Genomic DNA, 57671 nt, shown 5'->3' on the forward strand with positions numbered 1-57671 from the left:
TAGGGAGCTTAGCTCAGCTGGTTCAGAGCATCTGCCTTACAAGCAGAGGGTCACTGGTTCGAATCCAGTAGCTCCCACACTACACCTACCTCTAAAAGATCTTTACGGGAGCTTAGCTCAGCTGGTTCAGAGCATCTGCCTTACAAGCAGAGGGTCACTGGTTCGAATCCAGTAGCTCCCACACTACACACAAATAAAAAGGTCCTGCAGCAATGCGGGACCTTTTTGCGTTTAGCCACTCCTTTTTGCGTTTAGCCACTAAGGACTGCAATAGTTATTTCTTAAATATCCGTTTCACCGCTTTACCCAGTTTATTCAGGTTGGCAATTTGTTCCTGTATAGGCGCCAGCGTCAGATCTTCCGATTGAAGGCCCGCTTCCAGCGAATCAAACTCCCTTTGCTCCGGGTACAGCAGGATTACATTATTGTCCTTAAAATGCCGCTCTAATTTAGCAGGAATACCATCCATATATGCATGATAGGAGAGCGTGCTTTTACGCGCGGTCACCACCACTACCAGGTCGTCACGGGTAATTTCCCTGGAAAGGACCAGGAAATCCTCGATGGTATCAAATTGGCGGAAACCCAGGTCCACGCTCATCTTCGTTTGCTCTGCAAAAGCGGCGGTGATCGTTTGTGTTTTCTCATTACAGAAAACCAGTAACCTGGCGCCTGCCTGCTTGGCCAGCATAAACATTTTCTGCATATAATGCAAAAAGCCCAGCTCGTATTCGGCGTTGGGTGGCATTACCAGCACCATTTTTTTGGTGGTATTCAGCGGCGAATGGAAGTTGCACACATACACGGTTTCCCAAACCCGCTGTAACACGTTATCGAGGGTAGTACCAAAAATGTTGCCCAGCCAGCGGTCGGTGGTACTTGTTTTATCTGTCCAGCCCAATATCACGTCGCTGATCAGCAGCTCCTTGGTGGCACGCGTAATGCCATCGGAAACGTTGAGGTCTATGCGGGTCACCACCTGTACCGCACTTTCCGTGGCAGCGGCATGTATCACTGCTTTTTCCAGCATCTTGTTGGTGAGATGGATCTTCTCTTTCGCTTCTTCATTATCCTGAACTACCGCCAACGGGTAAATAGGAGTAGGGGCGTTACTGTCTTTGATCATTACGGCAAAGTCAAGCAGGGCCTCAATACGGTCGGGGTTAGAAACCGGCACCAGTATGCGTTCCGGCTGATCATCCACTTCCGGTTTGCCTTCTGCTTCCTGTATGGCCAGCCGGCGGCCGGCATTTTCGGTTACAAAAGAGCCCACCAGGCAGGTAATGAGAATGAGTATCACGGTGCCATTCAGCACATGCTCATCTACAATATGCATATTGTACCCAATCAGTATTACCGCAATAGTAGCCGCGGCGTGCGCGCTGCTGAGCCCAAAGATCACTTTGCGCTGGTTGGCGCTGTACTTGAAAACCAGTTGTGTAAACAGGGCGGCCAGCCATTTGCTGCTAAGCGCCATCAGGGTAAGCGCGCCGGCAATGATCAGGGCTTCAGGGCCTTTCAGTAATACCCGCAAATCTACCAGCATACCTACGCTGATGAGGAAAAACGGGATGAAAATAGCGTTGCCCACAAACTCAATCCGGTTCATCAGCGGCGAGGTATGCGGGATCAGCTGGTTAAGCGCAAGCCCCGCCAGGAACGCCCCAATAATACCTTCTACGCCAGCCAGCTCGGCCAGGAACGCGGATGCAAATACCAGCGCCAGCACAAAAATGAAATGTGAAGTTTTATCGTCCTTGATCTTCTTAAAAAACCACCGGCCAAGCATGGGCATCAGCCAGAGGATGATGGCGGCAAAAATGGCCAGTGAAATGCCAAGCCGCACCCAGAAATAAGTATTCAGGTTACCGGCCTGCGCACCGGTGATCACCGCCAGTATCAGCAACACCGCCGTGTCGGTGATAATAGTACCACCCACGGCTACGGTAACGGCCTCATTTTTAGTAATACCCAGCCGGCTTGCCAGCGGATATGCCACCAGCGTATGAGTAGCAAACATGCTGGATACCAGCAGGGTAGCCATGAAGTTGAATTGCAGCACATAGGTGCATACCACAAAACCCATTGTAAGGGGAATAAAAAAGGTAAAAGCGCCGAAAACCATGCTGCGGTAGCGGTTCTTACGGAATTCTGTCATGTCCAGCTCCAACCCCGCGAGAAACATAATATACAATAGCCCGGCTTTGGCAAAGAGATCAATACTATCTTTCTGTATAATTTTAAAACCATGATCGCCGATCAGCATACCGGCAATAATCAGCCCTATGATACTCGGTATCCGCAGTTTACGTAACAGGATGGGCGCCAGCAATATTATAAACAACACCAGCGAAAAGATAGGCACCGGATCTTTCAGCGGTAAATTTGTATTCATCAATAAAACCAGTCCGTTCATCATAACCATTTTTTAAATTCGGAAGTATCCTGAAATCAACAGATCTCTGCTAAATATGGATAAATTAACGAATAATCCATGTAATTTTGCATAAAGCTTTTATTAAAGATGAGCGATCGTACAAGTACAAAAGGATTACCGGAGGAAGAGGTAGATGTGCTGGTGGCGGAAGATGAACAGTTTCCGTTCAGCCTGGTAGTCTGGAATGACGAGGTGAATACATTCGACTGGGTCATTGCTTCACTGATGGAGGTATGTGGTCACACGCATGAACAGGCAGAGCAGTGCGCGCTGATCATTCATTTTAATGGAAAGTATGCCGTAAAACAGGGAGAATACCTGAAACTGCGTCCCCTGTGTGAAGCCCTGCAGGAGCGGGGACTAAGCGTTACTATTGAAGAAATGGCAGGCAGCTGATTCCTGATATGTCCGTTTTCCGTCTTAACAAACAACTGATTTTCCCCCCTGTTCAGCTTTCGGAGCCGGACGGACTACTCGCCGTGGGCGGTGATCTGTCGGTAGAAAGATTGCTGCTCGCTTACCGATCGGGGATCTTCCCCTGGTACGATGAACCTCCTATCCAATGGTGGAGTCCCGATCCCCGCTTCGTATTATTTCCGGATGAATTAAAGGTATCTGCCAGCATGAAACAGGTACTGCGTAAAAAACAGTTCCGGATTACCTTCAATGAAGATTTTGCAGGCGTAATTGCCCGGTGCAGCAGCATTCCCAGGGAGGGGCAAACCGGCACCTGGATCACGCCTGAAATGCAGGAAGCCTACATCAGGCTGCACCACGCCGGCTACGCAATGTCGGTGGAATGCTGGCAAAACGACGAACTGGTGGGCGGTCTTTATGGTGTTAAAACAGGTCCCTTCTTTTTTGGCGAGTCGATGTTTGCCACTGTGAGTAATGCCTCCAAAGCAGCTTTTATCACCTTTGTGCAAACTTATGCACACGAACTGGAAATGATCGACTGCCAGGTGCATACCGACCACCTGGCCTCGCTGGGCGCAGGTTTTATTACCCGCGAGGAATTTCTGGAGATCATTGGTTTTTCGTAACTTACCTATCTTCTTTTTAACTCCTAAATGTAATCCACGATGAAAAAGCTATCGCTGCTATTTGCTATTGCAGTCTTTTCTGCTGTCACCGCTTTCCGGCCTGTAACCAGCATCAGAGAAGACAGATCCCTTTTGCTCACTCAACTGCAACAAACAAAGGAACAGCTCCTCAAAGATGTACAGGGACTTACCGATGCACAGCTGGAATATAAGCCCGCCGCCGATCGCTGGTCAGTGATTGAGTGCGTAGAGCATATTACCCTGATTGAAAAAGCAATCAGGGAAGGGGAACAACACCTTATACAGCAACCTGCCAATCCTGAAAGAAAGAAGGATATTAAAGCCACCGACGAGCAGATCATTAAAAATGTGGAAGACCGCAGCCACAAAGTAAAGGCGCCCGAATATGGTGTTCCGAAACACACTTATTCCTCTAACGCAGAAACGATAAAAGCTTTTACAGACCAGCGGGATAAACTGATCGAATATGTAACCAACACCAAAGATGCGTTGCGGGATCATATCATGGATCACCCGGCGCTGGGACCTGTAGATGCTTACCAGTTACTATTGCTGGATGCGGCGCATACCAACCGGCATACACAGCAGCTCCAAGAAGTAAAAGCTGATCCCGGTTTTCCAAAGTAATATAGCCATCCCTGCTGTTGGCATGGTATAATCATTGCCGGTGCACGTGTATCTGTTTATACTGAAATGCAAAAGTATGAATCTGAGACCGCGCACCGACATTACTGAACCCGAAAGGAAAATTGGTATGAGGCTGATCATAGGCGATGGGCTGGCGGCGGAAGCCATGATCACACTCACCGGCGGCGCCTTCCTGATTGCAATGGCGCTGCTCATGGGCGCCAATAATCTGCAGATAGGATTGTTGTCTGCCTTACCCACTTTTACCAACGTGTTTCAATTAATATCCATTTGGCTGGTGCGACGCACCAACAACCGGAGAATGGTAACAGTGCTGTGTTCCCTGCTGGCCAGGATACCGCTGTTGCTGATAGGCGCTATCCCTTTACTGTTCCCGCAAACAGGCAATATCAATTTCCTCATCTTCTTTCTTTTCTTTTTCTACTTCTTTGGCTCTATCGCCGGCCCCAGCTGGAACGCCTGGATAAAAGACCTTATCCCGGAACAGATCATGGGCAGCTACTTTGCCAAACGAAGCAGCTATACGCAGGGGTTAAACGTAATACTGAGCCTGGCCGCCGCTTTTGGCGTGGATTATATCCGCAGGCATTACCCCGCGTATGAACTTACTACCTATTACTGTATGTTTATTGCTGCCGGTGTTGCAGGCATTGCGGGGGCTTTTATATTGGCAGGAGCGCCGGAACCACAGTCGTATATGGACAAGGAAAATTTTTTCAAATTATTGCTGCGCCCGTTGCGCGACAATAATTTTCTCCGGCTGCTCATCTTCAATTCAGCCTGGGTGTTTGCCCTTAATATTGCCACACCTTTTTTTACGGTATTCATGATGCAGGGAATGCATTTGTCCCTGTCTGTTATCACCATATTGCTGATGGTGAGCCAACTTACGGGAGTATTTACTTTCCGGATGTGGGGCGTGTTTGCAGACAGGTACAGCAATAAAACCATCCTGGCCATCAGCGGTCCGTTATACATTTTTTGCGTGATCGGGTGGTGTTTTGTAGGAATTTATTCGGAGATGTATGCCAATATAATCCTGCTGGTGCTCATCCATATTTTCACCGGTATTGCCAATGCAGGTATCAATCTTTCATTAACCAATATCGGGCTTAAACTGGCCCCGGTAAAGGATGCGGTGGTATATTTATCTGCCAGGAATATTATCACCGCCGTTTTTTCCGCCCTGGCGCCGCTGGTGGGTGGTATCCTGGCCGACTTTTTTGAGTCAAGACATATACAGATTGATGCAACATTCACCGGTCCACACAAATCAAAGGTGCTGCACCTGCTGGCCCTGCATCAATGGAATTTCCTGTTCCTCATTAGCGCCATCCTGTCGTTGATATCACTGGAACTGCTGCTGCTGGTGCAGGAAAAGGGAGAAGTGGGTAAAAGTATAGTCGTACGCATTATGCGCAGCAGTATCAAAAATAATCTGAAAGATTATTACCTGATCGGCAACCTGATTTCGTGGCATGACCATTTCCGCGGATTTTTACTCCGGAGAAAATCCGGTTAGCGCAGATCCCAGTCGATCAGCTGATTGTGCCATTCCTGGCGGAAAGGAGTCGTTACTTTGATGTAATTATCGGTGTAACCTTCCATCATACCATCTTTTCCCAGCGATTCAAACAGCACCTTCCTGGTTTGATGCAGGTGTTGCTCATTAAAGTATTGCTGTTTTTTGTGGCTGAGGTTACGCAGCATTTTGTTGCGTTCGTTCCGGATATGAACGGGCACTACCGGTTTAATATCCAGCGCACCGGTATTGGCGCGTTCTGAGTAGGTAAATACGTGCAGATAAGATACATCCAGTTCATGCAGGAAGTCGTACGTTTCGCGGAAATGCGCATCGCTTTCAGACGGGAAGCCTACGATCACATCTACACCGATGGCGCAATGTGGCATAAATTGTTTGATCAGCGCTACTTTCTCTGCATACAACTCACGGCGGTAACGGCGGCGCATCAGGCCAAGGATCTCATTACTGCCGCTTTGCAGCGGAATATGAAAATGAGGCATAAACCTGCGGCTGTTGGCCACAAATTCAATGATCTCGTTAGTAAGCAGGTTAGGTTCTATAGAAGAAATGCGATACCGGGAAATACCTTCCACTTTATCCAGTTCCTGTGCCAGTTCAAAAAAGGTTTCTTCCCTTTTCTTGCCGCCTTCAAAGCCTTTTCCAAAATCGCCCAGGTTTACACCCGTAAGCACAATTTCCTTTACGCCGGTAGCGGCCAGGTCGTGTGCATGTTTTACTACATTAGCAACACTGTCGCTGCGACTTTTGCCCCGCGCCATTGGAATGGTGCAAAAGGCACAGGTATAATCGCAGCCATCCTGTACTTTCAGGAAAGTGCGGGTACGGTCGTTAAGAGAATAGGAAGCGTGGAAACTATTCACCTCGTCAATATCGCAGGAGCAGATTTTAGCGCTGTCGCCTTTGGTGAGTGTTTTCAGGTGTTCGGCGATGTTGAACTTTTCAGCGGCGCCGAGTACCAGGTCCACCCCTTCAATAGAAGCAATTTCCTCAGGTTTCAGCTGGGCATAGCAGCCGGTGATCACTACCATGCTGCCCGGTGCGCGGCGCTGTATGCGGCGCACCAGCATACGGCACTCTTTATCAGCATTATCTGTTACAGAGCAGGTGTTGATTACATACACATCCGCTGTTCCGTCAAAATCCGTTTTTACAAACCCATCCTGTTCCAGCAACCTGCTTATTGAGGAGGTTTCTGAAAAATTCAGCTTACAGCCGAGAGTATGAAATGCTACTGTTTTTACCTGTTCCATAAAGGGAGGCAAAGGTAGGAACTTTTTATGTCATAGTTAGGTAAGGAATTTTTGACTATTTTGCGCGGCGTTCTATTGTTTTATGAAATCAATGCAAAAATACCTGCCCGTCTTCCTGTTGTCCATCTTACTGCTTGCCGGCTGGCAGCAGAAGTGGTGGAAAAGCGCGCCCGCAGCTCCTTCCCCAGGCAGCCGCCCTGTGGTGGTCCGCAATAACTCCAGCAGTCCCGCTATCGCCAATGAGGTAATTAACAGGCATGCCCATCTTGAATATACCAAACATGCCACTTGTCGGATGGATTGCCGTCAGGTGACAACCGCAGAAGTAGAGGAGATCCTGGCGGAAGGCAAGATCAACGCGGAAAAGTCTAACCCGGAAGATCGCCCCTGCCCAACCTATGCCCTGGAAGGTTATTCCAGTGAAGGTCAGCACCTGCGGATCGTTTTTGCGCCCTGCGATTCACAGCACGCCAAAGTAATTACCTGTATCGATCTGGATAAGGACTGGGTCTGCCACTGCGATTAAATCGGCCACCGGTTCGGTGTAATTAGTAATTTTCTTCGTAGTTTTCCGCCATATTAAACCTTTCGAGGCGTTTATGAATTTTTTACTGAAACCGTTGCGTGTTATTTATGTGATATACGCCGCCGCTACTTTCCTGGGCATCATGTTCCTGATACTGCCCCCCATTTTCCTGGCCTCTTTACTGGGCCGGCAAAAAGGAGGTAACATCATATTTTATTTCCTGCGCTTCTGGGCACATACCTGGTTCCCGCTGGTAGGCATGTGGGTTACCCGCAAATATTTATGCGAACGCGACAACGAACCCTGCATCTATGTGGTAAACCACCGCTCTTATCTTGATGCAGCCATCGCCGTAAAAGTAATGCGCCTCCCTTTCCGCCCGCTGGGAAAAGTAGAAATGTCTAAAATTCCTTTCTTCGGTTTTATCTATAAAAATTCAGTAGTACCGGTGGACCGCTCCAGCGCAGCCGCCAGGGCCCGCAGCGTACGGGAAATGATGACCGCCCTCAAAGCAGGCATCTCTATCCTCGTGTTCCCGGAAGGCACCACCAATGACACCGATCAGCCATTACGCCCCTTCCATAACGGCGCATTCCGTATGGCCATCGAATTGCAAAAACCAATCAAACCGGTGCTCTACCTCGATGCAGGCCACCGATTACCACATAAAGGACCTATGCACATCTCCCCCGGCAAATGCCGCGTGGTATTCCTGCCGCCAATACCCGTAACAGGAATGACACTCGATGATATCAACACCCTCAAACAACAGGTGTTTGATGCAATGGACACCGAATTACGCAAGTATCACAAATATCCAACCCTGCAGCCAATAGGATGAAGTACGCAGACGTAATATTGCCATTGGCGTTACCAAAAAATTATACTTACGCGGTTCCCGAAAATATGTCCGCCCTCAAGGTAGGAAGCCGGGTAGCCGTTCAGTTAGGGAAACAAAAGAAGTACGCCGGTATCGTGAAAGCCATTCACGAACAGGCTCCCCTGTATAAAACCAAGCCGCTGCTGGATATGCTGGATGCAGAACCTATCGTGTATCCCACACAGTTAGCCTTCTGGACATGGGTGGCCGCTTACTATATGTGCACGGAAGGAGAAGTGCTGAATGCCGCCCTGCCAGCCCATCTCAAGCTGTCCAGCGAAACACTCCTGCTCTTCAACGACGCCTTCGGTGACGACTTCACCTCCCTCAACGATGATGAATACCTCATCGCGGAAGCCCTCCTCATCCGCAAGGAACTGCGCATCGAAGAAGTACAGCTGATTCTTGATAAATCAGAAGTTTACTCTGTTATCAAATCCCTGATAGAGAAAAAAGTACTGCTGGTATATGAAGAGCTGAAAGAAGTATACCGCGAGAAACAGGAGAATTACGTGCAGTTACATGCGGACTACCAGGAAGAAGAACAACTGGCCGCACTGTTCAACGATATGGGCCGCGCACCCAAGCAAATGGAGCTGCTGCTCGCTTATCTCCACCTGCTCAAAACACAGGGCGTGGTGCTGCAGAAAGAACTGCTGAAGAAATCCGGCGCCACCACCGCCCAGTTAAAAGGACTGGTAGATAAAAATATCCTTTGGATAGAAAAACGCACGGTAGACCGGATCCCTACGGGCAAAGTAGACACACAGATCGATTTTGACCTGAGCCCCGCACAGGAAGCTGCCTTCGCAGAAGTACAAACACACTTCAAAGATAAACAGGTAACCCTGCTTCACGGCGTTACCTCCAGTGGTAAAACACAGGTATACGTGAAGATGATGGAAGAATGCCTGGCCGCCGGTAAACAGGTGCTGTACCTGTTGCCCGAAATAGGACTCACCGCGCAAATCATCCGCCGCCTGCAGAAACACTTCGGCACCAGCATCGGTATCTATCACTCCAGGTTCAGTAACAACGAACGTGTGGAAATATGGAACAAGGTAAAAACGGGTGAGCTGCAAATTGTACTGGGCGCCCGTTCCAGCCTGTTGCTGCCTTTCCGCGACCTGGGCCTTATTATCCTCGATGAAGAGCACGATGCCTCCTATAAACAACAGGACCCGGCTCCCCGTTACCATGCAAGGGATGCCGCTATTTATTATGCAGGCCTCTTTAAAGCCAAAGTGCTCCTCGGCTCCGCCACGCCTTCCCTGGAATCGTATTTTAACGCCCAACAGGGAAAATATGGGCTTGTTGAACTGAAAGAACGCTTCGGTGGTGTAGAAATGCCGGCGATAGAAATAGTGGATATCAAAAAGGAAATGGCGGAAAAAACAATGGACGGCCATTTTACCTCCGCCCTGAAAGCCGCTATCACACAAACTATAGCCGATGGAAAACAGGTGATCCTGTTCCAGAACCGCCGTGGCTACGCACCGTTCCTGCTATGTACCACCTGCGGATGGATCCCGCATTGCAAACAATGCGATGTTTCCCTCACCTATCATAAAACCCAGGATAAACTGCATTGCCACTATTGCGGCACCAGGTATCCATACGTGCATACCTGCGCGGCCTGCGGCTCGCAAACCATTGAGCCCAAAAGCTTTGGTACCGAGAAAATAGAAGACGACCTCCAGGTGGCCTTCCCGGAAGCCCGCATCGCCCGTATGGACGTGGATACGGTGAGGAACAAAGACAGCCACAATAAACTCATCCAGCTGCTGGAAGACCGCAGTATAGATATACTCGTAGGTACGCAGATGGTGGTAAAAGGACTGGACTTTGAAAACGTGAACCTGGTAGGTATCCTCAGCGCCGACAACCTCCTGGGCTTCCCCGATTTCAGGGTGAATGAAAGGGCCTTCCAGATGATGGAACAGGTAAGTGGCCGTGCCGGCCGTAAAAACGGACTGGGAAAAGTATTGATCCAGGCCAGCAACACCCGGCACCCGGTATTGCATTATGTAATGGCGCACGACTATAAAGCGATGTTTGAAGCAGAAATCGCTGAACGGCAGGTATTTGGTTACCCGCCCTTTTTCCGTTTACTGAAGCTTACTATCCGGCATAAAAACCAGCAAACAGCCGAACAGGCGGCACAGATCCTGGCCAGCTGGCTGCAGCCGCATATCGGCGCACAACTGGTAGGACCGGCAGCTCCGCTGGTAGCAAGGGTACGCAATAATTATTTACAGGAAATGCTGATCAAACTGCCCCGTGAAGCCAGGCTGATCACTCATATCAAAAGGGTGTTACAGGAGTTTATTATTCAGCTGAAAACGGAAAAAAGATTCCGTTCGGTAGTGATCATACCGGATGTAGACGGCGTATAAAATTATTCTTTCACCAGTATCAGGTCCTGCTGCTGGAGTGTATGGATCCTTTCCAGCAATTGACCGAATACCGCTTTAGTGCTTCCGGAGAAATCGGTTTGCTTGTACCACTCCAGTACAAAAATGCGCAGCTGGTTGCCGTCCTGTTCACACCGCATTTTAAAACCCAGTGCGGGATCAGCTCCTTTATCACTTATTTCTGCCGAAAAATCTTCCTTATTGGCTACTTTATAACCCGCCGGCAGCGGAACAATCACGCGTTTTTCCTGGTAATAGGGAAATGTGATCTGGACAGGCAGATCGCCCGGCGGAAGCGGGATATCAACCGGCATATTACCACCCAGTAAAGGACCCACGTGGATAACAATGCTGTTGTTTTTATTTTCTACGGAAGATGTGGTAAGCAACGTACTGTTCAGCAATACAGGTTTATCCAGGGAGCGGTTATTAAACACTTCGTTTTCTGCTTTCACTTCTGTGGGTTTCCTGATACCGGGTTCAAAAGGAAGGATGGCATTGTATACCTGCAGCCTGCCGTCCGGCGTACTGCCGGTGCCGCCAAATGCTGTTTTCAGATTGGAGGCGGGGTAACCACCAAAAGATTGCTTCACCTCCCAGGTCGGATCTGTTACCGACCGGAGCGTGGCCTCGGTGATAATGTTGCTGAGTGTGTACGGCGGCGCCGGCGTTTGAATAAAATCGGTCAGCACTTTGCTCTCTCCGGCTACCAGCGTATCACGGCAGCGCAGTGCAGGAATGCCGGTCCATAACGACGGGTAACACGGAAAGCGTGTATTCATTTCCGTTGGGGCCAGCGCCTGTTGCAATCCCGGGAAATACAGCAATACGTTGGTAGGCAGCTGCCGGTATACCAGCTGACTGTCCATCAGCAAACTGTCGCGTGAAGTGGTGAATAATACCTGCGTGGGAATATTCAGCATATAATACACCGCATTTATGAAACGGGTAAAGCCCGCTTTTTCTGCCTGCTTGTTACGGATAATGGAAATGATATCTACCGTTTCACCGGTTTCAGAAGGCTCCACCAGCCGGTAATTGGATTTTATAAATTGTTCTACCAGGTAGATCATCTGCGGAACAGGAATCCGTTGTTTCAGGAAAGGCCATTTCTGTAGTTCTTTTTCCAGTTGTTTATATTCTGCTTTTGATACCGCCACAAAAGGGATATAATTATCTTCCCCAAACTTCTGCCACGTCATGCGTACCGTATCTTTTCCTTCTATCGCGTGCTTCAATCCGAAATCAATCCGCTTCAGTTGTGGCAGGTAAAAATACAGGTCGCTGGTAGGCAGGGCTGGCATATTTTGCATGTTCAGCTGGTAGTAGTGGTTGGTATCCGTAATACTGTCCTGCAGTGCAGGTAAACCGGCGCTGGGCTTCACCACAAAATCCAAAGTTTTGGGCGCTATCAGTACAAAGCTAAGCTGGTCGCACGGGATACCGGATTGCAGGTAATCGGTGCCTGCATAATCGTACTGTACTTTCAGGCTCAGCTCATATTCAATTTCACAGCCGGCTTCCAGTGCGAGATTGTTGGCTACTATTGCTTTCCGTTCGCGGTCCATTTCAATCATCCGTACCTGCTCGTTGAGACTGGTCACGCTGCCACCCGGATGTATTACGCGGATGCGCAGGCCACGCAAAGCTTCGCTGGGTTCCATCGACATTACCAGGCGGGTAAGGCTGTCGGCCGCACGCTGGGTGTTGACTTTTATATTTTTGTACAGTGTTTTGTAGTGGGAAGTGGCCTGTGCTTTATCACGCGGACTAACATTAAAATCCCTGACCATTCTGTAATCCACGATCGTGTAAGGAGCATCGGTAGATGGAGTGGTATGCAGCTGTGGATTGTCTTTCCATATTTCAGGAAAGTAGCTGTTTACCTGCGCCTGCATAGATAGCGGCAGTATTGCAATAACTGCAACAGCCAGAAGAAGGACCCATTTTTTCATACGGGTTAAAGATAAGACTCAAATTCCGGATTTTCACGACTCGCCCATGCTCTGGATAGCATCTGATTCAAAGATGCTCACACCTTCATCATTCTCTTTTGCTGCTATGATCATGGCATTGGCAACGGTTGCCGCTTTGATGCCCCGGTATTTTTTCCATCTTCCCTGTAATAAAAAATAAAAAAGCTGGATAAGATATCTGCTGATCCATTCGCCTAACCTGAATTCTTTCCGCTGTCCGATCAGTACCGAAGGACGGAAGATATTAACACTGTAGAAACCCACCTGTTGAATGGCTTCTTCGGTTGCTCCTTTGGTGCGCAGGTAAAAGTTGCGGGAGTGTGGATTGGCGCCAATGGACGACATCAGGAGGAATTGTGTGACGCCTTGCTGTTTGGCGATCCTGGCGCATTTTACGGGAATGCCGTAATCCACCGCCCTGAAATTTTCCTGGCTGCCTGCCTTTTTGATGGTGGTACCGATACAGCAAAAAAGAACATCTCCCTGCAACGCTGCCGCCAGGCTCTCATCCGATTCAAAGTCTGCAATAATGCTTTCCAGTTTCGGCCGGTCGTGAGCCCAGGGCTGCCGGACCAGCACCTTTACTTTGCTGAAGGCCGGGTCATGCAGCAGGGCCGCCACCAGGTGCGTGCCTGTGAGTCCTGTTGCGCCTATTACAATCGCCGTTTTATTCATGAAACTGGATTTATGATTTCTAAATGATTTGCGGCTATCTTTGCTCACCATAAATTTAAGTTATTATGCAGGTATCAGAAAATGTTCTGCTCAAATCATATAATACTTTTGGTATCAACGCCACTGCACGTTATTTCGCGTCCTTTTCCTCAGCAGAAGAGCTGAAGTCATTCACGGAACAACCGCAGAGCGATGGCCTGCCCCGGATGATCCTGGGTGGTGGCAGCAACATCCTGTTCACACAGGACTTCAATGGCTGGCTGCTGAAAAACGAGATCAAAGGCATCACCGTTACCGGGGAAGATAACGACTACGTATATGTGAAAGCAGGCGCAGGAGAGAACTGGCACGGGTTTGTGCAGCATTGCATCGCGCAAAACCTCGCCGGCCTGGAAAACCTTTCCCTGATACCAGGTAACGTAGGCGCCAGCCCCATGCAAAATATCGGCGCTTATGGCGTGGAAATAAAAGATGTATTTCATGAGCTGGAAGCGCTCCACCTGAAGGACCACAGCATCGTTACCTTCAACAATGCCGATTGCCATTTTGGTTACCGCGAAAGCATCTTTAAAAAAGAATATAAAAACCAGTTTGCTATTTTATCCGTTACCTACCGGTTAAGCAAACAGCCGCATTTCAATACCAGCTACGGCGCTATCAATGAGGAACTCCAGCGGATGAATGTGCAGGAGCTGTCTATCCAGGCCATCAGCCAGGCAGTGATAAACATCCGTTCTTCCAAACTGCCCAATCCCGCCGAAATAGGTAATGCAGGCAGCTTCTTTAAAAACCCAACCATCACCAAAGCGGAATACGAAAAGCTGCACGCCGAATTTCCCGCCATGGTAGCCTACCCCGTAGCAGACAACCATTTCAAACTGGCCGCCGGCTGGCTCATCGAGCAATGCGGCTGGAAAGGATACCGCAGCGGCGATGCAGGCGTACACGCCCGCCAGGCATTGGTACTCGTAAATTACGGCCACGCCCAAGGCGCTGATATTTACCACCTGTCCCAACAGGTACTGGACAGCGTAAAGGCCAAGTTCGGAGTGGAACTGGAGCGCGAGGTGAACATTGTTTGATGCGGAGGAGCGCCTTCGGCGCTGGTAAATTGTCTTGGAGCAGGATTACGCTGATTATACTGATTGGCTTGATTTTTACTTTTTTGATTTTTATAAAGAATGAAGGGAGATATAAGCGAATAGATCCGCATGTATCTCCCTTATCTATTTTTTAAATCTTAAATAAAATCAAATAAAAATCAAAATAAAATCAAAAAAGTAAAATCAAACATAATCAAAATCAAGCCAATCAGTATAATCAGCGTAATCCTGCTCCAAGACAATTTACCAGCGCCGAAGGCGCCCTCCGCTCTACGCATTCGCACGCACATGCGCCATAATCTTCTCCGCATGATCCCGCGAGTTTTCGATGAACCACACGTGGGTATTCATCCCCCCGCAAACCACGCCGGCCAGGTAGATGCGCGGCATATTGGTTTCCATGGTGATAGGGTTGTATGTGGGGAGTTTGAGATTGTCATCAGACAGCGCAATGCCTGCCTTTTGCAGCAGGCTGAAATTAGGCTGGTAGCCAGTCATAGCGATCACAAAATCATTGGCAATGGTAAGAGGACCATCAGGGGTGGCGATATCCACTTCCTTATCCCGGATGGCGGTAAGTGAAGAATTAAACCATGCTTTAATAGATCCTTCTTTGATGCGGTTTTCAATATCCGGCCGTACCCAGTATTTTACGCGGGAGCCAATGTCTTCCTGACGGATCACCATGGTTACGCGGGCGCCTTTACGGTAAGTTTCCAGGGCAGCATCTACGGCGGAGTTATGAGCGCCTATCACTACTACATCCTGTGTGGCGTAGAAGTGAGGGTCTTTGTAATAGTGTGTTACTTTAGGAAGATCTTCGCCGGGTATGTTCAGGAGGTTGGGAATGTCATAAAAGCCGGTAGCAATAACTACGTGCCGCGCATGATACATACTCTTTCTGGTCGTAACCGTATATTCGTTGGCGTTAGGTGTTACCTGCTCCACTTCTTCAAACAGTTTTATGTTCAGTTCATGTGAAGTGGCTACCCTCCTGTAATATTCCAGGGCTTCCGGCCGGGTAGGCTTCGGATTGATAGACACAAAGGGAACGTTGCCAATTTCCAGCCGCTCGGAGGTAGAGAAAAAAGTCATGTACAGCGGGTAGTTGTAGAGGGAGTTCACCACACAGCCTTTTTCGAGGATGATGTAACTAAGCCCCGCTTTTTTAGCTTCCAGTCCGCAGGCAAGACCAATAGGTCCTCCGCCGATAATCAATACGTCAAACGCAGCAGTCATACAATCATATTTTATTTACAGCGCTGCCATATAATCCAGCAGGCGGTACATGTTTTCAGTATTTTGCGTCAGCAGGTTCATATGCTGGCGGATTTTTTCTTCATTTTGCACAAACGGTCCACCGGCTGCAATGGCGCCGGCGCCGTGCAGGATCATTTCCTGCAAACTTTCTGCCGTTAATTCCATATGAAACTGGAGGCCAATTACGCGGTCGCCGTAAATGAATGCCTGGTGACTGCAAGCTGCGGACGCCGCGAAGCGGGTTGCGCCTGCCGGCACATCAAAGGTATCGCCGTGAAAATGAAAGGTGTTAAAGTGATGCGGCAGCACTGTTTCCAGTGGAGCCGCCTGGCCCTGAAAGCTCAGGTCCAGCGGGAACCAGCCGATTTCCGGCTGCGTGTGCGGGTATACGTTAGCACCAAGCGCCGCAGCAATCAGTTGTGATCCCAGGCAGATGCCCAATACTTTTTTATTTTGTTGGATAGCATCCCGGATAAGGGCTATTTCTGTAGTCATCCACGGATGATGATCCTGTTCGTATACGCCCATCGGTCCGCCCATGATGATGAGCCAGTCGGCCTCCGCAACGGCACTGGTATCGGTGTTTTCATACCAGCGGGTATAAGTTACCTGGTGTTGATGACGGTTGGCCCAGTCGGCGATGCAGCTTAATCCTTCAAAAGGCACATGTTGAAAGTAGTGAATATGCATATGCAGAACGCTAAAATGATGCACCGAAGATACGGCTGCTATTTCACTTCTGCTCTTACTACCCTTAAATATTCGTAGCCTTTCATCTGCTTACTCTTTTCTCCGAAATATTTTGCGCGGTAATCCCCGCCGCCGCCGTCATAGTGCAGCTTCAGGTGATGTAACTCCAGGAAGGCATACAATTCTTCCGGGCGGATACCGAAGTCCCAGTTCTCACCGGCGCGGCTCAGCAGCTTGTTGATACGCACAAATCCATAGAATGCCGAGGGGTTTTCCAGTACTGCTTTTTCTACATAGGTAAAGATGATCTGTGTACCCGGACTAAAATTTTTCACATGATGGAAAATCGTTTCCGCTTGTTTGGCTTCCTGCTTGGTGGTGATTCCTTCCCAGAGGAACAATGTTTTGTAATGCGCCCCGTAGAAGAGTTCCGGGAATACTTCCGAGATCTGCTGCGTGTTTAAATCCAGCTGCACATAATCCACGTGAATGGTTGGTAGTCCTACCAGGTCAGACAGTATTTTCTTCTTTGTATACTGGAGCGATGGATGATCCATTTCTACATAATGGAGTGGTACACCTACGTTAAGGCGGTGCGCCCTGGTATCAAAAGTAGCATTGAGGATGATCACCTGGTTAATGCCCTGCGATCTTACCGCATGCAGGATCATGTCGTCGATCAGCCTTGTTCTGGCAACAGCCGCAGTGAAGCTACCAGGCCAGCGGAACTGGATGCAGGCTGTCACTATTCTCCGGATGAAAGCGATGGTGCAACCTGCCAGTAAGATCTGATAGAATTTTGACAGGAATGCACTGGCAAACGGATCATACAACAAACGCTCTTTCTCAGGTTTCGTACTTTCTATTGCCCGGAATGCAGCCATATAGGTGCCGGATTTTGTGGCTGGGGACCGGCTCATAAATTACGTGTAGTCATCTTGGTTATTATGATAAATGCTGCCAGTATCACAAATGCTCGATGATCAAATATATGTAAAAATGATAATTGGGTTATCACGGGGTTTTCCCCGGTATCAGGCCAGGCAGCAGATGGCCAGTAAGGTACCGGTACTGATCAATACCCATAGTACTACCCCGTGAATCAATGGTTTACGCCCGATTCCCCGCAATGCCTCGCGGCTGAGATTGGTGCCTATCAGAAAAAGGGTGAGCGACAACCCCGTTTTAGCGCTTTTTACCAGGAAGGGGCCTGCCTGCTGGAACAGCGGAACCCAGGTATTCAGCAGCATGGCAGCAATGAACACCGCAATAAACCACGGGATCTTTATGTTACCTGCACCTGTTTTAAACAACCCGGTGGTCATAAATGCCACGGGAACAATCCAGAGGGCGCGCGACAGCTTCACTGTGGTGGCTACCTGGAGGGCCTCTTCGCCGTATTTGCTGGCAGCGCCTATCACGGAGCTGGTATCATGAATGGCGATGGCGCTCCACAGCCCAAACTGTTGCTGGGATAAATGTAATCCGTGGCCTACTGCGGGAAAAATAAAAAGAGCGAGTGCATTTAGCAGGAAGATGATTCCCAGCGCAACAGATATCTGTTTCTCACCGGCTTTCATTACCGGGGCAATGGCGGCAATAGCGCTGCCACCGCAGATGGCGGTGCCGCAGGAAATAAGATGGGCGGTTTTTTTATCGATGCCCAGCAGCTTACCCAACACCGCCCCGGTTAACAGGGTGCCTGCAATGGCAGTAACCGTAAAAAGAAAACCTTCACTGCCGGCTTTCAGCGCGCTGTGTACATTCATGCCAAAGCCCATTCCGATTATCGACAGCTGCAACAACCAGTGCGTAATGCGCGGAGTTACCGCAGTGAAAGGGTTACCGCTGGTTTGCGCCAGGGCAAATCCCAGCAACAGTGCCACCGGTGGGGTTACTACGGGCAACAGCGTAATGGCCGCTGCGGTAAGGAATATGATTTTCTGCGTGTTCTCCGGCAGCCAGGTGGCTATTGTCTTCTCTTGTTGCATACACGAACGTTTGTAATTGGATACAAAGGTCCGTATCGCTGCCGCGGAAGTCAAATGTCTATATGTGATAGGTGATAACCAAAAGTTATGGGATCAATCAACAGAAAGAATGAACTTATTAAACTTCACGGCGAAATCTTCTTTCAGGCTTTTATCGATGCCACTGAGGTAGTTCACCGTAAAGCCACGTTGCAACCTGCGCGGAGTGCCGCCATCGAGTTGAATGGGCCGGGAGTGCAGTACGCCTATCAGCTGTTTCCCCTGGAAAACAAGGGCCAGGCGATACAACGGGCTGGGATCATCGATACCGCTTTCATAGTTGAAATACAGCAGGTAGGGCTTGAGAGTGGTTTCTTCTTCCAGTTTGAAATTGTGGATAAAGGATTCCATATCGGCGGTACTGCGACCGGTATGTTGCTTCAGGTAGCTGCTTAAAGCAGATTCAATGATAGTGCCGCTACGGATACTTTTCTTTTGCGTATATCCGTCAATGGTAGCCCACATCTTTTCCCCGTTGGTGGCTACGGGCAGTTTGATATCGCGTTGCAGTACGCCTGCATCCACGCCGTTTACTTTTATTTTGCGGCCCTTGTGAAAAATGGGTTTGCTGTATTCTTCCTTCGTAATATCAAAATCTACGCTTACCGGGTACCAGTCTTTTTTCACCGGCGCACAACGTAACGGGATATAATCCACGAGGGTAACCAGTGGTTCTCCGCCTGGATTATTCAGTATGGTAGCAGCGCCATTGATTCTTTCGCCAACAATGGGAGCCTTGCTGCGTGCTGGTTTGGCAGCAGTGGTAGTAGCAGTTTTCTTATTGTTTTTGGCGGCGTTTTCTTCGTTATCGTATTTACTTGGTTTGTTATTCAGGTTGCACGATACCAGTAATACTGCCAGTGAGAGGCAGGATAAATATTTATTGAGATGCATATGAAAGTTACTGTTTTACGCGGATGGAAGGACTCCGGCTTCCACCCGCATGGCATCTGCACAAAGATTAGGCCTAGAATTCCGTGAATATAACGGTGTCGCCTATCTGCAGCCGGTGAACCTGTTTCATGGTGGAAAACGGATCCAGCGGCGACCAGTCCTGCGCAGTATAAAGTTGTATGGTTTTACCCGTCAGTTCTTTTTCCAGTGTTTTTAAAGATAGGTGGGTATTGGTTTTAGGGGAGATGTAATAGATCCTGGGATCCTGCTTCAGGTGAATAATAATGCCAGGAGGACCCGCTTTAATTTCTTTGACCACCCCGGTGGTTGGCGTGCAATTCTTTTTATCAGCCTTACGGGCAGAGGGAATACCGGAAATAAGCAATACCAGTATTAAAGAGGCCACCAGCAATAATGCGGTGGTACCTTTTTTGTTGGCTTGTTTTTTCATGATCCGTTGGCGTAAATCAGGTTATTTTATTTTTTATCCCCAGCTTCTTCCTCCCATTCGTCATCTTCTTCCCAGTCTTCATCCTCTTCCCAGTCATCGTCTGCATCATCATCGTCAATCAGTAAACTTTGTTCTGAGCCGGGTTCTATATGGTTTTCCCGCCAGTGAGCCACAATCTCGTCTGCTTTCTTTTGCACGGGGCTAAAGTCGGTAATAGGGGATCCTTCAAATTCAACTTCTACCTCAGGTAAAGCCTGGAGGGCATTGAAGCAATCCTGCAGTAAAGTGATAGTTGCGGGAGCATTGCGTAATGCGCTGTAAGATAGCCGTATAGCGTCGAACGGGCCGCTGTTATGAAATACTTCTTCCCCGTTGATCATGGGGAAAAGCCATATCAGTACGTCGTCGCCTGATTCTTCGCTGTTAAGGATACCAAAAAAATCATCGAGTTGTTCAAAACCCAATGGGGCCAGTTGTGCGAATGCTTTGTTCCTGGCCGGAAATTTAGGATTCTCTTCTCCTGTAATTAAGAATAATTCACCGAACCTGGGCTTCTCTTTTGCAGCGAACCTAAAGTCAATGAGGATATCGTTTTCCATTGATGGCTATTCTGTTTTCTACTGTAATTTAATAGTTTAATCGGAAGGCGTTGAAAAAATATTCTACTGGATAACGGCGGCCGCTATCCGGCGGTAAGCGTGCAGGTATTTGTTCAGGCGGGCAATATCTTTTTCCTTTACATCGGTCATACGCCTGATATCCATGTTATCCGTCAGGTCGTTGAGTTTAACCATACAGGCCAACCGGTTCTGGAGGGTACGGTCTACGAAGTGGTTGTAGTCTTCGTCTTCATCCAGTTTGGTCACACAGTAAAGGGCGGCCAGCAGGTGAGGGGCCAGGCCTTCTTTTTCAAGGTCTTCAAAAGTCCAGTCGGTGTCTTCTACCACATCATGCAGCACACCCACTATCTTTTCATCTTCGGTACGGCCCATTTGCATTACCCGGAATACATGCCCTATATAAGGCTGTCCGTATTTATCCACCTGGTCTTTATGCGCGGTGGTGGCTATTTCTATGGCTCTGCTCAGATTCATATAAAAAAATAAAGGGACTGCGATGGTTATCACAGTCCCCTAAAATTATGATTTATTTACATAAAATGATAACGTACAAATGCTTCCATGGCGGCATACTTCTGTAAACCCAGGCGGTCGTACAGGTCGGCCGTGTTGGCGTTACGGTCCTCCGCACGCTGCCAGAATTCGCGGAGATCGGTTCCCTGGAAAGGCACCACATCTTTCTGACTCTGGTGAATGAAGATACCCAAACGCTTCTGCATTACCTGGTCAGGACTCATTGGAACAGCCATTTCAATTTCATGTACCTCCCACTCCTGCCATGCGCCTTTATACAGCCATACCCAGCAATCTTTCGCCCAGTCTTCTGTTTTTACAATTTCCAGTGCGGCAAAGATCACATCCAGGCACACCTTATGCGTTCCATGCGGATCGGCAAGGTCGCCGGCGCAGAAAATCTGTTGAGGCTTCAGTTTACGAAGCAGTTCTACGGTCAGCGCCACGTCTTCCGGTCCCATGGGTTTCTTTTCCACCAAACCGGTTTCATAGAAAGGCAGGTTCATGAAGTGGGCGTTTTCTTCCGCAATACCTACGTAACGGCAGGTAGCTTTTGCTTCGCAACGGCGGATCAAACCTTTGATAGCGCGGATCTCAGGGGTATCTTTCTGGCTTGGCTTCTTGGTGCGGATGAATGCTTTCGCCTCATCCAGGATCAGGGAGCTTTTGCTTTTATCAATATCGAACATACCTTCAAAGCCTACGGCAAAGTCGATGAAACGCAGCAGGAACTCATCTGTTACGGCAATGTTGCCGGAAGTCTGGTAAGCTACATGTACATCGTGGCCCTGCTCATGCAGGCGGATGAAAGTACCGCCCATAGAAATGATGTCATCATCGGGATGCGGAGAGAAGATCAGTGCGCGCTTTTTAGCGGGTTCTGAACGCTCCGGGTGATTCGGCAACTGCGGACCAGGCTTGCCGCCAGGCCAGCCGGTAATGGTATCACGGATGGCGTTAAACTCTTCGATATTCAGCTCATAGGCAGAACCATATTGCACGATCAGGTCGTTCAAACCGTTTTCGTTATAGTCCTTGTCGGTGAGCATCAGGATAGGCTTGTTCAGCTTCAGCGCCAGGCTGGTCACTGCTTTGCGGATCAGACCAGGTGTCCATTCGCAATCGCCGGTAAGCCATGGTTCGTTGAAACGGGTCAGTTCCGCGGCCGCCTGTTCGTCAATCACAAACTTGCAGTTTGCATGCTGTTGCAGCAGGGAAGCAGGCACCTGGTCGGTACTGTGTCCTTCTACAGAACGGCGAACAATTTTGGATTTATGGGAACCCCACGCCATCAGTATGATACGCTTTGCCTTAAAGATGCTGCTGAGACCCATGGTGATAGCCAGACGGGGTACCTGGCTCATATTCGGAAACTCGTACGCATTGGCCAAACGGGTGCTGTTGTCCAGTGTAACGAGACGGGTGTGTGAATTAATATTGGCGCCTGGTTCGTTAAAACCAATGTGGCCGTTGTTGCCAATACCCAGCACCTGGATATCGATACCGCCTAATTCTTCAATACGTTTGTCGTAAGCCTCACAATATTTCTTGATCTGGTCCTTTGGAATAGTACCATCCGGAATGTTGTACTGGCCTTCAGGGATATCAACATGATTGAACAGGTGCTCTTTCATAAAGCGGTTATAGCTCTGTAAAGCATCCGGCTCTATAGGATAATATTCATCCAGGTTAAAGGTGATGACGTTTTTAAAGCTGAGTCCTTCTTCTTTGTGCAGACGTACCAATTCTGCGTACAGATATTTAGGAGTAGAGCCGGTGGCCAGTCCTAAAATACATTTTTGGCCGGCAGCCTGCCTTTCGCGGATCAGCGCGGCAATTTCCTGTGCTACTGCTTTGGAACCTTCTTTGGCAGAAGGATGAATTTCCACAGCAATTTGTTCAAAGCTGTCGATCAGTTCGATTTCCTGATGATTAATCGTCATTTGTAAACGTTTTTGATTAGATGCGGTTTAAAAACGAGCCGGAAAATTAAAGAATTTACTGCTAACGCGCATTATTATTTAGCAATATTTAAATTATATTTCTTTTAGCCTGTAATAAACCATTTAATATTTGATCTCGTTAATATGTTTGCATACAGCGGTTGAAGGCCGTATCATATATTTTGGTGTAGGAGTCATAAAATGAAAACCGTTCCGCATTTGCCGGGACGGTTTTCGATTTTAGTCTATAATAAGTTCATCTGCAAACAACCATGCGCCGTTGCCTGCTCCTGCTGCACCGGTAGGGATCTTACCAAAGTTCTGCATCTGCACCTTTACAAAGCGGCCGCGAACAGCCTGCAAATGGCCTCTGATCTTATTGATGCCCTGCTGCGCAAAGGTGTTTTGCTTGTACACTTCCTTAAATGTTTTACCATCGTCAGATACAGAAAACACTACCTGCTTCGGTGGGTAGATCCAGTCGCCCTTCACATTGATCGTATTAATGCCTACCAGGCGAATATCCTGCACACTGTCCAGCTCCACTACTGCTTCCATATCCGTTCCTTTAAAGCCAAACCACTCGTTGTCGTTATAAGCAGCATTGCCTTCCACTCCATTTACCAGCGTAAAGGTGGTAGCAGGACGGTGAGCAGCATCTGCTGCGGAAGCCATGCTTACCTTTTTAGCCAGTCCTTTGTGAAACACGAACGTCTGACTGTATTCGTTGCCAAAAGGTTTGCCCTCCAGGAATACCTGCGCCCGGAGCGTGCCGCTGCGGGTAATTTGTACAGGCGCTGTATAAGGAGTCGCCTGAGGGGTAGGGGCAGTACTATCGGTGGTGAAAAATATTTTACCGCCATCCAGTTTTGTATTCAATACCACTGCTACTCCGCCTTTACCATTATCGGTTACTTTACCGGTAACTTCAAAAACATGTTTGGCATAATTTACCTTCTTCAGGTCCAGCCTTTTTACATGTACTTTTAAACGGTCCACGAAGTTGTCGTAGTTGCGTTTATCCTTGGGCGACCACAACACTTCTGATAATGCAGCTGCACGCGGGTATACCATGTATTCCAGGTAGTTGGTATTGTTGATGTATTCTGTCCATACGTTGGCCTGTGCACCTTTAATGTATTTGGCTTCCTCGCTGCTCAGCTCTGCGGGTATGGGTTCGTAGGAATATACCTGGCTTACCGGCAGGAATCCGCCTATTGCCAGCGGTTCATTCGTGCCTTTGGATTGGTAGTGGTCAAAGTAGCAGAATTCGCCCGGCGTCATAATCACATCGTGCTTTTGTTTGGCTGCTGCAATGCCGCCTTCGATGCCTCTCCAGCTCATCACGGTAGCGTTGGGGGCCAAACCGCCTTCCAGGATTTCATCCCAGCCGATGATCTGCCGTCCTTTGCTGTTCAGGTATTTCTCCATCCGCTGAATGAAATAGCTCTGTAAAGCATGCTCATCTTTCAAACCTTCCTGCTTCATGCGCGCCTGGCATTTAGGGCATTTTTCCCAGCGTACTTTGGGAGATTCATCTCCGCCGATGTGAATATATTTACTAGGGAACAACGCCATCACTTCATCCAGTACATCCTGTAGGAAAAGATAAACGCTGTCGTTACCGGCGCAGTATACATCATCGTACACGCCCCAGCGGGTGCCTACTTCATACGGGCCGCCGGTGCAACCCAGGTTGGGATATGCGGTAAGCGCTGCCAGCGAATGACCCGGCATTTCAATTTCAGGAATCACCGTGATGAAATGATCGGTAGCATATTGCACTACTTCTTTCACCTGCTCCTGTGTATAATAGCCCCCATAAGGCTTGCCATCGTATTTATTATCGGCATACCGGCCGGCCATGGTTTCTTTTCTTTTGGAAGCTACTTCCTGCAGGCGCGGATATTTCTTGATTTCAATACGCCAGCCCTGGTCTTCTGTCAGGTGCCAGTGAAACGTATTCAGTTTGTGCATCGCCATCAGGTCGATGTACTTCTTAATAAAATCAACAGAAAAAAAATGGCGGCCCACATCCAGGTGCAGCCCGCGGTAAGCGAAACGCGGTGCATCGGTAATATTCACGCCTGGTACAAACATAGCGCGCGCTTTTTCCAGCGGCAGTAACTGGATCAGCGTCTGTACGCCATAAAAAGTGCCGGCGCCGCTGTTGCCTTTAATGGTAATGTTGTTGTGAGTCGCAGTAAGCGTATAGCCTTCTGCATTAGCACTGTCATTGCCGGTCTGTAACAGGATCGCATTTTTATCTCCCTGGTCTTTTACCGCCAGTTCATACCCCGTCAGTTCTTTGAGCCAGGCATTAAATAAAGCGGCTGTTTTTTTGTCGCTTTCATTATTGGCAACAATCACCGTTTGCTTGTCCAGTAAAAAAGAATCAGCTGTTTCGCTGACACTGGCAGGCATAGGAATGATGCTCACACTGCCTTTGGGCGCGGAGGGCTGCTGAGTGGTACAACTCCACAGTCCTGCTGCTGCCATCAGTAAGCACAGGTGAATTACTCTTTTCATTGTCATATAATGGATTGTTTTTTCTCTTATTTCATTTCAAGTTCGCACAACACCGGGCGATGATCGGATGCTACTGTTTCTTCAATGACACGTGCGCCGGTGATCGTCCACCGTTGTTTGGGAGCAATCATGATATAGTCCAGTTTTATTGTCGGCGAATCGGAAGGAAAGGTTGGTCCCATCAGGCTGCTGGCATCCGTAAATACCTGTTTCAGCACTTTTAGTTCCTTTGAGGCCGGCAGGGCGTTGAAATCGCCGGCAATAATCACCGGAGTAGCTGTGGCCCTGAAATAGTCTGCCAGTGCATTTGCCTGGGCAATACGGTCGGTAGCCTTTCTGCCTGCATCCAGGTGAGTGGTCACAAACTGCAGTGAACTATCTCCCGGCAGTTGAACGGTAACAATACCGGCAGCCCTGGGTTCATTGCCTTTTGCAGAAGGTAACATCACGGTAGTATTACTGCTGATAGGGAAACGGGATAGAATGCCGGTGCCGTAACCGCCGCCATCAAAATCCATTGATTTGGCAAAATAAGTGTACATGCCGGTGATGGAAGCCAGTTCTTTCAGCTGATCACTCTGGCTGGTGCGGCCGGTAACGCTGTCTACTTCCTGCAACGCCACCAGATCGGGATTAGTAGCCAGTATTACATTGGCAATTCCCTGAAGATCCAGTACCTGTTTCATGTTTTCCCCGTGATGAATGTTGTAGGTGAGCACCTTTACTTTTTGTGTTTGCGCAAAAAGGGTACAACCTGCAAAACATACCACCGTAAAAAGCAGCATTTTTTTCATATCCATATCATTTGAACGCTTCCGTCACTGGCCTTCCGGTCCACACCTGCGGTGTTTTCAACCCAAAGATCCAGGCAAGAGTAGCAGCGGTATCGTAGGTCACCACGCTGCTTTTGATCTCTTTATTTTTTGCCACACCAGGGCCACGGATGATCCAGGGAATCTGCATTTCTTCCATCGTTTTGCCGCCATGTCCTTTCTTGATGCCGCCATGATCGGCTGTCAGCAGGATGATGGTATTATCCCACATCCCCGCATCTTTCACTGCCTGCAGAATTTTTCCGAGCAACACATCATTCTTTGCTACCTGGTCGAAGTAAGACTGTATATTATGACCAATATTATGCCCGGTTCCATCGGGTTCATCAAAATGGATGAACAGGAAGTCAGGTTTCTTTTCTTTGATATATGCTACAGCCGCCGTAGTAGCGAGGCTGTCGTTGTCGTGTGTGCCAAGCTCCTTGTTGACCGCTGCTTTCGGAAACAAATAACCGATACCCTCCCAGCTGTAAATAACGCCTATCTCTGCCTTTGGTTTTTGCTCACGTAAAATCGTGTATATAGATGGAAACATACCATACTGATCCAGCTCGCGGGAAGGCAGTTCCGGTTTCCGGCTGTCCCATTCTGTATAACCGTGTACTTCAGGACCGGCGCCCATCACCATAGAAGCCCAGTTAACCGCACTTGAGGAAGGCAATACACTGCGGGCCTGTAAGGTCCACGCACCGTCCTGCATCATTTGTTTCATATTGGGGTTGTCCACTTTCGGAAAGCAGTAAGCGCCGAAGCCATCCATGCCTATCAGGATAACATGCTTTACCCCTTTGATCTGTGCCTGCGCGAAGAATCCGCCAAGCAACAAACCTGTTGCAATGATCAGTTTTTTCATTTTCGTTGTTCACTTTTAGGCTAACACACGTCAGCCTGCAATTAATAATGGGTTTTCAATAAATCTTTAGCTAAACAGAGCGACTAAGATAGTAATGTTTTCTCGCCTATTTCACGTATTAATGTTACTTCTTTTTTCTGTGTGGCAGAGATGCCATACTCAGGAACGCCGGGAATGCCGCCCATGCTCACATTGGGATTGCGATAGATCATCCCGCTTTCTTCATAGGCTTTTGCGGAAGTATGATATTCCGTAACACCGGTAGCTGTAATCAGCTGGGCAATATTGCTGGCACGAACACCGGAACCGGCCATAATAGCGATGCGGTCGCTCGCCCTTTCCACCAGCTCTTTCAATAGGGACGCGCCTTCCAGCGCAGTATTGCGCGCACCGGAAGTAAGGATCCGTTCACAGCCGATAGAAATAATATCTTCGAGGGCTTCAAACGGGTTGTCTGTCATGTCAAAGGCGCGGTGAAACGTAACGCCCATCGGCCATGCCAGGTCAACAAGTATTTTGCACCGTTGTTTATCTACCCGGCCATCAGGCAGGAGGATACCAATAACCACACCGTTGCAGCCCAGTTGCTTGCTCAGCTCAATATCGCGTTTCATTACTTCAAACTCCAGGTCGGAGTAAAGGAAATCGCCACCACGCGGGCGGATAATAGGGTAGAGGTCTATTTTTACTTTTTCCCTGGCCAGCGCAATGGTACCATAGCTGGGCGTAGTACCGCCTTCCAGCAGGTTGTCACACAGTTCTATCCGGTTTGCGCCGCCTTCTTCCGCTGCAATGCAGGATGCTACTGATCCCGCACATATTTCGAGGGTGAAAGACATAAAAAATAGCTTTTGAAAATGAGGTACCAGTACAGGGATCAGCCACAACGGTTAATCCCTGCCTGCTAAAAATGATGTTTCCCGTCAATTAACACATTGCTGGTATCACTGGTGCACACCGCATAGCTAAAGCCTTTCTGGAGGCAATAAGCGCCATGCTCTCCTTTTTTATTGAGGGCCAGGAAACCAACCTGGATTTCTTTTGCTTTGGAAGGACTTCTTTTCACAATACGGTCTACCGCTTCTTTACAGGCCTTTTCCGGCGGATATCCCTGACGCATCAGTTCCACCACCAGGTGGCTGCCGACTATTTTGATTACTTCTTCTCCAACACCGGTGCTGGTAGCAGCGCCAATTTCATTGTCTACATATAATCCTGCGCCAATGATGGGAGAATCGCCCAGGCGGCCATGTAGTTTAAAGGCCATGCCGCTGGTAGTGCAGGCGCCGGACAGGTTGCCGTCGGCGTCCATTGCCACCATGCCTATTGTATCGTGGTTGTATACATTCCCCGGCAGCATCAGCGGATTAAACGCGGTGGCGCCATTGGTGGGTGTGTACGATTTGTTTTCTATGTTGATAATAGGTTTATATTCCGATGTTTTCAGCCATTCTTTCCATGCTTTTTCTGATTCAGGCGTCAGCAGGTTCTCCTTCTGGAAGCCATTGGCCAGTGCAAACTGTAATGCGCCATCGCCAACCAGCATCACATGCGGCGTTTTTTCCATCACCAGGCGGGCCACAGAAATAGCGTGGGTTACATGTTCCAGCGCGCCTACAGAGCCGCAGTTACCATGTTCATCCATGATACAGGCGTCGAGCGTAACACGGCCGTCTCGGTCGGGGTAACCGGAGAAACCAACGGTGTGGTTGTTGGGATCTGCTTCCGGGATCTTTACGCCTGCTTCCACAGCATCCAGTGCGCGGCCACCTTTCTTCAGGACCTCCCACGCAGCAGCATTGGCTGCACGGCCAAAGTCCCACGTAGATACCACAATCGGCTTTCCTTTTACCGGTCCGCGTTTTCCCTGTGAACGTGCAGGCGTTCCCGTTACTCCGTCCAAAGAGAAAACAGCGGCGCTGAGGGCCGCTGTTTTCAGGAATGATCTTCTATTACTCATATAAAGCATTTTATACTTTTCTGCTTCCGCTGAAAGCTAGTCTTTCATTTCCCATGCCAGCGCACTGGCGCCCAGAATGGCTGCATCGCTTTCTTTCAGTTCAGAGAACAGCAATTTAACCTTATTCTGGAAAATAGGAAGCAGGTTCTTCTCCATATGCTCCCGTACCGGTTTCATGATGAGGTCTCCGGCTTTGGTTAAGCCGCCGAACAGCACAATGGCTTCGGGGCTGGAGAACATCACGAAATTGGCGAGGGCTTCACCGAGTATTTTACCGGTGAACTCATATACTTCCCTGGCAAGCGGATCGCCTTCCATGGCTGCTTCGTAGATGAGCTTGGAATTGATTTCTTCGTTGGTATGCTCCCGCATGATGCTGGGTGTATCCGGGCGGTTAGCCAGGAATTCTATGGCGGTATTGGTAACGCCGGTGGCAGAAGCATACGCTTCCAGCGAACCATGTGCTCCGGTACCGGCATGCAGCCTGCCGCCAGGGATCACGATACAGTGACCCAGCTCTCCGGCAAAACCATCATGACCATAAATCAGCTGCCCGTTGGCTACAATGCCGCTTCCTACACCTGTACCCAGGGTGATCACGATAAAGTCTTTCATACCCCTGGCAGCACCATAAATCAGTTCTCCCAAAGCTGCCGCATTGGCGTCGTTGGTGAGTACGGTGGGCAAACCGAATTTCTGCTCCAGCAAACTGGCCAGCGGTACTACGCCTTTCCAGCGCAGGTTGGGCGCATATTCTATATTGCCGGTGTAGTAGTTGCCATTAGGAGCGCCTACCCCGATACCTTTCATGTTTTCGATGCCTCCCGCTTGTTCAATAAGCGCGGACAGGTGTTCGTGCAATTCATCCAGGAAGCCGGTTACATCTTCGTGCTGATTGGTTAACATCCGACCATCACATATAATATTACCCCTGCGGTCTACAATACCAAATTTGGTGTTAGTACCCCCGATATCAATGCCCACCGCTAACTGCTGACTCATAATCAATTCCTTGAGATTTTAAAATGGTTTTAACTCTAAATGCGAAGAACGCGAGATAAGCAAAGCACAGCGCCGGAATAACATAAGAGGCGTGGATACCAATGCTTGCAATGTCTGCCAGACCGCCCTGTACAGGAGGAATGAGCGAGCCACCGAGGATCATCATTACCAGGAACGCAGAACCCTGACCGGTATATTTACCCAGGCCTGCGATAGATAATGCGAAAATGCTTGGCCACATCACAGAGCAGAATAATCCGCCGCTGATAAATGCAAATGTAGCCAGCTGACCGGTGGTAAATAACCCGATCAGAACAGAACCAACACCCAGCAAACCAAAGATGGTGAGGGTTTTGGCAGGTTTGTCCTGGCCGGCAAAGAAGCCAATGATCTGTACCACTATACAGATGACATATGGATATAAAACACTGATATCATTGCCCTTGATGCTGTTGGCGCCGAGAATAACACCATAAGCCACAAAAGGAACAATTACACAGAGAATATTACGGGTGGTTTTAGATACGTTAAATACGCTGATCGCGCCGGTCCAGCGGCCAATCATCATACTTCCCCAGAACAGCGATACATAAGGATCCAGTTCTGATTCTGCCAAACCTTTTACAGTGAGGAAACCAGGATGCTTCAGCAACGCGCCGAGATTACTGGCAATGGATACTTCCACACCCACATATATAAAGATGGCCAGCATACCCAGGATCAGCTGCGGATACTTCATCGCACCCCAGCCTTCACTATTGTTGGCAGATGCCATCTTGGTATAGAAGAGGATACCGATAATACCCACAATACCGGCAATGAACATGGGCAATTCAAATTTCAGCACCAGTCCCAGGAGGATCAGTATGAACATAAATGTGATAGCCAGTAATGACTTCGTAGCCTTGGGCGAAGATTCAAAACCTTCTGTGTCCTGGCTTTCCGGCATCTTCACAAAAGCAAAAATAGCAGCCGCAATCAGGAACAATGCAATAAGCAGGAAATATAAAGTATTGATCTTGCTGATATCCGTACTTACTTCGCCGCCTTTAATATTACCAAACAGCAACATGCTCACGATAATGGGTCCGATGGTAGTACCAAAGGAGTTGATACCTCCCGCGAGATTCAGGCGGTGTGTACCTTTGGCAGGATCTCCCAATAAAATAGCAAATGGATTGGCAGCGGTTTGTTGCAGTGAAAATCCTAAGGCCACAATAAATAAAGCCATGAGGATAAGGGCAAAATATCCGAACGTAACAGTTTGTTTATAATCTGTATCCAGTACCGTAATTATCTTTTCCAGGTTGGCTTTTGTGAAACTGGCAGCATATTGTTTATGCTCGTCATCTTTTGTAAAACCACCGGAAACTGCGGAAATTAACTGCGGATTCGTGGTGTACTTTTCAGCGGATTCATTGCTGCTGATCAGGAGCGAATAAGTGTCGGGGTCTTTCTCACGGCGGATCTTCACCTGCCTGTCGGAAGTCTGTAACTGCTGCTCTACCTGGAAACCGCTGATGTCAGCAATGGTTTCTTTAATAGGAACAATCTTTTCCTTATTCACACATGGAATCATAATCACGGAGCCAAGCACCGAAATCAGCAACCCGTAAATAATACCCTTCTTGTACCCGATCTTGTTGAGGATATCCACTTTTCTTGCGGTGGAAGCCAGGTATAGGATCAGCGAACCTATAAAATAGGCACTGTAAAAAGAGAAGTCGATCAGCTGTGACTCCAGCTGGGTAAGGTTAAAGTGAGATTTGCAAAACGGGATAAAGATACTGTTGGAAGCAGCCAGAAATCCCCAGAAAAAGAAAACCAGAATAAGCACAAAGAACGAAGGATGGGTGCTTTGTGCGTTTTGTTTTGATTGCTCAGTCATAAACGTGTTAAGTTACGGTGAAATTTTGCCGGTTAAATGTATAATTATTTTTTTAAAATTTTTTAAAAAGTCAAAATATTCTTGCAATTTAGTGATTGGGTAAAACGTTTTAGCAAAAATAATTGCGAAATATACAAGAAATATAAGAGAAGTTTAATTATGTTCGTGTTTATCAAAAAAAATAATTCTGACAGCTTATGTCCAACCAAACAGTAACAATGAAAGTCCCTTCCAAACAGGCCGGGTATGCGCAATCAATGGCCATCATCGGCATATTGTTTTTCGTATTCGGGTTTGTTACCTGGCTCAATGGAACACTGATCCAGTTTTTCCAGATCGTATGTGAACTGAACGTTTCCCAGGCGCTGCTGGTAACCATGGCCTTTTATATGGCCTACTTCTTCCTCTCTATTCCTTCTTCCTTTATCCTGAACAAAACAGGTTTCAAGAATGGGATGGCCTTAGGACTCCTCATCATAGCCATCGGCTCCCTGGTGTTTATTCCTGCCGCCAACGCACGCAGCTTTGCCATGTTCCTCACCGGCCTGTTCATCCAGGGTGCGGGATTATCATTGCTGCAAACCGCTTCCAACCCTTATGCCAGCATCATCGGACCAAAGGAAAGTGCGGCCAAACGTATCAGTATCCTCGGTATCTGTAATAAAAGTGCAGGCGCCCTGGCCCCATTGATCCTCAGCTCTATTGTACTGAAAGGAGCCGACAAGCTGGAAAAAGATATCGCTGCTGCGGTAGATGCAGTTCAGAAAAATGCTTTACTCGATAGCCTGGCTTCCCGCGTAATCGGACCCTATGTAGCTATCGCCATCATATTAACTATACTGGCGTTTCTCCTGAAACGTTCTTCTTTACCGGAAATAGATACCAATTCGGAAGATGCTGCCACCGCAGCAGCTACCACCGGTAAAACAAGCATATTCCAGTTCCCTCAGCTGTTACTGGGCGTACTCTGCATCTTTGTATATGTAGGCGTGGAAGTAATGGCCGGCGACGTAATCGGTCAGTACGGAAAAGCCCTCGGCATGAGTGTGGATGATACCAAGTACTTCACCACCTTTACCCTTGTAGCCATGCTGGCAGGTTATGTAATAGGTATCGCTACCATCCCGAAATACCTCACCGGTAAAAAAGGATTACAGATCTCCGCTATACTGGGCGTACTGTTTACTGCAGCCGCCTATTTCACTACCGGCGTCTCCGCGGTAACATTCATCGCTTTACTCGGACTGGCAAACGCGCTCATGTGGCCCGCCATTTTCCCAATGGCAATCGACGGACTCGGACGCTTCACCAAAATTGGCTCCGCCTTACTGGTAATGGGTATCGCCGGTGGTGGCGTAATCCCGCAGATCTACAGCGGTATGTTCGACCAGCACAGCATGTTCAGCTTCCTTTACAGCAGCAGCATCGATTTCAGACACGCATTCCTGTACTGCATGGTGCCCTGCTACCTGTACATCCTGTTTTATGCCCTGGTAGGCGATAAAGTAGGCAAGAATTAACTACTCCTGATATTTTTTGAAAGGTTGTTCCGATTTTCGGAACAACCTTTTTTTATTCTCAATCATTTTTATATTTTTAGGTGTAAATTTTACGTTTAATAATCTTTTAATGATACAAGAAACCAGGGAGCAGTTTATCCACTTATTTGAAAAAGAGCCACTGATGGTCGTTTCCCCCGGACGAATCAACCTGATCGGTGAACATACAGATTATAATGATGGTTTTGTTTTACCCGCAGCTATCGATAAAAAAATTGTATACGCCATCGCGCTCAACAATACACAGCAATGTAATGTACACGCCGTTTTTACCAACGAAACCGTGTCGTTCAGCCTGGACGAGGTAAAGCCAACCCCCGGATGGATCAACTATCTCATGGGGGTAGTGTATCAGCTGCAGGAACGCGGACTACCAGTACAGGGTTTCGACTGTGTACTGGCCGGCGATATTCCCGTAGGCGCAGGCATGTCCTCCTCCGCGGCAGTGGAAGGTGGCCTCGTAGCCGCACTGGACCACATCTTCACATACGGACTGGATCGCATGCAAATGGCCCTCATCGGCCAGAAAGCAGAACATACTTTCCCGGGCGTAAAATGCGGTATCATGGACCAGTTTGCAAACCTGCATGGTAAAAAAGACCAGGTAATGCGCCTCGACTGCCGCAGCCTGGAATTTGAGTATTTCCCTTTCAGCTTCCCCGATTACAAAATAGTGCTGTGCAATTCCATGGTACACCATTCACTCGCCTCCTCGGAATATAATGTACGCAGGCAGCAGTGTGAGGAAGGAGTAAAGGCTATCCAGGCAAATCACCCTGCCGTGAAATCCCTGCGCGATGCAGATATGAATATGCTCAACGAAGTACGTACACAGCTTTCTTCCAAAGTATACGACCGCTGTAACTATGTGATCGCTGAAATACAACGCGTACAGGATGCCACCGCACTGCTCAGGAAAGGCGACCTGCAACAGTTCGGCGAACTGATGTATGCCACCCACGAAGGACTGAGCAAACTCTATGAAGTAAGCTGCCCCGAACTGGACTTCCTCGTATCGCTTGCCAGGGAAAGAAATGAAGTGGCCGGCGCCCGCGTAATGGGCGGAGGCTTTGGTGGTTGCACCATCAACCTCGTAAAATCCGATAAGGTAGATGAATACGTTTCCTTCATCAAATCCCGGTACCAGGATCAATATGGCAAGGAACCGGAAGTATATGTAACAATTATAGAAGAGGGGGTTTCCATTATTGACTAGGCGCCTCCGGCGCTGCGGATTTTGTCTTGGCTCAGGATTACGCTGATTTTACTGATTAGCTGGATTTTTACTTTTTGATTTATAAAGGATTAAGGGAGATAAAAGCGAATATATCCGCTTCTATCTCCCTTAATTATTATTAAAAAATCTAAAAAATCAAAAAAAATCCAAAAGTAAAAATCCAGCTAATCAGTAAAATCAGCGTAATCCTGAGCCAAGACAAAATCCGCTGCGCCGAAGGCGCTCCTCCGCTTAGTACTGGTCGTCCAGTGCGAAGATCGGCGTTCTGTTCATCCAGCGGCCACGGGTGAAGTCCGGAATGAACTGCACGCTGCCGCTTTCTGCCACGGATTGCTCACTCAGCGGGGTGATAGCGTACCAGGTAGCCATGTCGTATACATCCAGCGGGTAAGGTGCGCCACGTTTGATACACTCCAGGAAAGAGTTGAGTACAAACCAGTCCATGCCACCATGACCTGCGCCTGCGGCATCGTTGGCATACTTTTTCCACAGTGGGTGGTCGTATTTTCCAAAGTAGCTGTTGGCGTCTTTAAAGTCGCCGGTCTTTTCCCACTCGTCGTATTTACTTTTCTTTTCCACGTAAATAGATTCCTGGTCATCCATCCACAGGCCATTGGTACCCTGAACACGGAAGTTCAGTGAGTAAGGACGCGGGGAGTTGGTGTCGTGCGACAGCATGATCGTTTCACCATTGTTGGTTTTGATCAGGGTAGACACGATATCGCCCAGTTTGAATTCTACTTTTGCATTTGGATGGTTTTCACCGCCATTGTCTACAATGTATTTATGCAGACCACGGGATTTGGTAGCCACGGATGTCAGCGACAATAAGCGGTTACCACGGTTAATATTGATATAGTTGTTGATAGGACCCAGGCCATGGGAAGGGTACAGGTCACCGTTGCGATGCACAGAGTGGTTAGTTCTCCACTTGGCTTCTGACAGCGCCTTTTCTCCGAATTCCACACCACCGCCGTAATACTGCTTGCCGTTGTTAAACTTAACGCCACGCAGATCATGCTGGTAGCCACCCTGTAAGTGGATAAGCTCACCAAATAAACCCTGGCGTACCATGTTCAGTACCGCCATCACATCCCTGCGGTAACATACGTTTTCCATACCAAATACGGGGATACCGGTTTCTTCACTGGTGTTTACCAGCTCCCAGCATTCCTGGATATCTGATGCGCCGCAAACTTCCACCGCCGGTGTTTTTCCTGCTTTCATACAGGCCACCGCCATGATAGAATGCCATTCCCAGGGAGTAGCAATAATCACTGCGTCGATGTCGTCGCGTTTCAGCATGTTGCGGAAATCTTCCGGACCATTCGTGTATTCAGCTACTTTTCTTTTGCCGCCGTATACCTTTTCGATCATGGCACGCACCTTCGGGAGGGTGTAGGCGGTGTCAGGATCTGCGAAAGCAACTACTTCCGCATCTTCACGATGGAGACAGAAATTCAGGTGACCGAGTCCGCGGGCGCCAACACCAATCAGACCAATTCTAACTTTTGGTTTCTTTTCGTTGGCAAATAATTTGGCAGAAGAGCCGAGCATAGAAAGTCCTACGCCAGCTGCTACCGTGTTTTTCAGAAAACTTCTGCGATGCAGTGGATTTTTATTCATTGTTCAAAGTTTATCAGCGTATACATTATACGTCTTAGGAGGGACTAAATTTATAAAAATTGATTTATCTAAACCAACCCAATAGGGAATAATCTTACATTTTTGTGATAAACGGCGCAGAATTGTGGCTTATTTCGCGCTACAGACGGGCAAAAGCGGATCAAGTCCACCTCAAAGGCGTATCAAAGGAGTATCAGCCTCGTGTCAAAGGCCGGTTTAAGCTAAAATTGAATTAATAATAGGGAATTTGAGATTGAATGATTCTGATTATCTGCTATATCTTCGCTCACATCGTAATCTGTAACTTTTATTTCCGGCAATGAAGAAAAACACGTTACTCCTCGCGGGGCTGCTAGGCTTTAATATGGCAATGGCCCAGGAAATCAAGCCCTATGGCGCCCTGCCTTCCAAAGCGCAGGTATCCTGGAATGACATGGAATATTACATGTTCATTCATTTTGGTCCAAACACTTTCACCAACAAAGAATGGGGACATGGAGATGAAGATCCGAAAGTATTCAATCCTACCCACCTGGATGCCCGTCAGTGGGCACGTACCGCCAAAGCGGCCGGTATGAAAGGAATTGTGATCACCGCCAAACACCATGATGGCTTTTGCCTGTGGCCCAGCAAGTACAGCACCCACACTGTCCGCGAAAGCGCCTGGAAAGATGGCAAAGGAGATGTGCTGGCAGAATTGTCTGCCGCCTGTAAAGAGTACGGTCTGAAGTTTGGCGTGTACCTCTCTCCCTGGGACCGCAACCATCCTGAATATGGCAAGCCCGGTTACAACCAGGTGTTTGCCAATACACTTAATGAAGTGCTTTCCAGCTACGGCCCTGTATTTGAACAGTGGTTCGATGGCGCCAACGGAGGGAATATTAAACAGCCGTACGACTGGAACCTGTTCCATAGCGTAGTATATAAAAATCAGCCCAATGCAGTCATCTTCAGTGATGTAGGCCCGGGCTGCCGCTGGGTAGGCAATGAGAATGGTATTGCCGGCACCACCAACTGGAGCACGTTGAACGTAAAGGGTTTTGCACCGGGCGCCAACGGCCCGGCCACCAAATCACTCAATGAAGGTAATGAGGACGGCGAACAATGGATCCCAGCAGAATGCGACGTATCCATCCGGCCGGGATGGTTTTATAGCCCGGAAACAAACGATAAGGTGAAGTCCGTGTCCTCCCTGCTCGATATCTATTACGGCTCCGTGGGCCGCAACGGTAACCTGATCCTCAATGTGCCGGTCGACCGCGATGGTCTTATCCACCCCAACGACTCCACCCGCCTGATGGAGCTGCGCCGTGTGCTGGATGCGTCTTTCAAAACCAACCTGGCAAAGCAGGCCGTAGTAACAGCTACCCATACACGCAGCAACAATAAAGCGGTGAAAGTATCGCACCTGAATGATGGCACCAACACCACCTACTGGGCCACCACCGACGATGCCACTGCTACCACTATTACGCTAACCTATAAACAACCAATTACGTTCAACAGGCTGGTGCTGGAGGAATACATTGCATTGGGTCAGCGAGTGAAAGCCTTCAACGTGGAGGTGCTGGAGCAGGGCGCCTGGAAGCAGGTTACCAATGAAACCACCATCGGCCACAAACGTATACTGCGTTTGAAAGATTACACCACCACCCAGGTGCGTATCAATATCCTGGATGCCAAGGCGGCGCCGGTGATCAGCGAAGTGCAGCTGTATAAGGCGCCGGGATTGCTCACCCTGCCACAGATAGGCCGTACCGCCGACGGAAAAGTATGGATACACAGCGAATCCGGCGATACCGATATTCACTACACCCTGGATGGCAGCGAACCTACCGTGAAGTCGCCGAAGTATATATCCGCAGAAAGTACAACAATCAATCTGCCCTTGGGCGGTGTGGTACACGCCAAAGCGTTCCTGGACAACGGCAAAACTGCCAGCGAAACAGTGACCGCTACCTTTGATATCGCTCCTGCCAAATGGAAAGTAATTTCCCCGGAAGCGGCCACCAAAGACAATGACCCTGCTAAAGCCATAGATGGCAACACCGCTACTATCTATGTGACAGGCAATAAAGGATACCCGCATGAGTTGCAGGTGGATCTGGGCGAAACCCTTTCCCTGAAAGGATTTACCTACACTCCGCCCACTGGCGAAGGTATTATTTATGGTTACGGATTTTACACCAGCACCGACGGCAAAAACTGGGGCAGCCCTGTCGCCAGCGGTCAGTTTGCCAATATCAAAAACAACCCGGTACAGCAAACAGTGGCTTTCAAAAAGACTAATGCCCGCTACATCCGCTTTGTGGCCACTTCGCCCGCAGACGAAAAGCAGGCGCAGGCCGCAATTGCCGAGTTGGGCGTAATTACCCGGTAACAGCGCAGCGGAGGTTGTCTTTCTCAGGATTACACTGATTATACTGATTAGCTGGATTTTTACTTTTTTGATTTTTTAAGATTTTGGGAGATAGAATTAGATATTCCATTTTTATCTCCCTATATATATTATTATATAATTAAATATATTTCTTATTAAAATCAGTATAATCAGCGTAATCCTGAGAAAGACAACCTCCGCTTTATCTCCCCAAATCCTTTAAAAATCCAAGTGATCAATCCTTATAATCAGTATAATCAGCGTAATCCTGAGAAAGACAACCTCCGCTTATATCTCCCCAAATCCTTTAAAATCCAAATGATCAAATCCTTATAATCAGTGTAATCAGCGTAATCAGCGAGAAAGACAACCTCCGCGTTTGTTAAAATTCTTCTCTACCCAAAAAAAATTCGACTATTTAAAAGGATATTGTTATAACTTTGCGGATAATCTAAAACTAAAGACAATATTTATAACAATTTAACGCTGAACTGAAGTTGGAAAAAACCGCAACTCATACCAACATTTCTGCATATCATCCCGCTTTCATCGAGGGGGTATATTCTGTTGGGTTCAATGTCTTTAGATTTCTTTCCCGACGACCTAGAATTTGATAGCGCTTGTCTGAATATGACCGCTATCGCACCGCGATTCCCCAATCCTCCGGTGAACCTTTCCAGCGATGGAATTTCAAGTTAGTTTATTGATTCACGATTTCAATTTAAAAAGTTGGAAAATCAACATATCATCGTTAGGGTAGCCACTCCTGACGACGTTCACTATTCAAATACCATCACAAACGAGATGGAATCGTCTGCAAAAGCAAGAGGAACGGGCATTGCCAAGCGTTCTCCTGACTATGTAGAGCTGAAAATGAAGGAAGGCAAAGCGGTAATTGCTGTTACCGACAAAGACGAATGGGTAGGCTTCTGCTATATAGAAGCCTGGGGTCATGAGAAATTTGTGGCAAATTCAGGTCTGATCGTTAATCCCGCCTTCAGAGGCCACGGTGTGGCTAAATCAATTAAAAAGAGAATATTCGAGCTGTCAAGAGAGAAATACCCCGATGCCAAGATCTTCGGTTTAACCACCGGGCTGGCAGTAATGAAAATCAACTCCGAACTCGGATACGAGCCGGTAACCTATTCCGAACTCACCGACGACGAAGAGTTCTGGAAAGGCTGCAGAAGCTGCGTAAACTTCGATATCCTCACGGCAAAAGACAGGAAAAACTGTCTGTGTACCGCCATGCTGTACAACCCGCTGGAAAAACTGAAGGAAGCAGAAGAGAAAGCAATGTCCGAAAAAGCCACTGCTGCAGCACCACAACCAGAACCACAATTTTCTGTAAGCGCCAGCGGTCACATACACCACGCCAGACGTCGCCGCAGATTTAAAGGAAACATAAAGCTCTACGAGCGATGGTTACGTTTTAAAAGATTTGTTTTGCTGAAAAGCAAAAAAGAAGGTGGGGCCACCGGGTCTAAAAAGAAATTTTTCCTGTTCTGACTACAGGACCGTCAATATTGTTATCTGGATTTATAAAAAAAGATGTCATAATGAAAAAAGTAGTACTGGGATTTAGCGGAGGACTTGATACTTCCTATTGCGTTAAATATCTGACCGAAGAAAAAGGATATGAAGTGCATTCAGTGATCGTAAACACTGGCGGTTTCTCTGAAGAAGAACTGCAGGAAATAGAAAAGCGCGCTTACAGCCTGGGCGTTAAAAGTCATAAAACTGTTAATGCAATACGTTCTTATTATGATGGTGTGATCAAATACCTCATCTTCGGTAATGTACTGAAAAATAATACTTACCCGCTGAGCGTAAGTGCGGAGCGCATGAGCCAGGCACTGGCCATCGCGGAATATGTGAAGGAAGTAGGTGCCGACGCGGTAGCACACGGCAGCACCGGCGCCGGTAACGACCAGGTACGTTTTGATATGGTATTCCATATCATGATCCCCGGTGTGGAAATCATTACGCCTATCCGTGACCTGAAACTGAGCCGTGAAGAAGAGATCTCCTACCTCAAATCCAAAGGAGTAGAAGTGAACTTTGAAAAAGCCATGTACTCTATCAACAAAGGCATGTGGGGAACTTCGGTTGGCGGTAAAGAAACACTGACCTCCAACGGTATGCTGCCGGAAGCGGCATGGCCTACCCAGCTTACAAAGCAGGGAGAAGAACAGGTGAAATTAACTTTTGAAAAAGGTGAGCTCACAGGTGTGAACGACAAAACTTTTGGTCATCCATCTGAAGCTATTCAATATTTACAAACCATCGCCGGTCCGTTTGCCATTGGCCGCGATATTCACGTAGGCGATACCATCATCGGTATTAAAGGACGTGTAGGGTTTGAAGCCGCTGCACCAATGGTGATTATCAAAGCGCATCACGCACTGGAAAAACATGTGTTAACAAAATGGCAGCTGAGTTGGAAAGATCAACTGGCCCAGTTCTACGGTAACTACATGCACGAAGGTCAGATCATGGACCCGGTTATGCGCGACATCGAAGCCTTCCTGCAAAACACCCAGGAAAATGTTTCCGGCGAAGTATTTGTTACCCTGATGCCTTACCGTTTCCAGGTTACTGGTATCAGCTCGCCTTACGATCTGATGAGCAGCAAGTTTGGTAAATACGGTGAAATGAACACCGGCTGGAGCGGAGATGATGTAAGAGGATTCAGCAAAATTTTTGGTAACCAGACAATGATCTGGCATCAGGTTAAAAATTCTATCTAAATCAGCAGGCAATGGCAAATGATAAAAGGATAAGAGCAGGAATTGTAGGCGGGGCAGGTTATACAGGCGGTGAAATGATCCGGCTTTTATTGAATCACCCGGATGTTACCATTTCGTTTGTACATAGCCGTAGTAATGCAGGCAATCCTTTGTACGCAGTACATGCAGATCTGCTGGGTGAAACAGAACAACTGTTTACCAGCGATCTCAGCAATGATATTGATGTGATGTTCCTTTGCCTGGGCCATGGCGAATCTAAAAAATTCCTCGAAGCAACCGATGTGGCTGACCATGTAAAAGTGATTGACCTGAGCCAGGATTTTCGTTTAGGCGAAACCGTGAAGGACCGCACTTTTGTATACGGCCTGCCGGAAATGCAGCGGGATCTTATAAAAACAGCACAGAACATTGCCAATCCCGGCTGCTTTGCTACCGGTATCCAACTGGGCCTGTTGCCACTGGCAAAAGCAGGTTTGCTCACAGAAGTGCATACCACCGGTATCACCGGTTCCACCGGAGCGGGGCAAAGCTTACAGTCGACCTCCCACTTCACCTGGAGAGCCAATAACATATCTACCTATAAAGTGCTGAATCATCAGCACCTGAAAGAAATACGACGAAGCCTGCAGCTATTGCAGCCAGGCTTCAATGGTGAGGTGAACTTTGTGCCGGTACGCGGCGATTATCCAAGAGGGATCTGGGTAACCTCGTACCTGCAAACCGACTTATCGCTGGAAGACGCTGTGAAGCTGTATAAGGACTTCTACACCGGTCATCCGTTTACACATGTAAGCGATAAACAGATCGATCTGAAGCAGGTGGTAAATACCAACAAGTGTTTGATTCAACTGGAAAAAACCGGCAATAAACTGGTGATCCATTCCATTGAAGATAACCTGCTGAAAGGCGCCTCCGGTCAGGCAGTGCAAAACATGAACCTGATGTGCGGACTGGATGAAACCGCCGGACTGAAACTGAAGTCCATCGTGTTCTAAGTGTTTTTATCATTTTCAATTTATTGCCGACATGAAACTTTTCGACGTATATCCCGTTAACGATATCATTATAGAAAAAGCCCTGGGCTCCCATGTTTGGGACGACAAGGGCACACAATATCTCGACCTGTATGGCGGGCATGCCGTGATCTCTATTGGTCACACGCATCCACATTATGTAAAGCGCCTTACAGATCAGCTGCATAAGGTAGGCTTCTATTCCAATTCTGTAAAGATGCCTTTGCAGGAAGAGCTGGCTGCCCTGTTGGGCAAGGTGTCCGGTAAGGAAGACTATCAGCTGTTCCTGTGCAACTCCGGTGCAGAAGCTAATGAGAATGCGCTGAAGCTGGCTTCTTTTTACAACGGTAAAAAGAAGATCATCGCTTTTAAGAAAGCATTTCACGGCAGAACATCCCTGGCAGTAGCGGCTACGGACAATCCAAAGATTGTTGCGCCGGTAAATGAAACAGAGAACGTGGTATTTTTACCCTGGGAAGATGAAGCCGCGCTGGAGCAGGCCTTCCAGCAGTATGAAGTGTCATCTGTTATTATTGAAGGTATCCAGGGCGTAGGTGGTATTAACGTAGCCAGCGAATCTTTCCTTCGGAAGATCAGGAGCCTGTGTGATGCGCACAATGCTGTGTTCATTGCAGACTCCGTACAGTGTGGATATGGCCGCAGCGGTAAGTTTTACTCGCACGATTTTGCAGGCGTAAACGCAGATATCTACAGCATGGCGAAAGGAATGGGAAATGGTTTTCCGATCGGGGCTATCATCATTGCACCTAAATTTCAGGCGGTGTATGGTATGCTGGGCACTACTTTTGGTGGTAATCACCTGGCCTGCGCAGCAGCGCTGGCAGTACTGGAAACCATACAGGCCGAAAAACTGATAGAGAACGCAGCTACGGTAGGTAACTATCTCATGGAACAGTTACGCACCTTTGATAAGGTAAAAGAAGTAAGAGGCCGTGGTTTGATGATCGGTATAGATCTCCCGGAAGAATTATCACATGTGAAAAAAGAACTGCTGCATACCCATAAGATCTTCACCGGTGAAGCCAAGCCAAACGTGATTCGTTTGCTTCCTTCCCTGGCGCTTACACAAGCCCATGCAGACCAGTTCCTGGAAGCATTCGGAAAAGCATTAAACAAATAAGTAAACAACCATGTACGGCAGGCAGTGTGCCTTTAACATCTTTCCACTGCCTGTTTAAAGCCTATAAGCGAAATGAAACAATTTATTTCTACAGCAGATGTTCCCAGTGTCCCGCGGTTAGTGGACATTGCGTTGAACTACAAGAAAGATCCTTTCAGGGATAAGGAATTGGGTAAGAACAAAACAGTGGGAATGATATTCCTGAATCCCAGTTTGCGAACACGTTTAAGTACACAGATCGCTGCAAAGAACCTGGGTATGGAAGCAATCGTGTTTAATATCGACAAGGAAGGATGGGCGCTGGAAATGAATGACGGCGTGGTGATGAACGGCAACACCACCGAACACGTGAAGGAAGCGGCGGCAGTAATGGGGCAGTACTTCGACATACTCGCCATCCGTACTTTTCCGGGGTTGAAGAATAAAGAAGAAGATTATACCGAGAAATATATTAACCAGTTCATTAAGTATGCCGGCGTGCCGGTAGTAAGCCTCGAAAGCGCTACCCTGCACCCTTTGCAGAGTTTAACAGACGTAATTACCATTAAGGAAAACTGGCAGCAAGCCCGTAAGCCTAAAGTGGTAATGACCTGGGCGCCTCACGTAAAGGCGCTGCCACAGGCTGTTCCCAACTCCTTTGCACAATGGATGAACGCATGGGGAGAAGCCGATTTTGTAATCACCCATCCGGAAGGCTACGAACTGGACGAAAAATTTTCCGGTAACGCACAAATTGAATACGATCAGGATAAAGCCCTGCAGGACGCGGATTTTGTATATGTGAAAAACTGGTCTTCTTACAAAGATTATGGTAAGATCACCTGCACAGATCCTTCCTGGATGTTTACCAACGAAAAACTCAAGCTCACCAATGCTGCCAAGGTAATGCACTGTCTCCCGGTAAGAAGGAATGTAGTGATTGCAGATGAAGTACTGGACGGTCCCCAATCCATCGTTATCCGGGAAGCCGGTAACCGGGTATGGGCTGCCCAGGCAGTTTTGAGTGAAATACTCAAAGGATAATTATGATCGACTTATTCATTATCAAAGTAGGCGGAAACGTAATCGATAACCCGGCATTGCTGCAAACCTTCGTGGAGAAGTTTGCGGCAATTCCCGGTAAGAAAATCCTGATACACGGTGGCGGCAAAATCGCTACCCGTATCGGCGATAAGCTGGGTATCGAATCGAAGTATGTAGACGGCAGGCGGATCACAGATGCAGACACCATCGACGTGGTGACAATGGTATACGGCGGTTTGGTAAACAAACAGCTGGTAGCCAAACTGCAGGCCAGTGGCTGCAATGCCATCGGTTTAACCGGTGCAGACGCCAACATCATCCCCGCTGTAAAAAGACCCGTAAAGGAAATCGACTACGGCTTTGTAGGAGATGTACGTACGGATATATTGCATACAGGTCCGCTGAAAGCATTACTGGATACAGGTATCACACCGGTGTTTGCCCCGCTTACGCACGATGGTAAAGGCCAGATCCTGAATACCAACGCAGATACCATCGCTTCTTCCCTGGCCATTGCTTTATCGCAGCACTACAGCGTACGGCTGATCTACTGCTTTGAAAAGAAAGGCGTATTGCGTGATCCTGCAGATGATGAATCCGTTATAAATCTTATCAACAAAGAAATTTACCAGCAACTGCTGGAAGAAAAAATACTGACAGAAGGGATATTGCCTAAACTGCAAAATGCTTTCGGGGCAATTGACAATGGTGTAAAAGAAGTGCTGATAGGGCATGCAGACGATGTTCTGAGCAATACAACCCCGAAAGTGGCAGGCACTCTAATATGCTAACCTATGTGGAACGAAAAACTATATGATGTGGCGGTGGCCCTGCTCAAACAGATGATCGCCACCCCTTCATTAAGCCGCGAAGAAGACGGCACCGCGCAACTGATCAGTGAATTCCTGACGGCAATGGATATTCCGCATGAGCGGCATCTCAATAATATCTGGGCCCTCAATAAACATTACGCCCCCGCCAAACGTAATATACTCCTGAACTCCCATCATGATACCGTAAAACCCAATCCGCAATATACCCGCGATCCTTTTAGTCCGGATGTGGAAGACGGAAAGCTTTATGGACTCGGTAGTAATGATGCCGGTGGTTGCCTGGTGAGCCTGATCGCAACGTTCCTGCATTTTTATCATCGTAGTGACCTGGGCTATAACATTATCCTCACGGCCACCGCAGAAGAAGAAATCAGCGGCCCCAACGGGATAGAAAGTATCCTGCCAAAACTGCCCGCTATCGAGTTTGCTATTGTGGGAGAACCTACTTTAACACAACTGGCCATCGCGGAAAAAGGCCTGATGGTACTGGATTGCACCAGCTATGGCAAAGCCGGACACGCCGCAAGGGAAGAAGGCGAGAATGCACTGTATAAAGCATTGCCTGATCTTAACTGGTTCAAAGATTTCCGCTTCCCGAAAGTATCGGAAACACTGGGCCCGGTGAAGATGAGCGCTACAGTGATCAACACTTCCAATAAAGCGCATAACGTAGTGCCGGCCGACTGCTCCTTTGTAGTGGATGTACGGGCTAACGATCAATATACACTCGAGGAACTGCTGGAAATTATCCAGGCTAATGTATCCTGCGAAGTAAAGCCACGGTCCATGAGAATGCGGCCTTCCTTTATTCCAATGGATCATCCGTTTGTACAGGCAGGTATAAGCGTAGGCAAAACCTGCTATGGATCGCCTACTACCTCCGACCAGGCGCTGATCCCGGCTACCTCTGTAAAAATGGGTCCCGGCGATTCCGCCCGCTCACACACCGCAGATGAATATATTCACCTGCATGAAATCAAAGAGGGTATACAGAGTTATATCCAGTTACTTGAAATGATCCAGTAGTATGGAAGGGCAGCGTATCTTTGGTAAATATGATTTTTAATTTCATGCTCCAACACAGCGTGGAAAAACTATAGTATTATGAAATTGTGGCAAAAAGATAAAGCCTCCTTAGCGGCGGTGGAAACATTCACCGTAGGAAAAGACCGTGAAATGGACGCCTTCCTGGCGCCGTTTGATGTGCTGGGTTCTATGGCACATATCACCATGCTGCAAAGTATAGGATTGCTGCAAGCAGAAGAACTCACGATATTAAAACAGGAACTCAAAAACATCTACCAGGAAATTCAGTCCGGTGATTTTAAACTGGAAGAAGGAGTGGAAGATATACACTCACAGGTAGAACTGTTGCTGACCCGCCGGTTGGGTGAAGTAGGCAAAAAGATCCACAGCGGCCGTTCCCGCAACGACCAGGTTTTGGTAGATCTGAAGCTGTTCCTGCGTCATGAGCTGCAAACCATGACAGAAGAAGTACTTGCGTTGTTCCACCTGTTACAGCAAAAAAGTGAAGCATACAAAGCGCACCTGATACCAGGTTACACCCATCTGCAAATTGCCATGCCCTCTTCTTTCGGATTATGGTTTGGCGCTTATGCGGAAAGCCTGGTAGACGACCTCACCATGTTGCAGGGCGCTTATAAAGTAGTGAATAAAAACCCGCTCGGCTCCGCCGCGGGTTACGGATCTTCGTTCCCCCTCGACCGTGAGCTTACCACTGCCTTGCTGGGTTTTGATTCGCTCAACTACAACGTAGTATACGCACAGATGGGACGCGGTAAAACCGAAAAAATAGTGGCTTTTGCACTGGCCGGCATTGCCGCCACCATTGCTAAAATGGCCATGGATGCCTGTTTGTTCATGAACCAGAACTTCGGCTTCATCAGCTTCCCGGATGAACTCACCACCGGCTCCAGCATCATGCCGCATAAAAAAAACCCGGATGTATGGGAACTGATCCGCTCTCATGGTAATAAGCTCCAGGCATTGCCGAACGAAATTGCTATGATGATCACCAACCTGCCTTCCGGCTATCACCGCGATCTGCAGCTGCTGAAAGAGAATTTATTCCCCGCCTTCCAAACGCTGAAAGACTGTATCCGCATGAGCCGCCTGATGCTGGAAAATGTGCGCATAAAGGAAAACATACTGGACGATGATAAGTACCAGTATCTGTTCAGCGTGGAAGTGGTAAACAACCTGGTGCTACAGGGCACACCGTTCCGCGAAGCCTATAAAAAAGTAGGCATGGACATTGAAAACGGCACCTTCTCCCCGGATAAAGAAGTAAAACACACCCACGCAGGCAGCATCGGTAATTTGGGTACACAACAAATTGCCGCACAAATGGATGCGGTGATAAAAAGTTTTCCTTTTGAATCGGTAGATAAAGCGTTAGAGAAATTATTGAATAGCTAAGCGGATTTTGTCTTGGCTCAGGATTACGCTGATTTTACTGATTAGCTGGATTTTTACTTTTGGATTTTTTTCTGATTTTTAGATTGATAATATTTAAGGGAGATAAGAGCGAATATATCCGCTTCTATCTCCCTTAATCCTTTATAAAATCCAAAAGTAAAAATCCAACTAATCAGCAAAATCAGCGTAATCCTGAGCCAAGACAAAATCCGCTTTGATCAACCGCCTATGCTTTAGAATCCTATCGTCACCCCGGCAAAGAAGTTAATCCCCGCCATCGGGTAGTAGTAATTGTCGTACACCACACGGTTACTGGTTTGATCATAGCTGCTGTAGGTACTTCCGTTGGGTTCGTACTTCACGTTGAAGATATTGTTCAGCATGAATTGCAGCCCAAGTTCACGAAATAACGGTTGCGGCACTACGTAGTTGATGCGCAGGTTGTTTACAAAGTAAGCATCCAGGCTGCCGGCTACATTGGAGGTGTTATCCATATACTGACGGCTTACATATTTACCCAGCACATCGATGTTCAGGTTTTTAACTGGTTTCACGGTTAACGTTAACCCACCTACGAAAGAAGGGGAGAAGGAGATATCTGTTTTGTTGAATACCTGGGTATGTGATGCGTAGTCGGCATCGTAAGTAACGGCATGATAGTCCAGTACTTTGTTCTGGCTCAAAGCTGCATTGGCGGCCACACTCACGATACTTCCCAGTTTTACATTTCCATTTACTTCAATACCCATGCGGTAGCTTTTAGGAATGTTGGTACGGATGTATGCACCCACATCATTGAGCATACCGGTTTGCACCAGCTGGTTTTTATAGTTCATGTAATACACGTTGGCCTGGATGGCAGCGATGTTGTTGTTCCATGAATAACCGGCTTCCACGTCACGGAGTACTTCCGGTTTGGGTGTTGTTGTGCCGTAGTTGTTTTCAAAGTCCACGCGGTTGGGCTCTTTGTGCGCTATAGCCACAGAAGCGAATACGCGGTTGGTAGGATTGATGTTATAGGAGATACCTGCTTTCGGGTTGAAGAAATTATAATTCACATGTGCAATGTATGCGGGTGCGGCTTCAAAGCCATCCATGTTGTACATGATGTTGCGGTATTGCATATCTGCAAAAATGCTCAGGGCAGAAGTGAGTTTATATTCTCCTTTCCAGTAAATATTGAAATCGTTTTTAGCAGCAGGATAATTATAATATTCATGGTCTTTATCGATGCCTGTTTGTGCCCAGATAATTTTGCCGTAGTGGTCGCCGGTATAGCGGTTCCAGCCGCCGCCGAGGCTCCAGTTGAACTTGTCACCAGTGCGGTTCACGGAAAATACCGAGCCATAGAAGTAGTTGTCCAGCCACAGCTGACGAACGAGATCAGTGGTATCAACTTGTTTGCCGTTGATCACTGGTCCTTGCAGTCCGTATTCAGAGAAAGGTTGCTGTGCTTTGTACTGTTCGTAGTAGCCGCGTCCGCGGGTGAGGTGGAAGGCCACGTTGAAGTTGAGATGTGAATTTACTTCCTGGTTCAGGAATATCTGATAATGATCCTGTTGGTAGTTGTCTGTTTCATTATCGTATGGCGTGCCTGGTTTATCGGTGCCCGCAGAATTGTAGGTACGGTCTGTTTCCAGGAGTGCCTGTGGTACGCCGTTCCATGCCTGGTATGTTTTTTCTTTTCCGGAGAAGACGTTCAGCCGGATGGCTGTTTTGGCAGAAACGTAGGCGGCGGAAGTATAGAAAGAGCGCAGGTCAGAAGTGGCGCGGTTGATGTACCCATCTGATGAAATTTTGGAAAGGCGTGCATCGATGGTGAAGTGGTCGTTGATGAGGCCGGAACCTGCTTTCACTGTATGTTTCCAGCTATTGAAAGAGCCGTAGCTGTTGCTGATTTCGCCGTATGCTTTTTCATTGAATTCGTTGGTGCTGAGGTTCAGCGTAGCGCCGAAAGCAGCGGCGCCGTTGGTAGAGGTGCCTACGCCGCGTTGCAGCTGAACGCTGCTGACGGAGGACGCAAAGTCGGGCATGTTTACAAAAAATGTTCCCTGCGATTCTGCATCGTTTACCGGGATACCATTTACCGTAACGTTGATGCGGGTGATATCGGAACCACGTACGCGCATGCCCGTATAGCCGATACCGGTACCTGCGTCTGAGTTAGTAACTACGCCTGGTTGCTGATCCAGCAGTATGGGCAGGTCCTGGCCAAGGTTTTCTTTCTTAAGGTCTGCCGCCGTTAAAGTGGTGTTTACGAAAGGCGAATTTTTACCGGCGCGTAAACTGCTGATCTCTACAGGTTTTACAAACAGTGCTGTTGTTTCCAGCGAAATGTCTGCCAGCTGTGTGGTGTTATTCGCTGTAATGGTAGTGGTAAATGTTTTGAAGCCAATGTAGCTGGCGGTTAAGGGATAACTTCCTTTTTTAGGAAGATGAATACTGTAGTGGCCTCTGCTGTCGGTAACAGCGCCGGTTTGGTTGATGGAGATGGTAACACCCTCCAGTGGCTGGCCGCTGGCTTTACTGGTAACGGTACCGGTAACCAGGGATTGTGCATGTAAAGTGCCTGCTATAGATAGCAGCACTAATAACATTAGCTGTTTCATTTTAAATATCCTGTTTTCTGTTAGTTCATTCCTAACCAGCATTACCTGGTCCAGGTTCATTGGGTGTGATCTCAGCCTGAAAGTAAGGCACCCCATGTATTGTGTTAGTGCAAAGGTATACTTGTATCTATAATAAATCAGAAATTATTTTTTGGAAGAAGGAAAAATGCTTAATTTTCAGAGATACTTCTCTCAGTCATCTTTTATAAATTTTTAATCATTTAAATCTTTATTTCTGATGATCAAACTTCAGTTTATCGGGCATCTTGGCCGCGATGTAGTGAAAAAAGAAGTCAACGGCGCCACTGTTTTCAATTTTCCGGTAGCGGTAAATGAGCGTTTTAAAAACGCGCAGGGCATACTGGAAGAAAGGACCACCTGGGTGGATTGCTCGCTCTGGGACAAGGCCAATGTAGCTCCTTATTTAACGCAGGGTGTAATGGTGTACGTAGAAGGCGCTCCAAAACTGGAGGCTTATGTAAGCACAGCTACCGGTGCGTTATGCGGGGCCATCCGGCTCCGGGTGTTTTCACTGCAGTTACTCAGCCGTAAGGACGAGGAAAAGCGGAAAATGCCGGTCGCTGAAATGACCGTACCCGAGGCAGAGCCCGTTCAGGAGCAGCCGGCTGACGATCTTCCATTTTAACAATGTATGAAGCATTCCAATATGAAAGCCAACCAGTTACGGTTGGCTTTTTGTTTTTCTTTTAAAAAAGATTTGGAGCGGATTGAAATATTTGTATCTTTGCACCCTCATTGCGAGGTAGAGCAGAGGTAGCTCGTCGGGCTCATAACCCGAAGGTCAGTGGTTCGAATCCGCTCCTCGCTACAAAATAGGTACGTCAGCGTCCATAAAAAAGATTAAGAGCCGAAGAAATTCGGCTTTTTTTATTTCGGTAAGTTTGAGTTGTGAAAGCAACATCACCAGGTTTTAAATGTCATCATGCATAAGGCAGGTTTTGTAAATATTTTTGGTAAGCCCAATGCGGGAAAAAGCACCTTGCTGAACGCCATTATCGGCGAGAAGCTGGCTATTATTTCCCCCAAAGTGCAAACCACGCGGCATCGTATTACAGGCGTATTAACGGACCCTGCGTATCAGATCGTTTTTTCTGACACACCGGGCATCATTGATCCCAAATACAAGCTGCACGAGAAAATGATGGGTGCGGTTAAATCCGCCCTCGAGGATGCCGATGTAGCTTTGCTGATCATGGATTCGAAAGATTCCATGGAAGAAAACCTGGAATTATTTGATTCACTGAAACTGAAAGTGCCGATCGTTCTCATCCTTAATAAAATGGATAATATCCTTAAAGAGGATATGGAAGTTCTGGTAGAACGCGCCAAAGCCTGGGGCAAAGCAGCAGCGGTAGTACCGGTGTCTGCAATGCAGAAGAAAGGTATAAAAGAGTTACTGGCGGAAATTATAAAGCTGTTACCTGATGGCAACCCGTTCTATCCGGATGATACACTAACGGATAAGTCTACACGTTTTTTAGTGGCAGAAATGATCCGTGAAAAAGTATTTCAGTTGTTTGAAGAAGAGATTCCTTATCACACTACGGTAATTGTTACACAATTCCAGGAAAAGGAAACACTGACAAAGATCACCGCTGAAATCATCGTCACCCGCGACACCCAGAAAGGAATTATCCTCGGTGAAAAGGGCAAATCCATCCGCGAGCTGGGAACATTAGCCCGGCAGGAGATAGAGAAATTTATTGAGCGGAAAGTATTCCTGGAACTGTTTGTGAAAGTACGCGGCAAATGGCGCGACAACGACACTTTCCTGAAGGAATACGGATATTAATCATTGCAAAATTCCTGGATGTATTATCCAGGTTAGTACGACAAAATATAATAAAAAAATGGCAGGATTTACAGCAGCTATAGTGGGTCGCCCCAACGTAGGCAAGTCAACGTTGTTCAATCGTTTACTGGAACAACGGAAGGCCATCGTGGATGACCAAAGCGGTGTAACCCGCGATCGTCAATACGGTATTGCCGACTGGAACGGCAAAACCTTCAACGTAATCGATACTGGCGGATTTGTAACCAACAGTGATGATGTATTTGAGCGGGAGATTCGCAAGCAGGCAAAAGTGGCTATGGAAGAGGCCAATGTAATCATCTTCATGTGTGATGTAACCACCGGTATTACCGACCTGGATGCAGACGTGGCAAACATTCTGCGTCGCACCTCCAAACCGGTTTTCCTCGTAGTAAATAAAGTAGATAACAGTCAGCGTCAGCTGGAAGCCACGGAATTCTACAGTATGGGCTTCGAACATGTCCACTTCCTTTCGTCCATGACCGGTAGCGGTACCGGCGAATTGCTGGATGACGTGGTAAGCTTTATTACCCCGGAAATGGAAGACGCCAGACTGGACACAGATATTCCAAAAATAGCGATCATTGGTCAGCCTAACGTAGGGAAATCATCCCTGCTGAATGCATTGGTAGGCGTAGAGCGTAATATCGTTTCCGAAATTGCCGGCACTACCCGCGATACCATTCACACCCGCTATAATATGTTCCAGAAAGATTTCATGCTGATAGATACCGCTGGTATCCGTCGTAAAACAAAAGTGCATGAAGACCTGGAATTTTATTCCGTGATCCGCGCCATCAAGGCGGTAGATGAATCTGATGTGGTAATGCTGCTGCTGGATGCCGAAAAAGGTATCACTGCACAGGATCTCAGCATTTTCAGTCTCGCTGCCCGCAAAGGTAAAGGTGTAGTGGTGCTGGTGAACAAATGGGACCTCGTGGAAAAAGGTACCAACACCGCCAGGGATTATGAAAAAACGCTGAAAGAACGACTGGCGCCATTCTCCGATGTGCCCATCATCTTCACTTCCGTAACTGAAAAGCAACGTATTTTCAAGGCGATTGAAACAGCCCTGGACGTATACGAAAACCGTAAACGCCGGATCCAGACTTCCGTGTTGAACGATGTACTGCTGAAAGCTATTGAAGCATATCATCCACCGGTGGTAAGAGGTATTCCCATCCGTATCAAGTATGTAACGCAGATCCCTACACATACGCCGGCATTTGCGTTTTTCTGTAATCTCCCCGATGATGTGAAAACACCATACCGTAACTACCTGGAGAACCAGATCCGTACGAAATTTAATTTTACAGGCGTTCCGTTGAAGATCTTCTTCAGAAAAAAATAAATACTTACCGAAAAAGCAGGCAGCAGATTTTGTATTTTATAAATTTTGCATACCTTTGCGGCGGTTTTAAAAATAAAACAACCTAAAAAATGAAAAAATTATTCGTATTCGCTGTTGCCGCTGGCATGTTCTTCGTTGCTTGTAACGGTGGTAGCACTCCTGCTGCTGATTCTGCTGCAACTGCACCAGTAGACACTATGAACGCTGCTCCAGTAGCAACTGCTCCAGTTGATTCTGCTGCTCACGTTGATTCTGCTGCTGTAACTGCTCCAGTTGATTCTGCTGCTGCTGCAACTCCAGCTAAGTAAGAGATTATTATAACAATAATATCTTTTCTTGCAAGAAATTAAGAAGCCCATCGCTTGTGCGGTGGGCTTTTTCGTGTGTGGGCCTTCGCGCCTTCGGCGCTGCGGAAATTGTCTTGGCTCAGGATTACGCTGATTATACTGATTTGTTTGATTTTGTTTTTTTGGATTTTTATAAATGATTAAGAGAGATATAAGCGGATATATTCGCTTTTATCTCTCTTAATCATTTATAAAATCTATGAAAAATCAAAAAAGTAAAAATCAAACAAATCAGTATAATCAGCGTAATCCTGAGCCAAGACAATTTAAAAGCGCCGAAGGCGCGCGCTAATCCTCGAGTATACTCGCCAGGTTGATCAGTTCATCCTGTTTGTAGGCGTCTTTGTCGTCGCGGAAGCATTTGGATAATTCTTCTAATAAGAATTGTATAATGCGTTTGTTGGATTGTGGTTTGAAGTAAGAAGGCACCGGTGGTACAGAAACCCTTTTCAGATAAGTGTCTACATCCTGCTGGGTATATATCTGGCCCTGTATGGGATCTATAAAGAACAGGATCCGGTGGTCATCAGGTTCTATCGGGGTGGAAAAATCAATGTAGCTGTCGAAATACGCCAGGATAAACTGCCGGGGGATATTCACTGCATACACCGGTAAATCCAGCATTGTGCACAGGCTCTGGTAAATGATTCCATTGGTAACAGGATTACCTTTTTTGGATTCTACCACCTGGTTAATAAAAAACTGATTTTTACGCTGGTAGGAAACTTCTTCTCCTTTAAGGCCAAAGTAGTTATAGATCATGCTGTTCAGCACATTGATCTGTTCCAGCGGTGTAAGATAATTATTGAGTTCCAGCCAGATATTACGTTTGATCCGGTCTATTTCCGCAATGATCTGCGCATCCATGAGATCGGGAAACTGGTACCGGGCCGCCAATATGGCGCCCTGCATCAGGTCTTGTCTTTCTGAAAGCCCCCATACACGCAACGCCGCCTGCAAATCCTGGTAATGCACCCGGTGAATGAGCAGTTCTATCCTTTCCTGAATAGCCTCGTCAATTGTATTCTCCCACAAATTCTCCAGGTTCGGAATGATATCTTTACCGTACAGTAATATTTTACTGGCAACCGTATCAAATACCTCCAGATCCGGATCATCCAACAGGTGGAACAAAGCGTTTATTTCTCTGTTTTCGTTCATACCATTATTATGATCATGTGGTAATCATTAAATAATGTGATCCTGTCGGCAAATTAAATAATAAGCATACCATTCACACTGCAGTTATTATCATTGCCCCATTTTTCAGCATTTTCTTACCACAGCGTTAAGCTTTTTTCTTTCTGGGAGGCGCCTTTTTCTTAGGTGGATTTGCTTTAACGTCTTCAATGATCGCTTTGGCATCTTCCACTGTCAGATCAGCTGCGTTATCTATTTTCTCCTTCGGTATCTTATAGTTCTTCAGGCCTTGCTTAATATAAGGACCATATGGGCCCTTCAGGATCTGAATTTTCTCCTTTTCAAATATTTTGATAGTCCGTTCGTCTTTGGCAGTGCGTTTCTCCGCAATCAGCGGCGCTACTTCATCCAGTTCCACCGTATAAGGGTCCATTTCCTTTTTCAGGGAATAAAACTTCTTATCGTGCTGTGCATACGGACCAAAACGGCCAATATTTACAATAACCTCGGAGTCCTCGAACTGACCCAGGTTACGCGGCAATTTAAACAATTCCATGGCTTCATCCATGGTGATGGTTTCAATGCTCTGGGTAGACTTCAATTTGGCAAAGCGCGGCTTTTCCTCATCTTCTACACTACCTATCTGGATCATAGGGCCATAACGGCCCATGCGGGCTACAATGGGCTTACCGGTAGCGGCATCGGTGCCCAGCGGACGTTCTCCTTTTACACGCTCGGCATTTTCCAGGGTGTTTTCCACATCTTTGTGGAAAGGAGAATAAAATTCGCTGATCATCGTGTTCCACACCTTCTTACCGCTGGCAATTTCATCAAACTCCCCTTCAATCTTGGCGGTAAAACCGTAGTCCATTACATTATTAAAATACTGGTTCAGGAAGTCGGTCACAATCATTCCCAGATCGGTGGGAAATAATTTTGATTTTTCTGCACCGGTATTCTCTGCATCGGTTTGTTTAGTAATCTTATCGTCCTTGAGGCTCAGGATACGGAAATCTCTTTTTATTCCTTCTTTATCCCTTTTTTCTACATAATTACGCTTCTGGATAGTGGTAATGGTAGGCGCATAGGTAGACGGACGGCCAATGCCCAGTTCTTCCAGTTTCTTTACCAGGCTGGCTTCCGTATAACGGGGAGCCGGGCGGGAGAACCTTTCAGTAGCTTTCATCTCTTTCAGATCCAGCGACTGTTTTACTGCCAGTGGCGGTAAAGAGCCTTCCTGTTCTTCTTCTGTTTCATCCTCATCATCATGGCTCTCCATATATACTTTCAGGAAGCCGTCGAATTTCAGTACTTCCCCGCTGGCACTCAGCTCTTCGTGGTTGGTAGAGATATCGATCTTAGCGGTGGTTTTTTCCAGTTCCGCATCTGCCATCTGGCTGGCGATAGTACGTTTCCAGATCAGTTCGTACAGTTTGCGGGTATCGCTGTCATCTACCGTGGTGTTTTCCATGTAGGTAGGACGGATGGCCTCATGCGCTTCCTGTGCGGACTCATTCTTATTTTTAAATTTCCGGTGCTGATGGTATTTATCACCGAAACTGGTTTTGATCGCTTTTTCAATTTCACCGATAGCGGTATCCGACAGGTTTACGGAGTCGGTACGCATATAGGTGATATTACCGCTTTCATACAGCTTCTGGGCCAGCAACATGGTTTTGGAAACACTGTAGCCTAATTTGCGGCTGGCTTCCTGTTGCAGGGTAGAAGTGGTAAAAGGCGCTGCAGGTGATTTCTTGCCTGGTTTAACCTGTATGTCTTTTACGGTATAAGCCGCTCCAACGCATTGTTCCAGGAATTTCTCCGCATCTTCCGCGGTTTTGAATTTACCGGGACCGTCGGCCTTGAAGGAAATGTTCTTACCATTAATATCCTTGCCGGTGAAATAAGCTTCCACTTTAAAGGTGCTCACCGAATTAAAGGTATTGATCTCTCTTTCCCTTTCTACGATCAGCCGTACAGCTACGGATTGTACGCGTCCGGCCGACAGGGAGTTGCGCATGCTCATTTTGCGCCACAGTACCGGGGAAATTTCAAAACCTACGATGCGATCCAGGATACGGCGGGCCTGCTGTGCATTTACACGGTCCATATCCAGGTGACGCGGATGTTGTACCGCAGCTTCAATAGCAGGCTTGGTGATTTCGTGGAAAACGATACGTTTGGTCGTCTTCGGGTCCAGGTTCAACACCTCACACAGATGCCAGGAAATGGCCTCCCCCTCGCGGTCCTCATCCGTTGCCAGCCATACCTCATCGGTATCCTTCGCCATCTTCTTCAGCTCTTTCACCACCTTTTCCTTATCTTCCGGGATCACATACTTAGGCTTGAAGTTATTTTCAATGTCTATCCCCATGTCATCCTTCTCCAGGTCACGTATGTGACC

General features: G+C 47.6%; 46 protein-coding genes, 3 tRNA genes, 1 pseudogene and 1 riboswitch (1 of these 51 only partly in view). Of the genes and pseudogenes, 26 read left to right on the plus strand and 24 right to left on the minus strand.

Annotated elements, in window-relative coordinates; all coding sequences use genetic code 11:
* Nucleotides 1-2 precede the first annotated feature (2 nt).
* Nucleotides 3-77, plus strand: a tRNA-Val gene (locus tag AB6805_RS12120).
* 29 nt (nucleotides 78-106) lie between these two features.
* Nucleotides 107-181 (plus strand) — tRNA-Val (locus AB6805_RS12125).
* Nucleotides 182-274: 93 nt separating this feature from the next.
* On the opposite strand, the gene AB6805_RS12130 is transcribed toward AB6805_RS12125, so the two are convergent.
* Nucleotides 275-2419 (minus strand): cation:proton antiporter, encoded by a 2145-nt coding sequence (locus AB6805_RS12130; RefSeq protein ID WP_370909689.1) that lies wholly within the window; start codon nucleotides 2417-2419, stop codon nucleotides 275-277.
* 105 nt (nucleotides 2420-2524) lie between these two features.
* Here AB6805_RS12130 and AB6805_RS12135 point away from each other — a divergent pair, with 105 nt between their 5' ends.
* The 4 genes from AB6805_RS12135 to AB6805_RS12150 all read left to right on the plus strand — a co-directional run bounded on the left by AB6805_RS12135 (nucleotide 2525) and on the right by AB6805_RS12150 (nucleotide 5671).
* Nucleotides 2525-2833 carry an ATP-dependent Clp protease adaptor ClpS gene (locus AB6805_RS12135; RefSeq protein WP_079469023.1) on the plus strand — a complete coding sequence of 103 codons (309 nt, stop codon included), beginning with the start codon at nucleotides 2525-2527 and terminating at the stop codon, nucleotides 2831-2833.
* An 8-nt stretch (nucleotides 2834-2841) separates the two neighbouring features.
* On the plus strand, nucleotides 2842-3480 hold the full coding sequence (aat, locus tag AB6805_RS12140) for a leucyl/phenylalanyl-tRNA--protein transferase (protein WP_370909690.1): 639 nt from the start codon (nucleotides 2842-2844) through the stop codon (nucleotides 3478-3480).
* Nucleotides 3481-3519: 39 nt separating this feature from the next.
* Nucleotides 3520-4128, plus strand: coding sequence for a DinB family protein (locus tag AB6805_RS12145; protein WP_370909691.1), 609 nt, complete (start codon nucleotides 3520-3522; stop codon nucleotides 4126-4128).
* 76 nt (nucleotides 4129-4204) lie between these two features.
* Complete coding sequence (locus tag AB6805_RS12150; protein WP_370909692.1) at nucleotides 4205-5671, plus strand: MFS transporter; 1467 nt, start codon at nucleotides 4205-4207, stop codon at nucleotides 5669-5671.
* On the opposite strand, the gene mtaB is transcribed toward AB6805_RS12150, so the two are convergent.
* Nucleotides 5668-6945, minus strand: coding sequence for a tRNA (N(6)-L-threonylcarbamoyladenosine(37)-C(2))-methylthiotransferase MtaB (gene mtaB / locus AB6805_RS12155; protein ID WP_370909693.1), 1278 nt, complete (start codon nucleotides 6943-6945; stop codon nucleotides 5668-5670). The two genes, AB6805_RS12150 and mtaB, sit on opposite strands and share 4 nt — an antisense overlap.
* An 82-nt stretch (nucleotides 6946-7027) precedes the next feature.
* Here mtaB and AB6805_RS12160 point away from each other — a divergent pair, with 82 nt between their 5' ends.
* From AB6805_RS12160 to priA, 3 genes are all read left to right on the plus strand, one after another.
* The gene (locus tag AB6805_RS12160; protein WP_370909694.1) at nucleotides 7028-7471 is read left to right on the plus strand and encodes a DUF4258 domain-containing protein; all 444 of its coding nucleotides are present in this window, start codon (nucleotides 7028-7030) and stop codon (nucleotides 7469-7471) included.
* Nucleotides 7472-7544: 73 nt separating this feature from the next.
* Entirely contained in the window at nucleotides 7545-8312 is a 768-nt protein-coding gene (locus AB6805_RS12165; RefSeq protein WP_079469018.1) for a 1-acyl-sn-glycerol-3-phosphate acyltransferase, read from the plus strand.
* A complete protein-coding gene (priA, locus tag AB6805_RS12170; RefSeq protein ID WP_370909695.1) occupies nucleotides 8309-10747 on the plus strand; it encodes a primosomal protein N' in 2439 nt (812 codons plus the stop codon). The genes AB6805_RS12165 and priA overlap by 4 nt, the downstream gene beginning before the upstream one ends.
* Nucleotides 10748-10749: 2 nt before the next feature.
* Here the strand turns inward: priA and AB6805_RS12175 are convergent, their stop codons facing one another.
* Nucleotides 10750-12720, minus strand: coding sequence for a DUF3857 domain-containing protein (locus tag AB6805_RS12175; protein WP_370909696.1), 1971 nt, complete (start codon nucleotides 12718-12720; stop codon nucleotides 10750-10752).
* Between the two features lie 33 nt (nucleotides 12721-12753).
* The gene (locus tag AB6805_RS12180; RefSeq protein WP_370909697.1) at nucleotides 12754-13416 is read right to left on the minus strand and encodes an oxidoreductase; all 663 of its coding nucleotides are present in this window, start codon (nucleotides 13414-13416) and stop codon (nucleotides 12754-12756) included.
* A gap of 65 nt (nucleotides 13417-13481) precedes the next feature.
* Between AB6805_RS12180 and murB the strand changes: the two genes are divergently transcribed.
* Entirely contained in the window at nucleotides 13482-14498 is a 1017-nt protein-coding gene (gene murB / locus AB6805_RS12185) for a UDP-N-acetylmuramate dehydrogenase (protein WP_370909698.1), read from the plus strand.
* A gap of 291 nt (nucleotides 14499-14789) precedes the next feature.
* Here the strand turns inward: murB and AB6805_RS12190 are convergent, their stop codons facing one another.
* The 16 genes and pseudogenes from AB6805_RS12190 to AB6805_RS12265 form a co-directional block, all read right to left on the minus strand.
* A complete protein-coding gene (locus AB6805_RS12190; protein ID WP_370909699.1) occupies nucleotides 14790-15758 on the minus strand; it encodes a YpdA family putative bacillithiol disulfide reductase in 969 nt (322 codons plus the stop codon).
* 15 nt (nucleotides 15759-15773) lie between these two features.
* Nucleotides 15774-16469 carry a type 1 glutamine amidotransferase gene (locus AB6805_RS12195; protein ID WP_370909700.1) on the minus strand — a complete coding sequence of 232 codons (696 nt, stop codon included), beginning with the start codon at nucleotides 16467-16469 and terminating at the stop codon, nucleotides 15774-15776.
* A gap of 38 nt (nucleotides 16470-16507) precedes the next feature.
* Entirely contained in the window at nucleotides 16508-17389 is an 882-nt protein-coding gene (locus AB6805_RS12200; RefSeq protein WP_370909701.1) for a class I SAM-dependent methyltransferase, read from the minus strand.
* Between the two features lie 114 nt (nucleotides 17390-17503).
* Nucleotides 17504-18460 (minus strand): YeiH family protein, encoded by a 957-nt coding sequence (locus tag AB6805_RS12205; RefSeq protein WP_370909702.1) that lies wholly within the window; start codon nucleotides 18458-18460, stop codon nucleotides 17504-17506.
* A gap of 93 nt (nucleotides 18461-18553) precedes the next feature.
* A complete protein-coding gene (locus AB6805_RS12210) occupies nucleotides 18554-19393 on the minus strand; it encodes a hypothetical protein (protein ID WP_370909703.1) in 840 nt (279 codons plus the stop codon).
* 73 nt (nucleotides 19394-19466) lie between these two features.
* Nucleotides 19467-19844: a hypothetical protein gene (locus AB6805_RS12215; protein WP_370909704.1), complete on the minus strand. Its 378-nt coding sequence runs from the start codon at nucleotides 19842-19844 to the stop codon at nucleotides 19467-19469.
* A 26-nt stretch (nucleotides 19845-19870) separates the two neighbouring features.
* Entirely contained in the window at nucleotides 19871-20443 is a 573-nt protein-coding gene (locus AB6805_RS12220; protein WP_370909705.1) for a hypothetical protein, read from the minus strand.
* A gap of 63 nt (nucleotides 20444-20506) precedes the next feature.
* The gene (locus tag AB6805_RS12225; protein ID WP_370909706.1) at nucleotides 20507-20938 is read right to left on the minus strand and encodes a phosphohydrolase; all 432 of its coding nucleotides are present in this window, start codon (nucleotides 20936-20938) and stop codon (nucleotides 20507-20509) included.
* 56 nt (nucleotides 20939-20994) lie between these two features.
* A pseudogene (gene nagB / locus AB6805_RS12230) lies at nucleotides 20995-22926 on the minus strand (glucosamine-6-phosphate deaminase); the annotation flags it as partial.
* A gap of 234 nt (nucleotides 22927-23160) precedes the next feature.
* Entirely contained in the window at nucleotides 23161-25455 is a 2295-nt protein-coding gene (locus AB6805_RS12235; RefSeq protein WP_370909707.1) for a beta-N-acetylhexosaminidase, read from the minus strand.
* A 20-nt stretch (nucleotides 25456-25475) separates the two neighbouring features.
* Nucleotides 25476-26243: an endonuclease/exonuclease/phosphatase family protein gene (locus AB6805_RS12240; protein ID WP_370909708.1), complete on the minus strand. Its 768-nt coding sequence runs from the start codon at nucleotides 26241-26243 to the stop codon at nucleotides 25476-25478.
* A 7-nt stretch (nucleotides 26244-26250) separates the two neighbouring features.
* Nucleotides 26251-27135, minus strand: coding sequence for an alkaline phosphatase (locus tag AB6805_RS12245; protein ID WP_370909709.1), 885 nt, complete (start codon nucleotides 27133-27135; stop codon nucleotides 26251-26253).
* Nucleotides 27136-27218: 83 nt separating this feature from the next.
* Nucleotides 27219-27974 carry a copper homeostasis protein CutC gene (locus tag AB6805_RS12250; RefSeq protein ID WP_370909710.1) on the minus strand — a complete coding sequence of 252 codons (756 nt, stop codon included), beginning with the start codon at nucleotides 27972-27974 and terminating at the stop codon, nucleotides 27219-27221.
* A 65-nt stretch (nucleotides 27975-28039) separates the two neighbouring features.
* Nucleotides 28040-29095: a N(4)-(beta-N-acetylglucosaminyl)-L-asparaginase gene (locus tag AB6805_RS12255; protein ID WP_370909711.1), complete on the minus strand. Its 1056-nt coding sequence runs from the start codon at nucleotides 29093-29095 to the stop codon at nucleotides 28040-28042.
* Between the two features lie 36 nt (nucleotides 29096-29131).
* Nucleotides 29132-30097: an ROK family protein gene (locus AB6805_RS12260; protein WP_370909712.1), complete on the minus strand. Its 966-nt coding sequence runs from the start codon at nucleotides 30095-30097 to the stop codon at nucleotides 29132-29134.
* Nucleotides 30069-31985, minus strand: a complete 1917-nt coding sequence (locus tag AB6805_RS12265; RefSeq protein ID WP_370909713.1) for an MFS transporter — start codon at nucleotides 31983-31985, stop codon at nucleotides 30069-30071. Before AB6805_RS12265 ends, AB6805_RS12260 begins: the two co-directional genes overlap by 29 nt.
* Nucleotides 31986-32182: 197 nt before the next feature.
* Here AB6805_RS12265 and AB6805_RS12270 point away from each other — a divergent pair, with 197 nt between their 5' ends.
* Complete coding sequence (locus tag AB6805_RS12270; protein WP_370909714.1) at nucleotides 32183-33505, plus strand: sugar MFS transporter; 1323 nt, start codon at nucleotides 32183-32185, stop codon at nucleotides 33503-33505.
* Between the two features lie 109 nt (nucleotides 33506-33614).
* Nucleotides 33615-34760: a galactokinase gene (gene galK, locus AB6805_RS12275; protein ID WP_370909715.1), complete on the plus strand. Its 1146-nt coding sequence runs from the start codon at nucleotides 33615-33617 to the stop codon at nucleotides 34758-34760.
* A 252-nt stretch (nucleotides 34761-35012) separates the two neighbouring features.
* Here the strand turns inward: galK and AB6805_RS12280 are convergent, their stop codons facing one another.
* Nucleotides 35013-36407, minus strand: a complete 1395-nt coding sequence (locus AB6805_RS12280; RefSeq protein ID WP_370909716.1) for a Gfo/Idh/MocA family protein — start codon at nucleotides 36405-36407, stop codon at nucleotides 35013-35015.
* Nucleotides 36408-36726: 319 nt separating this feature from the next.
* On the opposite strand from AB6805_RS12280, the gene AB6805_RS12285 reads away from it, so the two are divergent.
* The 9 genes from AB6805_RS12285 (at nucleotide 36727) to argH (ending at nucleotide 47986) form a co-directional block, all read left to right on the plus strand.
* Nucleotides 36727-38787 (plus strand): alpha-L-fucosidase, encoded by a 2061-nt coding sequence (locus tag AB6805_RS12285; RefSeq protein ID WP_370909717.1) that lies wholly within the window; start codon nucleotides 36727-36729, stop codon nucleotides 38785-38787.
* Nucleotides 38788-39516: 729 nt separating this feature from the next.
* Complete coding sequence (locus AB6805_RS12290) at nucleotides 39517-40296, plus strand: GNAT family N-acetyltransferase (protein ID WP_370909718.1); 780 nt, start codon at nucleotides 39517-39519, stop codon at nucleotides 40294-40296.
* Nucleotides 40297-40346: 50 nt separating this feature from the next.
* Nucleotides 40347-41537 (plus strand): argininosuccinate synthase, encoded by a 1191-nt coding sequence (argG, locus tag AB6805_RS12295; protein WP_370909719.1) that lies wholly within the window; start codon nucleotides 40347-40349, stop codon nucleotides 41535-41537.
* A gap of 11 nt (nucleotides 41538-41548) precedes the next feature.
* Nucleotides 41549-42532 (plus strand): N-acetyl-gamma-glutamyl-phosphate reductase, encoded by a 984-nt coding sequence (gene argC / locus AB6805_RS12300; RefSeq protein ID WP_370909720.1) that lies wholly within the window; start codon nucleotides 41549-41551, stop codon nucleotides 42530-42532.
* A gap of 31 nt (nucleotides 42533-42563) precedes the next feature.
* A complete protein-coding gene (locus AB6805_RS12305; RefSeq protein ID WP_370909721.1) occupies nucleotides 42564-43691 on the plus strand; it encodes an aspartate aminotransferase family protein in 1128 nt (375 codons plus the stop codon).
* 72 nt (nucleotides 43692-43763) lie between these two features.
* On the plus strand, nucleotides 43764-44714 hold the full coding sequence (locus AB6805_RS12310; RefSeq protein ID WP_336387204.1) for an N-acetylornithine carbamoyltransferase: 951 nt from the start codon (nucleotides 43764-43766) through the stop codon (nucleotides 44712-44714).
* Nucleotides 44715-44716: 2 nt separating this feature from the next.
* A complete protein-coding gene (gene argB / locus AB6805_RS12315; RefSeq protein ID WP_370909722.1) occupies nucleotides 44717-45505 on the plus strand; it encodes an acetylglutamate kinase in 789 nt (262 codons plus the stop codon).
* A 3-nt stretch (nucleotides 45506-45508) separates the two neighbouring features.
* Nucleotides 45509-46573, plus strand: coding sequence for a M20 family metallo-hydrolase (locus AB6805_RS12320; RefSeq protein ID WP_370909723.1), 1065 nt, complete (start codon nucleotides 45509-45511; stop codon nucleotides 46571-46573).
* Nucleotides 46574-46651: 78 nt separating this feature from the next.
* Nucleotides 46652-47986 carry an argininosuccinate lyase gene (gene argH / locus AB6805_RS12325; protein ID WP_370909724.1) on the plus strand — a complete coding sequence of 445 codons (1335 nt, stop codon included), beginning with the start codon at nucleotides 46652-46654 and terminating at the stop codon, nucleotides 47984-47986.
* A gap of 233 nt (nucleotides 47987-48219) precedes the next feature.
* Here argH and AB6805_RS12330 read toward each other — a convergent pair whose 3' ends face one another.
* Complete coding sequence (locus AB6805_RS12330; RefSeq protein WP_370909725.1) at nucleotides 48220-50595, minus strand: TonB-dependent receptor; 2376 nt, start codon at nucleotides 50593-50595, stop codon at nucleotides 48220-48222.
* 11 nt (nucleotides 50596-50606) lie between these two features.
* Nucleotides 50607-50700: riboswitch (TPP riboswitch) on the minus strand.
* Nucleotides 50701-50833: 133 nt separating this feature from the next.
* Here AB6805_RS12330 and AB6805_RS12335 point away from each other — a divergent pair.
* From AB6805_RS12335 to AB6805_RS12355, 5 genes are all read left to right on the plus strand, one after another.
* Nucleotides 50834-51241 carry a single-stranded DNA-binding protein gene (locus tag AB6805_RS12335; protein WP_370909726.1) on the plus strand — a complete coding sequence of 136 codons (408 nt, stop codon included), beginning with the start codon at nucleotides 50834-50836 and terminating at the stop codon, nucleotides 51239-51241.
* A 111-nt stretch (nucleotides 51242-51352) separates the two neighbouring features.
* Nucleotides 51353-51424, plus strand: a tRNA-Met gene (locus AB6805_RS12340).
* Nucleotides 51425-51538: 114 nt separating this feature from the next.
* Nucleotides 51539-52408: a GTPase Era gene (era, locus tag AB6805_RS12345; RefSeq protein WP_079468984.1), complete on the plus strand. Its 870-nt coding sequence runs from the start codon at nucleotides 51539-51541 to the stop codon at nucleotides 52406-52408.
* Between the two features lie 58 nt (nucleotides 52409-52466).
* Entirely contained in the window at nucleotides 52467-53780 is a 1314-nt protein-coding gene (gene der, locus AB6805_RS12350; protein ID WP_370909727.1) for a ribosome biogenesis GTPase Der, read from the plus strand.
* Nucleotides 53781-53869: 89 nt separating this feature from the next.
* The gene (locus AB6805_RS12355) at nucleotides 53870-54088 is read left to right on the plus strand and encodes a hypothetical protein (protein WP_370909728.1); all 219 of its coding nucleotides are present in this window, start codon (nucleotides 53870-53872) and stop codon (nucleotides 54086-54088) included.
* A gap of 327 nt (nucleotides 54089-54415) precedes the next feature.
* On the opposite strand, the gene AB6805_RS12360 is transcribed toward AB6805_RS12355, so the two are convergent.
* On the minus strand, nucleotides 54416-55288 hold the full coding sequence (locus tag AB6805_RS12360; RefSeq protein WP_370909729.1) for a transglutaminase-like domain-containing protein: 873 nt from the start codon (nucleotides 55286-55288) through the stop codon (nucleotides 54416-54418).
* Between the two features lie 127 nt (nucleotides 55289-55415).
* Nucleotides 55416-57671, minus strand: the 3' portion of a protein-coding gene (gene topA, locus AB6805_RS12365; RefSeq protein ID WP_370909730.1) for a type I DNA topoisomerase. 93 nt of this gene lie beyond the right edge of the window; the window shows 2256 of its 2349 coding nt (coding positions 94-2349); the start codon falls outside the window, past its right edge — the gene reads right to left on this strand; it ends in the stop codon at nucleotides 55416-55418.

The sequence above is a fragment of the Chitinophaga sp. RCC_12 genome (assembly GCF_041360695.1).
Lineage (GTDB): Bacteria > Bacteroidota > Bacteroidia > Chitinophagales > Chitinophagaceae > Chitinophaga.

Bases quoted from the DNA above. Each gene is read 5' to 3' on its own strand.
- AB6805_RS12175 (WP_370909696.1), bottom strand. From the start codon at position 12,720: ATGAAAAAATGGGTCCTTCTTCTGGCTGTTGCAGTTATTGCAATACTG.
- AB6805_RS12135 (WP_079469023.1), top strand. From the start codon at position 2,525: ATGAGCGATCGTACAAGTACAAAAGGATTACCGGAGGAAGAGGTAGAT.
- AB6805_RS12235 (WP_370909707.1), bottom strand. From the start codon at position 25,455: ATGACAATGAAAAGAGTAATTCACCTGTGCTTACTGATGGCAGCAGCA.
- AB6805_RS12270 (WP_370909714.1), top strand. From the start codon at position 32,183: ATGTCCAACCAAACAGTAACAATGAAAGTCCCTTCCAAACAGGCCGGG.
- AB6805_RS12245 (WP_370909709.1), bottom strand. From the start codon at position 27,135: ATGAAAAAACTGATCATTGCAACAGGTTTGTTGCTTGGCGGATTCTTC.
- mtaB (WP_370909693.1), bottom strand. From the start codon at position 6,945: ATGGAACAGGTAAAAACAGTAGCATTTCATACTCTCGGCTGTAAGCTG.
- AB6805_RS12280 (WP_370909716.1), bottom strand. From the start codon at position 36,407: ATGAATAAAAATCCACTGCATCGCAGAAGTTTTCTGAAAAACACGGTA.
- AB6805_RS12215 (WP_370909704.1), bottom strand. From the start codon at position 19,844: ATGAAAAAACAAGCCAACAAAAAAGGTACCACCGCATTATTGCTGGTG.
- AB6805_RS12225 (WP_370909706.1), bottom strand. From the start codon at position 20,938: ATGAATCTGAGCAGAGCCATAGAAATAGCCACCACCGCGCATAAAGAC.
- AB6805_RS12320 (WP_370909723.1), top strand. From the start codon at position 45,509: ATGTGGAACGAAAAACTATATGATGTGGCGGTGGCCCTGCTCAAACAG.
- AB6805_RS12335 (WP_370909726.1), top strand. From the start codon at position 50,834: ATGATCAAACTTCAGTTTATCGGGCATCTTGGCCGCGATGTAGTGAAA.
- AB6805_RS12260 (WP_370909712.1), bottom strand. From the start codon at position 30,097: ATGAGTCAGCAGTTAGCGGTGGGCATTGATATCGGGGGTACTAACACC.
- AB6805_RS12130 (WP_370909689.1), bottom strand. From the start codon at position 2,419: ATGATGAACGGACTGGTTTTATTGATGAATACAAATTTACCGCTGAAA.
- der (WP_370909727.1), top strand. From the start codon at position 52,467: ATGGCAGGATTTACAGCAGCTATAGTGGGTCGCCCCAACGTAGGCAAG.
- AB6805_RS12145 (WP_370909691.1), top strand. From the start codon at position 3,520: ATGAAAAAGCTATCGCTGCTATTTGCTATTGCAGTCTTTTCTGCTGTC.
- priA (WP_370909695.1), top strand. From the start codon at position 8,309: ATGAAGTACGCAGACGTAATATTGCCATTGGCGTTACCAAAAAATTAT.
- AB6805_RS12165 (WP_079469018.1), top strand. From the start codon at position 7,545: ATGAATTTTTTACTGAAACCGTTGCGTGTTATTTATGTGATATACGCC.
- AB6805_RS12210 (WP_370909703.1), bottom strand. From the start codon at position 19,393: ATGCATCTCAATAAATATTTATCCTGCCTCTCACTGGCAGTATTACTG.
- AB6805_RS12180 (WP_370909697.1), bottom strand. From the start codon at position 13,416: ATGAATAAAACGGCGATTGTAATAGGCGCAACAGGACTCACAGGCACG.
- AB6805_RS12285 (WP_370909717.1), top strand. From the start codon at position 36,727: ATGAAGAAAAACACGTTACTCCTCGCGGGGCTGCTAGGCTTTAATATG.
- murB (WP_370909698.1), top strand. From the start codon at position 13,482: ATGCAGGTATCAGAAAATGTTCTGCTCAAATCATATAATACTTTTGGT.
- AB6805_RS12310 (WP_336387204.1), top strand. From the start codon at position 43,764: ATGAAACAATTTATTTCTACAGCAGATGTTCCCAGTGTCCCGCGGTTA.
- AB6805_RS12205 (WP_370909702.1), bottom strand. From the start codon at position 18,460: ATGCAACAAGAGAAGACAATAGCCACCTGGCTGCCGGAGAACACGCAG.
- AB6805_RS12220 (WP_370909705.1), bottom strand. From the start codon at position 20,443: ATGGAAAACGATATCCTCATTGACTTTAGGTTCGCTGCAAAAGAGAAG.
- era (WP_079468984.1), top strand. From the start codon at position 51,539: ATGCATAAGGCAGGTTTTGTAAATATTTTTGGTAAGCCCAATGCGGGA.
- AB6805_RS12265 (WP_370909713.1), bottom strand. From the start codon at position 31,985: ATGACTGAGCAATCAAAACAAAACGCACAAAGCACCCATCCTTCGTTC.
- AB6805_RS12355 (WP_370909728.1), top strand. From the start codon at position 53,870: ATGAAAAAATTATTCGTATTCGCTGTTGCCGCTGGCATGTTCTTCGTT.
- AB6805_RS12360 (WP_370909729.1), bottom strand. From the start codon at position 55,288: ATGAACGAAAACAGAGAAATAAACGCTTTGTTCCACCTGTTGGATGAT.
- galK (WP_370909715.1), top strand. From the start codon at position 33,615: ATGATACAAGAAACCAGGGAGCAGTTTATCCACTTATTTGAAAAAGAG.
- AB6805_RS12305 (WP_370909721.1), top strand. From the start codon at position 42,564: ATGAAACTTTTCGACGTATATCCCGTTAACGATATCATTATAGAAAAA.
- AB6805_RS12160 (WP_370909694.1), top strand. From the start codon at position 7,028: ATGAAATCAATGCAAAAATACCTGCCCGTCTTCCTGTTGTCCATCTTA.
- argG (WP_370909719.1), top strand. From the start codon at position 40,347: ATGAAAAAAGTAGTACTGGGATTTAGCGGAGGACTTGATACTTCCTAT.
- AB6805_RS12255 (WP_370909711.1), bottom strand. From the start codon at position 29,095: ATGAGTAATAGAAGATCATTCCTGAAAACAGCGGCCCTCAGCGCCGCT.
- aat (WP_370909690.1), top strand. From the start codon at position 2,842: ATGTCCGTTTTCCGTCTTAACAAACAACTGATTTTCCCCCCTGTTCAG.
- argC (WP_370909720.1), top strand. From the start codon at position 41,549: ATGGCAAATGATAAAAGGATAAGAGCAGGAATTGTAGGCGGGGCAGGT.
- AB6805_RS12190 (WP_370909699.1), bottom strand. From the start codon at position 15,758: ATGACTGCTGCGTTTGACGTATTGATTATCGGCGGAGGACCTATTGGT.
- AB6805_RS12150 (WP_370909692.1), top strand. From the start codon at position 4,205: ATGAATCTGAGACCGCGCACCGACATTACTGAACCCGAAAGGAAAATT.
- AB6805_RS12240 (WP_370909708.1), bottom strand. From the start codon at position 26,243: ATGAAAAAAATGCTGCTTTTTACGGTGGTATGTTTTGCAGGTTGTACC.
- AB6805_RS12330 (WP_370909725.1), bottom strand. From the start codon at position 50,595: ATGAAACAGCTAATGTTATTAGTGCTGCTATCTATAGCAGGCACTTTA.
- AB6805_RS12195 (WP_370909700.1), bottom strand. From the start codon at position 16,469: ATGCATATTCACTACTTTCAACATGTGCCTTTTGAAGGATTAAGCTGC.
- argH (WP_370909724.1), top strand. From the start codon at position 46,652: ATGAAATTGTGGCAAAAAGATAAAGCCTCCTTAGCGGCGGTGGAAACA.
- AB6805_RS12250 (WP_370909710.1), bottom strand. From the start codon at position 27,974: ATGTCTTTCACCCTCGAAATATGTGCGGGATCAGTAGCATCCTGCATT.
- argB (WP_370909722.1), top strand. From the start codon at position 44,717: ATGATCGACTTATTCATTATCAAAGTAGGCGGAAACGTAATCGATAAC.
- AB6805_RS12200 (WP_370909701.1), bottom strand. From the start codon at position 17,389: ATGAGCCGGTCCCCAGCCACAAAATCCGGCACCTATATGGCTGCATTC.